At 70.9% G+C, this 55237-nt stretch carries 53 protein-coding genes and 4 tRNA genes (1 of these 57 running past the window's edge); 37 read left to right on the top strand and 20 right to left on the bottom strand.

Going from position 1 to position 55237, the window contains the following annotated elements; all coding sequences use genetic code 11:
- A protein-coding gene (locus tag E2B92_RS24910) for a polyprenyl synthetase family protein (protein ID WP_126887359.1) crosses the window boundary here: on the top strand, nt 1–427 show its final stretch. It extends 584 nt beyond the left edge of the window; the window shows 427 of its 1011 coding nt (coding positions 585–1011); its start codon lies beyond the left edge, outside the window; it ends in the stop codon at nt 425–427.
- A gap of 303 nt (nt 428–730) precedes the next feature.
- Nucleotides 731–1972 (top strand): LolA family protein, encoded by a 1242-nt coding sequence (locus E2B92_RS24915; RefSeq protein ID WP_126887362.1) that lies wholly within the window; start codon nt 731–733, stop codon nt 1970–1972.
- A gap of 160 nt (nt 1973–2132) precedes the next feature.
- Here E2B92_RS24915 and E2B92_RS24920 read toward each other — a convergent pair whose 3' ends face one another.
- Together E2B92_RS24920 and E2B92_RS24925 are read right to left on the bottom strand one after the other, a co-directional pair.
- Complete coding sequence (locus tag E2B92_RS24920) at nt 2133–3476, bottom strand: M28 family metallopeptidase (RefSeq protein WP_126887358.1); 1344 nt, start codon at nt 3474–3476, stop codon at nt 2133–2135.
- Nucleotides 3477–3912: 436 nt separating this feature from the next.
- Nucleotides 3913–4365, bottom strand: a complete 453-nt coding sequence (locus tag E2B92_RS24925; RefSeq protein ID WP_126887357.1) for a VOC family protein — start codon at nt 4363–4365, stop codon at nt 3913–3915.
- Nucleotides 4366–4386: 21 nt separating this feature from the next.
- On the opposite strand from E2B92_RS24925, the gene E2B92_RS24930 reads away from it, so the two are divergent.
- Nucleotides 4387–5028 carry a CGNR zinc finger domain-containing protein gene (locus tag E2B92_RS24930; protein WP_126887356.1) on the top strand — a complete coding sequence of 214 codons (642 nt, stop codon included), beginning with the start codon at nt 4387–4389 and terminating at the stop codon, nt 5026–5028.
- Entirely contained in the window at nt 5028–5420 is a 393-nt protein-coding gene (locus tag E2B92_RS24935; protein WP_126887355.1) for an SRPBCC domain-containing protein, read from the top strand. Before E2B92_RS24930 ends, E2B92_RS24935 begins: the two co-directional genes overlap by 1 nt.
- 39 nt (nt 5421–5459) lie before the next feature.
- Here E2B92_RS24935 and rarD read toward each other — a convergent pair whose 3' ends face one another.
- Both rarD and E2B92_RS24945 read right to left on the bottom strand, forming a co-directional pair.
- Nucleotides 5460–6536, bottom strand: a complete 1077-nt coding sequence (gene rarD / locus E2B92_RS24940; RefSeq protein WP_235023966.1) for an EamA family transporter RarD — start codon at nt 6534–6536, stop codon at nt 5460–5462.
- A gap of 172 nt (nt 6537–6708) precedes the next feature.
- Entirely contained in the window at nt 6709–7572 is an 864-nt protein-coding gene (locus E2B92_RS24945; protein WP_126887353.1) for an SDR family oxidoreductase, read from the bottom strand.
- A gap of 122 nt (nt 7573–7694) precedes the next feature.
- Here E2B92_RS24945 and E2B92_RS24950 point away from each other — a divergent pair, with 122 nt between their 5' ends.
- Entirely contained in the window at nt 7695–8054 is a 360-nt protein-coding gene (locus tag E2B92_RS24950) for a winged helix-turn-helix transcriptional regulator (protein WP_126887352.1), read from the top strand.
- 71 nt (nt 8055–8125) lie between these two features.
- Here the strand turns inward: E2B92_RS24950 and E2B92_RS24955 are convergent, their stop codons facing one another.
- From E2B92_RS24955 to E2B92_RS24975, 5 genes are all read right to left on the bottom strand, one after another.
- The gene (locus tag E2B92_RS24955; RefSeq protein WP_126887351.1) at nt 8126–9175 is read right to left on the bottom strand and encodes a 2-oxoacid:ferredoxin oxidoreductase subunit beta; all 1050 of its coding nucleotides are present in this window, start codon (nt 9173–9175) and stop codon (nt 8126–8128) included.
- The gene (locus E2B92_RS24960) at nt 9168–11135 is read right to left on the bottom strand and encodes a 2-oxoacid:acceptor oxidoreductase subunit alpha (RefSeq protein ID WP_126887350.1); all 1968 of its coding nucleotides are present in this window, start codon (nt 11133–11135) and stop codon (nt 9168–9170) included. Before E2B92_RS24960 ends, E2B92_RS24955 begins: the two co-directional genes overlap by 8 nt.
- A 287-nt stretch (nt 11136–11422) precedes the next feature.
- A complete protein-coding gene (locus tag E2B92_RS24965; RefSeq protein ID WP_185923662.1) occupies nt 11423–12082 on the bottom strand; it encodes a response regulator transcription factor in 660 nt (219 codons plus the stop codon).
- A 242-nt stretch (nt 12083–12324) separates the two neighbouring features.
- Nucleotides 12325–13638 (bottom strand): sensor histidine kinase, encoded by a 1314-nt coding sequence (locus E2B92_RS24970; RefSeq protein ID WP_126887349.1) that lies wholly within the window; start codon nt 13636–13638, stop codon nt 12325–12327.
- A 191-nt stretch (nt 13639–13829) separates the two neighbouring features.
- Nucleotides 13830–14972 carry a sensor histidine kinase gene (locus E2B92_RS24975; protein WP_133087695.1) on the bottom strand — a complete coding sequence of 381 codons (1143 nt, stop codon included), beginning with the start codon at nt 14970–14972 and terminating at the stop codon, nt 13830–13832.
- A 181-nt stretch (nt 14973–15153) separates the two neighbouring features.
- Here E2B92_RS24975 and E2B92_RS24980 point away from each other — a divergent pair, with 181 nt between their 5' ends.
- The 13 genes from E2B92_RS24980 to E2B92_RS25040 all read left to right on the top strand — a co-directional run bounded on the left by E2B92_RS24980 (nt 15154) and on the right by E2B92_RS25040 (nt 27008).
- A complete protein-coding gene (locus tag E2B92_RS24980) occupies nt 15154–15564 on the top strand; it encodes an NADH-quinone oxidoreductase subunit A (RefSeq protein ID WP_126887348.1) in 411 nt (136 codons plus the stop codon).
- Nucleotides 15555–16133 carry an NADH-quinone oxidoreductase subunit B gene (locus E2B92_RS24985; RefSeq protein ID WP_126887347.1) on the top strand — a complete coding sequence of 193 codons (579 nt, stop codon included), beginning with the start codon at nt 15555–15557 and terminating at the stop codon, nt 16131–16133. The genes E2B92_RS24980 and E2B92_RS24985 overlap by 10 nt, the downstream gene beginning before the upstream one ends.
- Nucleotides 16130–17425: an NADH-quinone oxidoreductase subunit C gene (locus E2B92_RS24990; protein WP_133087696.1), complete on the top strand. Its 1296-nt coding sequence runs from the start codon at nt 16130–16132 to the stop codon at nt 17423–17425. Before E2B92_RS24985 ends, E2B92_RS24990 begins: the two co-directional genes overlap by 4 nt.
- A complete protein-coding gene (locus E2B92_RS24995; RefSeq protein WP_126889570.1) occupies nt 17422–18390 on the top strand; it encodes a complex I subunit 1/NuoH family protein in 969 nt (322 codons plus the stop codon). The genes E2B92_RS24990 and E2B92_RS24995 overlap by 4 nt, the downstream gene beginning before the upstream one ends.
- Entirely contained in the window at nt 18390–19112 is a 723-nt protein-coding gene (locus E2B92_RS25000) for a NuoI/complex I 23 kDa subunit family protein (protein WP_133087697.1), read from the top strand. Before E2B92_RS24995 ends, E2B92_RS25000 begins: the two co-directional genes overlap by 1 nt.
- Nucleotides 19109–19660, top strand: a complete 552-nt coding sequence (locus E2B92_RS25005) for an NADH-quinone oxidoreductase subunit J family protein (protein ID WP_126885153.1) — start codon at nt 19109–19111, stop codon at nt 19658–19660. The genes E2B92_RS25000 and E2B92_RS25005 overlap by 4 nt, the downstream gene beginning before the upstream one ends.
- A complete protein-coding gene (gene nuoK / locus E2B92_RS25010) occupies nt 19660–20037 on the top strand; it encodes an NADH-quinone oxidoreductase subunit NuoK (RefSeq protein WP_126885154.1) in 378 nt (125 codons plus the stop codon). The genes E2B92_RS25005 and nuoK overlap by 1 nt, the downstream gene beginning before the upstream one ends.
- Entirely contained in the window at nt 20034–22025 is a 1992-nt protein-coding gene (locus E2B92_RS25015) for an NADH-quinone oxidoreductase subunit 5 family protein (protein ID WP_126885155.1), read from the top strand. The genes nuoK and E2B92_RS25015 overlap by 4 nt, the downstream gene beginning before the upstream one ends.
- A gap of 3 nt (nt 22026–22028) precedes the next feature.
- On the top strand, nt 22029–23606 hold the full coding sequence (locus E2B92_RS25020) for an NADH-quinone oxidoreductase subunit M (protein WP_126885156.1): 1578 nt from the start codon (nt 22029–22031) through the stop codon (nt 23604–23606).
- Nucleotides 23603–25117 carry an NADH-quinone oxidoreductase subunit N gene (locus E2B92_RS25025; protein ID WP_126885157.1) on the top strand — a complete coding sequence of 505 codons (1515 nt, stop codon included), beginning with the start codon at nt 23603–23605 and terminating at the stop codon, nt 25115–25117. Before E2B92_RS25020 ends, E2B92_RS25025 begins: the two co-directional genes overlap by 4 nt.
- Nucleotides 25118–25153: 36 nt before the next feature.
- Nucleotides 25154–25609, top strand: a complete 456-nt coding sequence (mscL, locus tag E2B92_RS25030; RefSeq protein ID WP_126885158.1) for a large conductance mechanosensitive channel protein MscL — start codon at nt 25154–25156, stop codon at nt 25607–25609.
- A 146-nt stretch (nt 25610–25755) separates the two neighbouring features.
- Complete coding sequence (gene htpX, locus E2B92_RS25035) at nt 25756–26619, top strand: zinc metalloprotease HtpX (RefSeq protein WP_126885159.1); 864 nt, start codon at nt 25756–25758, stop codon at nt 26617–26619.
- Nucleotides 26616–27008 carry a YccF domain-containing protein gene (locus E2B92_RS25040; RefSeq protein WP_126885160.1) on the top strand — a complete coding sequence of 131 codons (393 nt, stop codon included), beginning with the start codon at nt 26616–26618 and terminating at the stop codon, nt 27006–27008. The genes htpX and E2B92_RS25040 overlap by 4 nt, the downstream gene beginning before the upstream one ends.
- A gap of 168 nt (nt 27009–27176) precedes the next feature.
- Here the strand turns inward: E2B92_RS25040 and E2B92_RS25045 are convergent, their stop codons facing one another.
- The gene (locus tag E2B92_RS25045; protein ID WP_126885161.1) at nt 27177–28391 is read right to left on the bottom strand and encodes an APC family permease; all 1215 of its coding nucleotides are present in this window, start codon (nt 28389–28391) and stop codon (nt 27177–27179) included.
- Between the two features lie 86 nt (nt 28392–28477).
- Between E2B92_RS25045 and E2B92_RS25050 the strand changes: the two genes are divergently transcribed.
- A complete protein-coding gene (locus E2B92_RS25050; RefSeq protein WP_126885162.1) occupies nt 28478–28747 on the top strand; it encodes a GlsB/YeaQ/YmgE family stress response membrane protein in 270 nt (89 codons plus the stop codon).
- A gap of 9 nt (nt 28748–28756) precedes the next feature.
- Here the strand turns inward: E2B92_RS25050 and E2B92_RS25055 are convergent, their stop codons facing one another.
- The 3 genes from E2B92_RS25055 to E2B92_RS25065 all read right to left on the bottom strand — a co-directional run bounded on the left by E2B92_RS25055 (nt 28757) and on the right by E2B92_RS25065 (nt 30586).
- Nucleotides 28757–29422: an alpha-ketoglutarate-dependent dioxygenase AlkB family protein gene (locus E2B92_RS25055; protein WP_126885163.1), complete on the bottom strand. Its 666-nt coding sequence runs from the start codon at nt 29420–29422 to the stop codon at nt 28757–28759.
- Nucleotides 29419–29916, bottom strand: a complete 498-nt coding sequence (locus E2B92_RS25060) for a methylated-DNA--[protein]-cysteine S-methyltransferase (protein WP_126885164.1) — start codon at nt 29914–29916, stop codon at nt 29419–29421. The genes E2B92_RS25055 and E2B92_RS25060 overlap by 4 nt, the downstream gene beginning before the upstream one ends.
- 181 nt (nt 29917–30097) lie before the next feature.
- Nucleotides 30098–30586, bottom strand: coding sequence for a YajQ family cyclic di-GMP-binding protein (locus E2B92_RS25065; protein WP_126885165.1), 489 nt, complete (start codon nt 30584–30586; stop codon nt 30098–30100).
- A 205-nt stretch (nt 30587–30791) separates the two neighbouring features.
- Between E2B92_RS25065 and E2B92_RS25070 the strand changes: the two genes are divergently transcribed.
- Nucleotides 30792–30873, top strand: a tRNA-Tyr gene (locus E2B92_RS25070).
- Between the two features lie 151 nt (nt 30874–31024).
- Here E2B92_RS25070 and E2B92_RS25075 read toward each other — a convergent pair.
- Genes E2B92_RS25075 through E2B92_RS25085 form a run of 3 tightly spaced genes read right to left on the bottom strand, consistent with a single transcriptional unit; the run spans nt 31025 to nt 33448 of the window.
- Nucleotides 31025–31525, bottom strand: a complete 501-nt coding sequence (locus E2B92_RS25075; protein WP_126885166.1) for a GyrI-like domain-containing protein — start codon at nt 31523–31525, stop codon at nt 31025–31027.
- Nucleotides 31525–32181: an SDR family oxidoreductase gene (locus E2B92_RS25080; protein ID WP_126885167.1), complete on the bottom strand. Its 657-nt coding sequence runs from the start codon at nt 32179–32181 to the stop codon at nt 31525–31527. The genes E2B92_RS25075 and E2B92_RS25080 overlap by 1 nt, the downstream gene beginning before the upstream one ends.
- A 34-nt stretch (nt 32182–32215) precedes the next feature.
- Nucleotides 32216–33448: an amidohydrolase family protein gene (locus E2B92_RS25085; RefSeq protein WP_126885168.1), complete on the bottom strand. Its 1233-nt coding sequence runs from the start codon at nt 33446–33448 to the stop codon at nt 32216–32218.
- Between the two features lie 330 nt (nt 33449–33778).
- Between E2B92_RS25085 and E2B92_RS25090 the strand changes: the two genes are divergently transcribed.
- From E2B92_RS25090 to E2B92_RS25115, 6 genes are all read left to right on the top strand, one after another.
- Nucleotides 33779–33851 (top strand) — tRNA-Thr (locus tag E2B92_RS25090).
- A gap of 47 nt (nt 33852–33898) precedes the next feature.
- A tRNA-Met gene (locus tag E2B92_RS25095) sits at nt 33899–33971 on the top strand.
- Nucleotides 33972–34064: 93 nt separating this feature from the next.
- Nucleotides 34065–34229, top strand: a complete 165-nt coding sequence (gene rpmG / locus E2B92_RS25100) for a 50S ribosomal protein L33 (protein ID WP_003948671.1) — start codon at nt 34065–34067, stop codon at nt 34227–34229.
- Between the two features lie 83 nt (nt 34230–34312).
- The gene (locus E2B92_RS25105; protein WP_126885169.1) at nt 34313–34768 is read left to right on the top strand and encodes a MaoC family dehydratase N-terminal domain-containing protein; all 456 of its coding nucleotides are present in this window, start codon (nt 34313–34315) and stop codon (nt 34766–34768) included.
- A 4-nt stretch (nt 34769–34772) separates the two neighbouring features.
- Complete coding sequence (locus E2B92_RS25110; RefSeq protein WP_126885170.1) at nt 34773–35201, top strand: MaoC family dehydratase; 429 nt, start codon at nt 34773–34775, stop codon at nt 35199–35201.
- 139 nt (nt 35202–35340) lie between these two features.
- Nucleotides 35341–36399, top strand: coding sequence for a UDP-N-acetylmuramate dehydrogenase (locus E2B92_RS25115; protein WP_126885171.1), 1059 nt, complete (start codon nt 35341–35343; stop codon nt 36397–36399).
- An 18-nt stretch (nt 36400–36417) separates the two neighbouring features.
- Here E2B92_RS25115 and E2B92_RS25120 read toward each other — a convergent pair whose 3' ends face one another.
- A complete protein-coding gene (locus tag E2B92_RS25120; protein ID WP_126885172.1) occupies nt 36418–37053 on the bottom strand; it encodes an NAD(P)-dependent oxidoreductase in 636 nt (211 codons plus the stop codon).
- 51 nt (nt 37054–37104) lie between these two features.
- Between E2B92_RS25120 and E2B92_RS25125 the strand changes: the two genes are divergently transcribed.
- On the top strand, nt 37105–37716 hold the full coding sequence (locus E2B92_RS25125; RefSeq protein WP_126885173.1) for a TetR/AcrR family transcriptional regulator: 612 nt from the start codon (nt 37105–37107) through the stop codon (nt 37714–37716).
- A 19-nt stretch (nt 37717–37735) separates the two neighbouring features.
- Here E2B92_RS25125 and E2B92_RS25130 read toward each other — a convergent pair whose 3' ends face one another.
- A complete protein-coding gene (locus E2B92_RS25130) occupies nt 37736–38755 on the bottom strand; it encodes an adenosine deaminase (protein ID WP_126885174.1) in 1020 nt (339 codons plus the stop codon).
- Between the two features lie 132 nt (nt 38756–38887).
- A complete protein-coding gene (locus E2B92_RS25135; RefSeq protein ID WP_160159785.1) occupies nt 38888–40114 on the bottom strand; it encodes a pyridoxal phosphate-dependent aminotransferase in 1227 nt (408 codons plus the stop codon).
- A gap of 194 nt (nt 40115–40308) precedes the next feature.
- Between E2B92_RS25135 and E2B92_RS25140 the strand changes: the two genes are divergently transcribed.
- The 10 genes from E2B92_RS25140 to E2B92_RS25190 all read left to right on the top strand — a co-directional run bounded on the left by E2B92_RS25140 (nt 40309) and on the right by E2B92_RS25190 (nt 53821).
- A tRNA-Trp gene (locus E2B92_RS25140) sits at nt 40309–40381 on the top strand.
- Between the two features lie 102 nt (nt 40382–40483).
- Nucleotides 40484–40768, top strand: coding sequence for a preprotein translocase subunit SecE (secE, locus tag E2B92_RS25145; protein ID WP_126885176.1), 285 nt, complete (start codon nt 40484–40486; stop codon nt 40766–40768).
- Between the two features lie 77 nt (nt 40769–40845).
- The gene (gene nusG / locus E2B92_RS25150) at nt 40846–41742 is read left to right on the top strand and encodes a transcription termination/antitermination protein NusG (RefSeq protein ID WP_126885177.1); all 897 of its coding nucleotides are present in this window, start codon (nt 40846–40848) and stop codon (nt 41740–41742) included.
- A gap of 160 nt (nt 41743–41902) precedes the next feature.
- On the top strand, nt 41903–42337 hold the full coding sequence (gene rplK, locus E2B92_RS25155; RefSeq protein ID WP_064069966.1) for a 50S ribosomal protein L11: 435 nt from the start codon (nt 41903–41905) through the stop codon (nt 42335–42337).
- Between the two features lie 80 nt (nt 42338–42417).
- Complete coding sequence (gene rplA, locus E2B92_RS25160; RefSeq protein ID WP_126885178.1) at nt 42418–43146, top strand: 50S ribosomal protein L1; 729 nt, start codon at nt 42418–42420, stop codon at nt 43144–43146.
- 155 nt (nt 43147–43301) lie between these two features.
- On the top strand, nt 43302–44270 hold the full coding sequence (locus E2B92_RS25165) for a hypothetical protein (protein WP_126885179.1): 969 nt from the start codon (nt 43302–43304) through the stop codon (nt 44268–44270).
- 498 nt (nt 44271–44768) lie between these two features.
- Entirely contained in the window at nt 44769–45299 is a 531-nt protein-coding gene (rplJ, locus tag E2B92_RS25170; RefSeq protein ID WP_126885180.1) for a 50S ribosomal protein L10, read from the top strand.
- A 113-nt stretch (nt 45300–45412) separates the two neighbouring features.
- Nucleotides 45413–45799: a 50S ribosomal protein L7/L12 gene (gene rplL / locus E2B92_RS25175; protein WP_126885181.1), complete on the top strand. Its 387-nt coding sequence runs from the start codon at nt 45413–45415 to the stop codon at nt 45797–45799.
- 540 nt (nt 45800–46339) lie between these two features.
- A complete protein-coding gene (gene rpoB, locus E2B92_RS25185) occupies nt 46340–49825 on the top strand; it encodes a DNA-directed RNA polymerase subunit beta (RefSeq protein ID WP_126885182.1) in 3486 nt (1161 codons plus the stop codon).
- A 96-nt stretch (nt 49826–49921) separates the two neighbouring features.
- Nucleotides 49922–53821, top strand: coding sequence for a DNA-directed RNA polymerase subunit beta' (locus E2B92_RS25190; protein ID WP_126885183.1), 3900 nt, complete (start codon nt 49922–49924; stop codon nt 53819–53821).
- Nucleotides 53822–53978: 157 nt separating this feature from the next.
- On the opposite strand, the gene E2B92_RS25195 is transcribed toward E2B92_RS25190, so the two are convergent.
- Nucleotides 53979–54818: a M48 family metalloprotease gene (locus tag E2B92_RS25195; RefSeq protein ID WP_235023964.1), complete on the bottom strand. Its 840-nt coding sequence runs from the start codon at nt 54816–54818 to the stop codon at nt 53979–53981.
- Nucleotides 54819–55237: the final 419 nt, after the last annotated feature.

Here is a 55237-nt window from a genome sequence, read left to right on the forward strand (position 1 = left end):
GGGCGCCGACGAGCGGGTCGTGGACATCCTCACCCAGTACGGCGAGCGGCTCGGCGTCGCCTTCCAGCTCGCCGACGACGTCCTGGACATCGCCTCCGACTCCCACGAGTCGGGCAAGACCCCCGGCACCGACCTGCGGGAGGGCATCCCCACCCTGCCGGTGCTGCACCTGCGCGCGCAGGCCGCCGCCGGCGGGGCGGCGGAGGACCTGGAGCTGGTCGAGCTGCTGGACGGCGACCTGACGGACGACGTGCGCCACGCGGAGGCGCTGCGCCGGCTGCGCGTCCACCCGGCGCTGGAGCTGGCGCGGCGCGACACCGTGCGGTACGCCCAGGACGCCCGGTCGACCCTGGCGCCGCTGCCGGACTGCTACGCGAAGGCGGCGCTGGAGGAGCTGTGCGACCTGGTGGTGCACCGGGCGGGGTGACCCGCCTGCTCGGCTCAGGGGCGTGGGACCTCGTGGTCCGCTCGGCTCAGGGGCGTGGGACCTCGTGGTCCGCTCGGCTCAGGCGCGTGGGACCTCGTGGCCCGCTCGGCTCAGGGGCGTGGGACCTCGTGGTCCGCTCGGCTCAGGGGCTCGGGGCCTGTTCGGCGTAGGGGTCTCGGGGTCGGCGTCATCCTTCAGCAGTACGGAAGTTGAGCCCGGGGGCTGACGCCCCCGGGGGTGTCGCCTTGGTCAGATTGATGCCAGATGGCTCGCTGACCACGGAGGTAGGCACACATGGCACCGATGGCACCGAACGACAGCGCCGGGCGCCGGAGGACGGCGCGGTACGCGGTCCCGGTCGCGGTGGCGGGGGTGGCGGCGGCGACGATCGGGCTCGTCCCGGCGCTCGCGGCATCCGGGGACCCCGAACTGCCCGGGATCACGGCACAGCAACTGGTGGAGAAGATCGCCGCGTCGGACGTTCAGCAGCTCTCCGGCACGGTGAAGGTGACGACCGACCTCGGGCTTCCCTCGCTCGCGGGGCTGGGCGGTGACCTCGGGGGCGGCAAGGGCGCCGAGGGAGACGGCATCGGCAAACTGCTGGAGCTCGCATCGGGCACGCACACCCTGCGCGTGGCGGCGGACGGGCCGGACAAGCAGCGGCTCACCGTCGTTGACGCCGCGTCGGCCGAGTACAGCCTGGTGCGCAACGGCAAGGACGTCTGGGCGTACGACGGCGCGTCCAAGGAGGCCGTCCACTCGACCGAGCCCGGTTCCGGTTCCGGCAAGGGTGCCGAGGGTGGGGCCGCCGGGCCGTCGGAGCTTCCGGCCACCCCGAAGGACCTCGCCGACCAGGCGCTGAAGGCCGTGGACGCCACGACGTCGGTGACGGTCGACGGTACGGCCCGGATCGCCGGGCGCGACGCGTACCAGTTGGTGATCAAGCCCCGCCAGAGCGGCTCCACGATCGGTTCGATCAAGGTCGCGGTGGACGCGGACAACGGCGTACCGCTGAAGTTCACGCTCACCCCGAGCGGGGGCGGCAAGGCCGCCATCGACGCGGGGTTCACGAAGGTGGACTTCGCCAAGCCGGACGCGTCGACGTTCGACTTCACGCCGCCTAAGGGCGTGAAGGTGACGGAGGAGCCGGCCGAGGCGCCCGGCAAGGTCCCGGGCGGTGTCCCGGGCGGCTTCGCGGACAAGGCACCGGGCAAGGTCCCGGGCGGGGCGCCCGGCGCTCCGGAGGAGTTCGAGGGCCTGAACGTCATCGGCGAGGGCTGGACGTCCATCGCCCGGTTCACCGGCCCGGGCGGTGGCATCCCGTCCGGCGCTCCGTCCGGTTCCGCGGCCGAAGCGCCCTCGGGTGCCCCGGCGGAGGCGCAGAAGTTCCTGGACGCCCTCGGCGACAAGGTGACCGGCACGTTCGGTTCGGGCACCGTCTTCAAGAGCCGCCTGGTCAACGCCCTGCTGACCGACGACGGCAAGGTCTACGTGGGCGCGGTGACCCCGGAGGCCCTGGTCGACGCGGCGAACGGCAAGAAGTAGCCGGCGGACGGCAGGAAGCAGTCCACGGACGGCAGGAAGCAGTCCACGGACGGCAGGTGGTGGCCGGCGGACGGCAGAAGGTGGCCGGCGGACGGCATGGATGTGCCCCGCCCGGGGAGGGTCGTCCTCCCCGGGCGGGGCACAGGCATGGGGGCGGTGCTCAGAACGTGAGGCGGAACGCGTTGATGTAGCCCGTGTCCTGGGCCGCCACGTCCTGGACGCGCAGCTTCCAGGCGCCGTTCGCGGCCTCGCTCGATGCGTCGACCGTGTAGGTGGTCTGGACGTTGTCGGCCGAGTCGTTGCTGCTCGAGTTCTTGAGACGGTACGCCGTGCCGTCGGGCGCCAGCAGGTCGACGACCAGGTCGCCGCGCCAGGTGTGGACGATGTCGACGCCCACCTTGAGAGCGGCCGGCGCGTTGCCCGTACGGCCCGAGACGGTCACCGTCGACGTCACGGCGGTGCCGTTGTCGGGGATGGCGACGTCGGCGGTGTTCTCGTACGTGTCACCGGTCGGCGGCTCGGTCGTACCGGCCGACAGGGTCCAGATGGCGTGCGCGACCGCGTCGCTGTTGCGGTCGAGGGCGGTGTCGTTGATGTTGGACGTGGTGTCGCACGAGGAGTGGTAGCAGCGGTCGAAGGCCTGGCCGGCCGTGCCGCCCCACTTCTGCGCCTGGGCGCTGGTCTTCGTACGGCTCGCGCCGGTGAACAGGCCGCCGACCGGGATGCCCACGTTCTTGAACGAGGCGTGGTCGGAGCGGCCGTCGCCCTCGGTCTCGATCTCGGTCGGGACGCCGAGTCCGGCGAAGTAGTCCTTGAAGGTCTTCTCGATGACCGGGTCGTCGTCGTAGACGAAGTAGCCGGGGTTCGGCGAGCCGATCATGTCGAAGTTGAGGTAGCCGGAGACCTTCGCGCGCTCGGTGGCGGGGAGGTTGTTGACGTAGTACTTCGAGCCGACCAGGCCGAGTTCCTCGGCGCCCCACCACCCGAAGCGAAGGTGCTTGGTGGGCTTGAGCTGGGCGCGGGAGACGGCGAGCGCGGTCTCCAGTACGGCGGCGGAGCCGGAGCCGTTGTCGTTGATGCCGGCGCCGGAGGAGACCGAGTCGAGGTGGGCGCCCGCCATGAGGACCTGGTTGGTGTCGCCGCCGGGCCAGTCGGCGATCAGGTTGTAGCCGGTGGTGCCGTTGTACGTGAACTGCTGGACCGTGGTGGTGAATCCGGCGGCGTCCAGCTTGGCCTTCACGTAGTCGATCGACGCCTTGTAGCCGGGGCGGCCGTGGGCGCGGTTGCCGCCGTTGGCGCCGGCTATGGACTGGAACTGGGTCAGGTGCGCCTTGACGTTGGCGATCGGTATGCCGGGCGCGGCGACGGCGGCGGTGGTGGCCGTGCCGGCGGTCGCGGGGGCGGCGGTGGCGGCCGGGGCGGCGGTGGCCAGGAGCCCGGCGAGGGCCAGGGCGGCGACTGCGGCGGTGCGTCTGGGTATGCGGTGGTGAACGGAGTGGTTCATGTGGGGGCTCCGGATTCCGTACGGGGATGGGAACGGAACGTGCGAGACGCCCCGGTCGCCGTCGACGCGGGGCGTTGGAGCTGGTGGAGCTGGATGGCGCTTGTGGTGCGATGTGCGTGCTGAATGTTCAGCGAGATGTTGACTTACCGTCAAGGGCGTAATCCGGTCACCAGTGTTCGCATAGCGGATCGTTGTGGGCGTGAAATGGCCACGGAGTTGGCATCCTCGAACATCACTGAGCATCGCCGCATACGGGACGGGCCGCTGGACCGGCTGGACCCGCTGGTGACGGCGGCGGGGTGGATCGAGTGCCCGGCCGTGGCGGTGACGGGGTGGTCCGGGCGCCGGGGCGTGGCGGTGACGGGGTGGATCGAGTGCCGGGCCGTGACGGTGAGAGCGTGGTCCGGGCGCCGGGGCGTGGCGGTGACCGCGCCGCCTACTGCACGCAGAACTCGTTCCCCTCCGGGTCCGCCATCACGGTCCACTCGCCGCCCGGTTCCTTGACCTGGCGCAGCACCGTCGCGCCCAGCGCCTCCAGCCGTGCCACCTCCGCCTCCCGCCGGCCGGACGGGGCGTGCAGGTCGAGGTGGAGGCGGTTCTTCCCGGACTTCGGCTCCGGTACGCGCTGGAACAGCAGCCTCCTTCCGAGACCGATGCCCGTCTCCTCCTCGTACGGATCGTCCGGATGCCGGACGGCGATCAGATCGCGCCACGCACGGCGGCCGTGCGTCTCGACCGTGTCCGCCTCCGTCACGTGCCCGAGACCGAGCAGCCGGTCGATGAGGGCGCTGTTGTCCTCGACCACGTATCCGAGGGCCTCGGCCCAGAAGTCGGCCTGGGGGTGCGGGTCGGCCGCGTCGATCACGAGCTTCCAGTGGAGTGGGATCATGTAACCAGTTATATTGGTTACGTGAGTGAGTCCGCAATAGGTCTGGCCCTGCACACGCCGGAGGGCCGCACGTTCCGCTTCGATCCGGGCGCCCTCTGCCTGGAACTGCTGCCCACCGGCGGTCCCGGCCCCCTCGCCCGGTACGAGGTGCTCGACACCCCCGCCGGGCTGCTCGACTGGGTCGCGGCCAGCCGTCTCGCGCCGCCCGGCCTCCCCCTGCCCCCCGTCGGCGAACGGGACCTCGCGGCGGTACGGGAAGTGCGCGACGCCCTGCACGCCCTCACCGCCGCCCACGCACACGCCGGAGGTGACGCGGAGGGGCGGGCGCCCGGTCTGCCCGCCGCCGGCCTCGCCGTGGTGAACGCGGCGGCCGCCGAACCGCCGCTGGCCGTGCGCTTGACCGCGTCCGGGCAGCGGGAATGGGCCCCCGGCGCGAGCGTGGCCGGGCTGCTCTCGACGATCGCCCGGGACGCGATCGACCTGTTCACCGGGCCGTACGCGGCGGCGGGCCGCATCCGCGAGTGCGGTGCCCACGACTGCTACCTGCTCTTCGTCGACACGTCCCGCCCCGGCCGCCGCCGCTGGTGCGCGATGGAACGGTGCGGCAACCGCCACAAGGTCCGGTCCCACCGGGCCCGTACCGAGACCGAAGGAGAAGCGTGATGCCCACAGGACTGACCCGTGACGCGGGCTGGGAGATCGGGGTGTCCAAGACCCTGCCGCTGCCGGCCGCCGTGGTCTGGGACTTCATCGCGAGCCCCGAAGGCGTGGCGCTCTGGCTCGGCGCCGCGAAGGGCGGGCTGCCGACGGAGAAGGGCGCTCCGTACGAGACGGCCGACGGCGTCCGTGGCGAGGTGCGCGGCTACCGGCCGGGTGACCGGGTGCGTCTCACCTATGGCGCTACGACGGTCCAGGTCGCCGTCTCGCCGGCGGGCCCGCAGAAGGCGGTGCTCCGCTTCCACCAGGAACGCCTCGCGAGCCCGGAGGAGCGGGAGCGGCGCCGTGCGCACTGGCAGGACGTCATGCGCCGGGTGACGGAGGCACTGGGCCGGTAGGCGGGCCCGGTCGGGGCGGTGGCGCCGCCGCGGCCGAGGTCAGACGCTGTGGCGCCGGGCCGCCGGGGCGTCGCCCACGGCCGCCGCGTCTGCCGTACCCGCCACGGCCGACGTTCCGGGAGCGTCCGCCGTACCCGCCACGGCCGACGTTCCGGGAGCGTCCGCCGTACCCGCCACGGTTGCCGCGCCCGCGGCTGCCGTACCCGTCACGGCTGCCGTTTCGGCGGCGGCCGCCGCGCCCGCCGCCAGGCGCAGTGCCGCCGCCTTCGCCCTCGTACGGCGGGACGTTCGCAGGGCGTCCCACGTCAGGACCATCAGCGCGAGCCAGACCAGCGAGAAGCCCGCCCACCGCTCGGGCGGCATCGCCTCGTGGAAGTAGACGACACCGAGCAGGAACTGGAACACCGGTGCCAGGTACTGCAGCAGTCCCAGTGTGGACAGCGGCACCCGTATCGCCGCCGCGCCGAAGCACACCAGCGGCACGGCGGTGACCACGCCCGTCGCGGCGAGGAGCGCCGCGTGCCCCGCGCCCGACGTACCGAAGTGGCCGGAGCCCTGCGCGCCCAGCCAGAGCAGGTAGGCCAGCGCCGGAAGGAACTGCACGGCCGTCTCCGCCGCCAGCGACTCCACACCCCCGATGTTGACCTTCTTCTTCACCAGGCCATACGTGGCGAAGGAGAAGGCCAGGACCAGGGAGATCCACGGCGGCCGCCCGTACCCGACCGCCAGGACCACCACCGCGGCGAAACCGGTGCCGACAGCCACCCACTGCGCGGGCCGCAGCCGCTCCTGGAGCAGCAGGACGCCCATGGCGATGGTGACCAGCGGGTTGATGAAGTAGCCGAGGGACGCCTCCACCACATGGCCGGAGTTGACGGACCAGATGTACAGGCCCCAGTTGACGGTGATCACCGTGGCGGCGAGCGCGATCAGGCCGAGCTTGCGTGGCTGCCGGAGCAGCTCGCCCACCCAGCCCCAGCGGCGCAGCACGAGCAGCGCGGCACCGACGACGACCAGGGACCAGACCATGCGGTGGGCCAGGATCTCGACGGCCCCGGCCGGCTTGAGCAGCGGCCAGAAGAGGGGCACGAGCCCCCACATGCCGTAGGCGCCCATGCCGTACAGCAGCCCCGCCCGCTGCTCGCCGCCGCTCTTCGCCGTCTTCGCCGCCACTGGCCGCCGCCTTTCCGCCCGCTGTCGCCCGCTGTGCGCCTGCCCTGCCGACGAAGGTAGCGCCGGGCGGGCCGGGCTGTCATGTCCGTACCGCGATACGGTCATGACGTATCGATCACAGCCGCCGGAGCGCCTCCGCCACCGTGTCGGCGAGCGGGGTCGTCGGACGGCCGATCAGCCGGGCCAGGTCGCCACTCGTCCCGGCGAGCCGCCCGCGCTCGATCGCCCTGTCGACGTCGACGAGGATCGCGGCGAACGGCGCGGGGACGCCCGCGCCGGTGAGGATGGACAGGTGCGTCTCGGCGGGCACATCGGTGTACGCGATGGGCCTGCCGGACTGGCGGGCGACCTCCGCCGCGTACTCGGTGAACGACCACGCCGTGTCGCCGCTCAGCTCGTACGCCGTGCCCAGGTGGCCGTCCTGGGTGAGTACGGCGGCGGCCGCGGCCGCGTAGTCGGCGCGGGCCGCGGAGGCGACCCGGCCGTCGCCCGCGTTGGCGACGACGGCGCCGTGCTCCAGGACCGGGGCGAGGTGGTCGGTGTAGTTCTCGGTGTACCAGCCGTTGCGCAGCAGCGTGTACGGCAGGCCGGAGTCGAGGATCAGCCGCTCGGTCGCCCGGTGCTCGTCGGCCAGGTCGAAGTCGGCGTCCGGTCCGCCGAGGATGCCGGTGTACGCCAACTGCGCCACGCCCGCCGCCTTGGCCGCCGCGATCACGGCGGTGTGCTGCGCCACGCGCCGCCCCACCTCGTTGCCGGAGACGAGCAGCACCCGGTCTCCCGCCTCGAAGGCACCGGCCAGCGTCTCGGGGTGGTCGTAGTCGGCCACGCGCAGCTCGACGCCTCGCTCCGCGAGGTCCGCGGCCTTCTCCTTGTCCCGTACGACGGCGGCGATGCCGTGCGCCGGGACGCCGTCGGCCAGCAGGGCCTCGACGACGAGGCGGCCGAGGTGGCCGGTGGCTCCGGTGATGACGATGCTCATGGGACGTGCCTTTCCGAGGGGTCGTGGTTCCGGAGCACCAACCTACGGAGTGCGCTAACTTTTAGAAAGTACCCACTTTGAAGTAAGGTACTGGTGTGTGCGTAAGTAACCCCGGCCCGCCGATGGCCGACGTCAACGACGCGATGTGCCCCTCACGCCTCGTCCTGGAGCACGTCACCAGCCGCTGGGGCGTGCTCGTCCTCGCCGCGCTGCTCGAACGCTCCTACCGGTTCAGCGAGCTGCGCCGCTCCATCGGCGGCGTCAGCGAGAAGATGCTCGCCCAGACGCTCCAGACCCTGGAACGGGACGGCTTCGTCCACCGCGACGCCAAGCCCGTGATCCCGCCCCGCGTCGACTATTCGCTCACCCCGCTCGGCAGGGAGGCCGCCGAACAGGTCTGGTCCCTCGCCCGGTGGACCGAACGCCACGTGGACGCCGTGCAGCGGGCACGGAGCGCCTACGACGAAGCCCGGGCCTCCTGAGGGAGACCCGGGCCGTGGCAGTGGCCGCACCGTGGCTGTGGCCGCACCGTGGCTGTGGCCGGCGCCGGACGTCAGCCGATGACCGTCCAGGTGTCGTTGCCCGCGAGGAGCGCGGCGAGGTCGCCCTTGCCGTTCTGCTCGACGGCCGCATCGAGCTGGTCGGCCATCTGCGTGTCGTAGACGGGCCGCTCGACGGACCGGAACACCCCGATGGGCGTGTGGTGCAGCGTGTCCGGGTCCGCCAGCCGGGAGAGCGCGAACGCCGTGGTGGGGCTCGCACTGCGCGCGTCGTGGACGAGGACCTGGCTCTCGTTCCCGGGGGTCACGGTGACCACCTTCAGATCACCGGTCGCGGCGTCCCGCACGACACCCTTGCCGCCGCCCGGGCCGAAGCGGATCGGCTGCCCGTGCTCCAGCCGGATCACGGCCTCCTCCGCCTGCTCCTTGTCCTTGAGGACGTCGAAGGCGCCGTCGTTGAAGATGTTGCAGTTCTGGTAGATCTCCACCAGCGCCGTGCCGGGGTGGTCGGCCGCCTGGCGCAGCACCTCGGTGAGGTGCTTGCGGTCGGAGTCCACGGTCCGGGCCACGAAGGAGGCCTCCGCGCCGAGGGCCAGCGAGACCGGGTTGAACGGCGCGTCGAGCGACCCCATCGGCGTCGACTTGGTGATCTTGCCGACCTCGGAGGTCGGGGAGTACTGCCCCTTGGTCAGACCGTAGATCCGGTTGTTGAACAGCAGGATCTTGAGGTTGACGTTGCGCCGCAGGGCGTGGATGAGGTGATTGCCGCCGATGGACAGCGCGTCGCCGTCGCCGGTGACGACCCATACGGACAGATCGGTGCGTGACGAGGCCAGGCCGGTCGCGATCGCGGGGGCCCGCCCGTGGATCGAGTGCATCCCGTAGGTGTTCATGTAGTACGGGAAGCGGGAGGAGCAGCCGATGCCGGAGACGAAGACGATGTTCCCCTTCGCCAGGCCGAGCTCGGGCATGAAGCCCTGCACGGCGGCGAGGATCGCGTAGTCACCGCAACCGGGGCACCAGCGGACTTCCTGATCGGACTTGAAGTCCTTCATGGACTGCTTGGCCTCGGCCTTGGGCACCAGCTTCAGCGCCTCAGTCATGGATGGCCTCCTTGAGAGCCGTGGCGAGCTGCTCGGCCTTGAACGGCATACCGTTCACCTGGTTGTAGCTGTGCGCGTCGACCAGATATTTCGCCCGGATCAGGGTGGCGAGCTGGCCAAGGTTCATCTCCGGCACGACGACCTTGTCGTACCGCTTCAGCACGTCCCCGAGGTTCTTCGGGAAGGGGTTGAGGTGGCGCAGGTGGGCCTGGGCGATGGACTCGCCGGCCGCGCGCAGCCGTCGCACGGCGGCCGTGATCGGCCCGTACGTCGACCCCCAGCCCAGCACCAGCGTGCGGGCCGAGCCCGGGTCGTCGACCTCCAGGTCGGGGACGTCGACGCCGTCGACCTTGGCCTGGCGGGTGCGGACCATGAAGTCGTGGTTGGCCGGGTCGTAGGAGATGTTGCCCGTGCCGTCCTGCTTCTCGATGCCGCCGATGCGGTGCTCCAGCCCCGGCGTGCCGGGCACGGCCCACGGACGGGCCAGGGTCCGGGGGTCGCGCTTGTACGGCCAGAAGACCTCGGTGCCGTCGTCCAGGGTGTGGTTCGGCCCGGTCGCGAACCGGACGCCGAGGTCGGGGAGCTCGTCCAGGTTCGGGATGCGCCACGGCTCCGAACCGTTGGCCAGGTAGCCGTCGGAGAGCAGGAACACCGGGGTGCGGTAGGTGAGCGCGATCCGCGCCGCCTCCAGTGCCGCGTCGAAGCAGTCCGCCGGGGTCCGGGGTGCCACGACCGGCACGGGGGCCTCGCCGTTGCGCCCGTACATCGCCTGGAGCAGGTCGGCCTGCTCGGTCTTGGTCGGCAGACCCGTCGAGGGGCCACCGCGCTGGATGTCGACGATCAGCAGGGGCAGCTCCAGCGACACCGCCAGCCCGATGGTCTCGGACTTCAGCGCCACGCCCGGGCCGGAGGTGGTGGTGACCGCCAGCGAACCGCCGAAGGCCGCGCCCAGTGCCGCGCCGATGCCGGCGATCTCGTCCTCGGCCTGGAAGGTCCGCACACCGAAGTTCTTGTGCTTGGACAGCTCGTGCAGGATGTCGGAGGCCGGGGTGATCGGGTACGACCCCAGGTAGAGCGGCAGGTCGGCCTGCCGGGAGGCGGCGATCAGGCCGTAGGCCAGGGCCAGGTTCCCGGAGATGTTGCGGTAGGTGCCGGTCGGGAACGCCTTCGTCGCGGGGGCGACCTCGTAGGAGACGGCGAAGTCCTCGGTGGTCTCGCCGAAGTTCCAGCCGGCCCGGAACGCCGCCACATTGGCCTCGGCGATCTCCGGCTTCCTGGCGAACTTCTGCCGCAGGAACTTCTCCGTGCCCTCGGTCGGCCGGTGGTACATCCAGCTCAGCAGCCCGAGCGCGAACATGTTCTTGGAGCGCTCGGCCTCCTTGCGGGACAGGCCGAAGTCCTTGAGCGCCTCGATCGTCAGCGTCGTCAGCGGCACCGGGTGGACGCGGTACCCGTCCAGGGACCCGTCCTCCAGCGGCGAGGTGTCGTAGCCGACCTTCGCCATGGCCCGCTTGGCGAACTCGTCGGTGTTGACGATGATCTCGCTGCCGCGCGGCACGTCGGCGATGTTGGCCTTCAGTGCGGCGGGGTTCATCGCGACCAGCACGTTCGGCGCGTCGCCCGGCGTGAGGATGTCGTGGTCGGCGAAGTGGAGCTGGAAGGACGACACACCCGGCAGAGTGCCGGCGGGAGCCCGGATCTCGGCCGGGAAGTTCGGCAGGGTCGACAGATCGTTGCCGAACGACGCCGTCTCCGACGTGAAACGGTCACCCGTGAGCTGCATGCCGTCACCCGAGTCACCCGCGAAGCGGATGATCACGCGGTCCAGACGGCGTACTTCCTTCTCCGCGCCACGCTGCCCGGGGCCGCCGCGCTGTTCCCCGACGACGGCCTCGCCGGCCGTGCGGGTCTCGTCCGACCCGTCGGCCTGTCCGGCTGGGCTACTGACCTGGCTGGTCACTGAACTGGACCTCCCTCGAGACAAGGGGCCTCCCCGCCGTCGGCGGGGGAACGCTCGGGAGACAGCCGGCCCACCGGCCGTCCCAACGCCCACCCTACGTCCGCAAGGGTCGCCTTCCCTGGACCGCTCGTATGATGGACGCCATTTCGGGACGTCCGTACGCCCTGCATCATCATGCTTGGTCTCCCCCCACGTCGTTCGGTAACGACGCTCCCGACTCTTCCTTCGGTTCTCCGCCGTGCGCCGGGCACACCGGCCGGCCGCGCCGGCCCGTCGGGCAGCGCACGTCAGCCGTTCAAATAGGTCAGCACGGCGAGGACCCGGCGGTGATCCGCGTCGCTCTGGGACAGCCCGAGCTTCAGGAAGATGTTGCTCACGTGCTTCTCCACCGCCCCCTCGCTGACCTTGAGCTGGCGGGCGATCGCCGAATTGGTCCTGCCCTCCGCCATCAGGCCCAGCACCTCGCGCTCGCGGGGCGTCAGCGCCGCCAGCACGTCCTGCTTACGGCTGCGGCCCAGCAACTGGGCCACCACCTCCGGGTCCAGCGCCGTACCGCCCCGGGCGACCCGGACCACCGCCTCCACGAACTCCCGGACCTCCGCGACCCGGTCCTTCAGCAGATAGCCCACCCCCCGGCTGTTGCCGGCCAGCAGCTCGGTGGCGTACCGCTCCTCCACGTACTGCGACAGGACCAGCACCCCGATCCCCGGGTACTCCTTGCGGAGCCGCACCGCCGCCCGCACGCCCTCGTCCGTATGGGTCGGCGGCATCCGTACGTCGGCGACCACCACGTCGGGCAGCGCACCCTCGTCCGCCAGCTCGCCCACCGTCTTGACCAGCGCCTCGCCGTCCCCGACACCCGCGACCACGTCGTGGCCCCGGTCGGTCAGCAGCCGGGTCAGGCCCTCCCGGAGCAGGACCGAATCCTCGGCGATGACCACGCGCACCCTGTCCTCCACCACGAACCGCATCCCCCATGAATTGATGTGCACCACGCGATTCCCGCGTCTGCGGTCCAGCATCCCAGCATCCGGACGACGGCGGGTCGGCCTGTGGATAACGCGCCGATCGGCCGTCACCGGCCGGGGCCGGGAGTCCGGACGGGTGGGGTGAGGGGGGTGGGTGCGTACAAGGGGAGTGCGGTGGGCGGCCCAGCCGGGGTGCGTCCGGCCGGCGGCAGCGCTCGGGGTCAGCCCCGCCAGGGCAGCTCGGCGGTTATCGCCGTCGGCCCGCCCTCCGGTGAGTGCACGGCGAGGATGCCGTCCACCGCGTCCAGCCGCTCGGTCAGCCCGGCCAGGCCGCTGCCCCCGGTGATGTCCGCGCCGCCCCGGCCGTCGTCCGTCACCTGCAGCATCAGCCTGTCGTCCACTCGCCATACGTCGACCGTGGCACGGCTGGCTCGGGAGTGCCTCGAAACGTTCTGGAGCAGCTCCGAGACGGTGAAGTAGGCGATGCCCTCGATCGCCGGTGCCGGCCGCGTCGGCAGATCCACCTCCACCCTGACGGGGACGGTGCAGCGGGAGGCGACGGCGGACAGGGCCGCGTCCAGTCCCCGGTCGGTGAGGACGGCGGGGTGGATGCCGCGGGCGAGGTCGCGGAGCTCCTGGAGGGCGAGCTTCACCTCGCCGTGTGCCTCGTCGACCATGGCGGCGGCCCCTTCGGGGTCCTCCAGCAGCTTCTCCTTCGCCAGCCCTAGATCCATGGCGAGGGCGACCAGGCGGGCCTGGGCGCCGTCGTGGAGGTCCCGCTCGATCCGGCGCAGGTCGGCCGCGGCCGTGTCGACGACCACCCCCCGGTCCGACTCCAGCTCCGAGACGCGGCTCGCCAGCCGGGAGGGGCTCAGCAGACCGATCACCAGCAGCCGGTCGACCGTCGCCAGCGCCCGGATCACCCACGGCGTGACCAGCACGAGGAGCAGGCCGATCAGGCTGGTGGCGGCCATCTCCGCCGGCGTGTCCAGGTAGAAGTTGTGCGTGCCGTCCCCATAGAGCTGGAGCCCGTCCACGCCCGCGTACACCGGGAAGACCCACCGCCACAGCGGATACGTGAGCAGTCCCCAGCCGTACGTCCAGAAGACCACCGCGACGGTGAAGGCGAAGATCGCCCACGGCATGTGCACCACCGAGTAGAGGAAGTGCCGCCAGGACTCCCCGCTCTTGAGGACGCCGCCCACCCAGCCCATCAGCCCGCCGCCGGACCTGTCGCGCACCGGCGCCGGATCCGCCACGTCGAGCCCCAGCAGGCCGCGCGCCCGCACGCGCTCCATGGTGCCGAACGCGCGGCACAGGGCGAGGGCCGCGGCGAGCACCGGAATGCCCAGGAAGGTCACGACCAGCCCGGCGCCCAGCGACACCATGGTGATCGACAGACTGAAGTAGAGGACGCTCAGCGGCAGCCCGATCAGCAGGTAGCCGAACTCGCGCCAGGTGCGGGCCTCGAAGGGCGCCCGCAGTGCGGCGGGAAGGCGGTGGTGCCGGGTTTCCGGTCCATAAGCCAGGGCCATCGGTGGTCCGTCCGTTTCTCGTCGTCTTCTCGTGGTCACCGGGGTGCGGCCCGTTCGGTGCGGCGGACGCGGCACGTGGGCGCCATGCCTTGGACCCCGTACATCAAGACTGCTGGTCCGGGCGGCCGCGCACCATGAGGCTCGTATCCGTCTTGGAAGGGGGGTTATCCCTACCTGGGCTGCTCAGGCCCCTACCGGGCGGGGGCCGGGGCGCGGTGGCGCCAGGGCAGTTCGGCGGTCACCGTCGTCGGTCCGCCGGCCGGTGACTCCAGGACGAACAGGCCGTCCACCGCTCCCAGCCGCTCGGCCAGGCCGGCCATGCCCGTGCCCCGGTCGAGCCGGGCACCCCCGCACCCGTCGTCGGAGACCTGGATCAGCATCCGGTCGCCCGCCCGCCACACCTCCACCGCCGCGCTGCGCGCCCGGGAGTGCTTGGAGACGTTCTGAAGCAGCTCCGAGACGGTGAAGTAGGCGATGCCCTCGATCGCCTCCGCCGGCCGCTCCGCCAGATCGACGGTCACCGTGACGGGCACGGTGCAGCGGGAGGCGACGGCGGACAGGGCCGCGTCCAGTCCCCGGTCGGTGAGGACGGCGGGGTGGATGCCGCGGGCGAGGTCGCGGAGCTCCTGGAGGGCGAGCTTCACCTCGCCGTGTGCCTCGTCGACCATGGCGGCCGCAGCCTGGGGGTCCTCCAGGAGCTTCTCCTTCGCCAGGCCGAGCCCCATGGCGAGGGCGACCAGGCGGGCCTGGGCGCCGTCGTGGAGGTCCCGCTCGATGCGGCGCAGGTCGGCCGCGGCCGTGTCGACGACCACCCCCCGGTCCGACTCCAGCTCGGCGATCCGCCGCTCCAGCTCGTCGGACGGCGACAGCAGGCCGCGCACCATCGCGCGGTCGGCGTTGGCCAGCCCCCGGATCAGGTACGGCAGCACCGGCCACAGGATGATCAGGCCCACCAGCGTCACGGTGAACGTCAGCACGCCCCATGGCAGCCGTATGAACCCGTACAGCAGCGTCCGCCACGCCACCGGGTCACGCAGCACCGCCCACAACCAGGGGAGGAGACCGTCCCGCGGCGTCTGCGGCAGCGGGCTCGGCTCGTCGACGGTCATGCCGAGCAGCAGCCTCGCCCGCGCCCGCTCCGCCCTGCCCAGCAGCCGTGCGCCGACCAGGCCGGCCGCCAGCAGCGGCAGGCCGACCACGGTCACCGACAGCCCCGCACCGACGGACACCATGAACACGACGTAAACAAAGCCGATCAGGGCAATCGGAAAGTTGGCCAGCAAGTGGCCTATTTCCTTCCAGACGAGCCGGTCGAATGCGATGCGTGCGGTCATACGGCACAGCCTGCCGGGCCCGACCGGCGCCCGCCATGGGGTTCGTAGGTGCAGGAGAAGTAGGGATAACCCCACCTGAAGTGCGGCACGGCTGATTACCGGCGCTAAGCCAGGGCCTAGACTCCCGTGCGTACAGATCGCATAAACATCGCCGCGAGGGCAGGGAGCGAGGGACACGGACGTGCTGGAACCGACCGTACGGACCGCACCGACCGTACTCGCCGTCGACTATTTCCAGAGCTATTCGGTCGTCGGCCTGCTCGCCGTGATCGGCGTGCTGTTCGTCGCGGTCGCCTTCGCGGCCGGGCGGCTGCTGCGGCCCGTGGTGCCGACGCCGGAGAAGCTGCTGACGTACGAATGCGGCGTCGACCCGGTCGGCGAGGGCTGGGCCCACACCCAGGTCCGCTACTACGTCTACGCTTTTCTGTACGTCATCTTCGCGGTGGACTCGATCTTCCTCTTCCCGTGGGCGACCGTCTTCGCCGCACCCGGCTACGGCGCCACGACGCTGGTCGAGATGTTCATCTTCCTCGGCTTCCTGGCCGTAGGACTGCTCTACGCGTACAAGAAGGGCGTCCTGACATGGACGTGACCCCTGTCGATCTTCCCGAGCCGAAGAGGCTCGGAGCCCTCGCCCGGCTCGCTCCCGAGCCGATGAAGGTGGTCCTGAACTGGGGCCGCCGCTACAGCCTGTGGGTCTTCAACTTCGGACTCGCCTGCTGCGCGATCGAGTTCATCGCCGCGTCGATGGCCCGCCACGACTTCATCCGGCTCGGCGTGATCCCGTTCGCGCCGGGCCCGCGCCAGGCCGACCTCATGGTCGTGTCCGGCACGGTCACGGACAAGATGGCGCCCGCCGTCAAGCGGCTGTACGAGCAGATGCCCGAACCCAAGTACGTCATCTCCTTCGGTGCCTGCTCCAACTGCGGCGGCCCGTACTGGGACTCGTACTCCGTGACCAAGGGCGTCGACCAGATCATCCCCGTCGACGTGTACGTACCCGGCTGCCCTCCCCGCCCCGAAGCGCTGCTCCAGGGCATCCTCAAGCTCCAGGAGAAGATCGCCCGGGAGTCGCTCGGAGAGCGGTACGGCCACGGACGCGCGTCGTCGGTCGGCCAGCTCCGCAGCGGCCTGGTGCCGCCTCCGGGAGGTACGGAGTGAACGCGTACGACCGGCTCCCCGAAGCCGTCACCGAGATCTTCGGTGAGGGCGCGACGGCCGACCAGGCGTACGACCTGCTCACGGTCGACGTCCCCGCCGAGTCCTGGATCACCGCGCTGGAGACCGCCCGGGACGCCCTGGGCTGCACCTACTTCGACTGGCTGAGCGCCGTCGACGAACCCGGCACCGGCTTCCGGGTCTGCGCCCACGTCGCCGCGCTGGACGGCGGGCGCGTGCGGCGGCTCCTGCTGCGCACGACCGTGCCGCACGACGCCCCCGTCCTGCCGAGCGCCGTCGGCGTCTACGCGGGCGCGGGCTGGCACGAGCGCGAGACGTTCGAGATGTTCGGCGTCCGCTTCGAGGACCACCCGAACCTGGTCCACCTCCTGCTCCCGGAGAACTTCGAGGGCAACCCGCTGCGCAAGGACTTCGTCCTGGCCGCCCGCGTGGCCAAGGCGTGGCCGGGTGCCAAGGAGCCGGGGGAGTCCGAGCACGGCGGGCCCAAGCGGCGCCAGATGCTGCCGCCGGGCGTCCCCGACCCGAACGACTGGGGCCCCCTCAAGGGCCAGTTGCCGCCCGCCCCTGCCCGCCCGGCCCGCGCCGCGCGGCCCGCCGGGGACCGCCCGGTCCGCCGCACCCGCACCGCGGGCGAGGGCTCGGCGAGCCAGGCGGCAACGGAAGCGGCGGCAGCGGCGGAGGCACCGGCGGCACCGCAGCGCCGTACGCGCAGCGCCTCCGAGGGCTCGGCGAGCCAGGCGGCCGCCCCGTCCGCCACCCCGGCGGGCCCCCGCCGCACCCGCACCGCGAGCGCGGGCTCGGCGAGCCAGCGCGCGGAGCCCGTGACGGAGACGTCTCCGGCACCGCCGCCCCGCACCCGCAGCACGGACGCCCCCTGGAACAACCCGCGCCCGGCCTTCGACGACGCCGCCACCCCGGCCCCGGAGCCCAAGGCGGCGCCCGAGGCGGAGACCGCGCCGGCCCCGGAGACGGCACCGGGGGCGGCCCCGGAGCCCAAGGCCGTACCGGAACCGGAGGCGACGCCCGAACCGCCCAAGGCCGCGCCGGCCCCGGAGCCCAAGGCCGTACCGGGACCGGAGGCGACGCCCGAACCGCCCAAGGCCGTACCGGGACCGGAGGCTGCGCCCGAGCCGCCCAAGGCCGTACCGGAAGCGGCCGCGGACGCGGACGCGGCTGCCGCGCCCGAAGGGGCGGGGTCCCGGGACGAGGGTGAGGCACCCGGCGCCGGGGGCGACGACAGCGAACCACGACGCAAGAACGAAGGAGACGCGTGAACGACGTACTCGACGTCGCCTTCCGGCTGCTCGTCGTCTTCGCCGTATTTCTGGTCCTGCCGCTGGTGATCGGTCAGACCGAGCACAAGGTCATGGCCCACATGCAGGGCCGCCTCGGCCCCATGTACGCCGGCGGATTCCACGGCTGGGCGCAGCTCGTCGCCGACGGCGTGAAGTTCGCGCAGAAGGAGGACGTGGTGCCGGCCAACGCCGACCGCCGCATCTTCCAGCTCGCCCCCGCCGTCGCGCTCCTCCCGTACCTCCTCGTGCTGGTCGCCATCCCGATCGGCCCCGGCGAAGGAGCCGTCGGCGAGGTCGTCGACGCGGGCATCTTCTTCGTGCTCGCCGTCATGGGTGTCGGCGTGCTCGGCTCGCTGATGGCGGGCTGGGCGTCGGCCAACAAGTTCTCCCTGCTCGGCGGTCTGCGCACCGCCGCCCAGTTGCTCGCGTACGAGCTGCCGATGCTGCTCGCCGCCGCCTCCGTGGCGATGGCGGCCGGCACGGTCTCCCTCCCCGGCATCGTCGACGCCTTCGAGTGGTGGTGGCTGCCCTGGCAGATCGTCGGCGCCCTCGTCTTCTTCGTCGCGGGTCTCGCCGAACTCCAGCGGCCGCCGTTCGACATGCCGGTCGCCGACTCCGAGATCATCTTCGGCGCGTACACCGAGTACACCGGCTTGCGTTTCGCCCTGTTCCTGCTTGCCGAGTACGCCGGCATCGTCGTCCTGTGCGGTCTGACCACCGTCCTCTTCCTCGGCGGCTGGCACGGGCCGTTCGGCGCCGAGGGCCTCGGCTGGGTCTGGACCCTGCTCAAGACGGCCGTGCTCGCCTTCATCGTGATCTGGCTGCGCGTGAGCTACCCGCGGCTGCGCGAGGACCAGTTGCAGAAGCTCGCCTGGACCACGCTCGTCCCGCTCGCCCTCGCCCAGATCGCCCTCACCGGCATCGTCAAGGTGGTGATCCAGTAATGGCCCCGATTCCCGGATCCGGCCTCGCCAAGGGCCTGGCCGTCACCCTGCGCACGATGACGAAGAAGAGCCACACCGCGCAGTACCCCGACGCCCAGCCCGAGCTCCCGCCCCGCACCCGTGGGGTGATCGGACTGTTCGAGGAGAACTGCACGGTCTGCATGCTCTGCGCCCGCGAGTGCCCGGACTGGTGCATCTACATCGACTCCCACAAGGAGACGATCCCCGCCGCCACCCCCGGTGGCCGCGAGCGCAGCCGGAACGTCCTCGACCGGTTCGCCATCGACTTCGCCCTGTGCATGTACTGCGGTATCTGCATCGAGGTCTGTCCTTTCGACGCGCTGTTCTGGTCGCCCGAGTTCGAGTACGCGGAGACGGACATCCACGACCTCACCCACGAGCGGGACAAGCTCCGTGAGTGGATGTGGACGGTTCCCGAGCCGCCCGCCCTCGACCCCGGTGCGGAGGAGCCGAAGGAGATCGCCGCAGCGCGCAAGGCAGCGGAGAAGCTGGCCGCCGCCCAGGCCGCGGCCGCCGCCGAGCCCGACGGGCCCACCGCCCCGGCCACCCCTGCGGCCACGGGCACCGCGGCCACCCCTGCGGCCACGGGCACCCCGGACACCGCCCCCGGCACCCCGGCCACCCCGGACACCGCCCCGGGCACCCCGGGCACCCCGGCCACGGACCAGCCGCAGCGCCGGGACGAGGGAGGGACCGCGTGACGCTCGCCGCCACCCACGGCTTCCTGTCGCCCACCGGCGTCGAGATCGCCTTCCTCCTCGTCGGCGTCGTCACGCTCGGCGCCGCCGTCATAACGGTCACCACCAGGCAGCTCGTGCACGCCGCCCTGTGGCTCGTCGTGGCGCTCGGCGGACTGGCCGTCGAGTACCTGCTCCTCACGGCGGAGTTCATCGCCTGGGTCCAGGTGCTGATCTACGTCGGTTCCGTCGTCGTCCTCCTCCTCTTCGGTCTGATGCTCACCAAGGCACCCATCGGCCGCTCGCCCGACGCCGACTCGGGCAACCGCCCGGCCGCCCTGGCGGTCGCCGTCGCCGCCGCGGCCGCCCTGATCTGGGTGGTCGTGGACGCGTTCCGCGCCACCTGGATCGACCTCGACGGACCCGCGCAGGGCTCCACCAAGGTGTCGGGCGCGATCCTGTTCCGGCACTGGGTGCTGCCCTTCGAAGCGCTCTCCGTCCTCCTCCTGGCCGCGCTCGTCGGCGCGATCGTCCTGTCCCGCCGCGACCGTGAGCGGGAGGGTGGCAACTGATGCACCTCGCCTATCCGGCGGTCCTCGCCGTCCTGCTGTTCTGCACCGGTCTGTACGGGGTGCTCGCCCGCCGCAACGCGATCCTGGTCCTGATGTCCGTCGAGCTGATGCTCAACGCCGTCAACCTCAACCTGGTCGCGTTCGACGTCTGGCTCCGCGACACCCTGCACGCCGGCCAGGCGCTGACCCTCTTCACCATCGCCATCGCCGCCGCCGAGATCGGCATCGGCCTGGCGATCGTCCTGATGGTCTACCGCAACCGCGGCACCTCGGACATCGACAAGCTCCGTGACAACGCCGAGACCGCGGGCGCCGACGAACCCGTGGGCGCCGACGGGCCGGCGGGCCCCGACGAGAAGGCAGAGGCCACCGCGTGACCACCACGACCCTCGCCGTCCTCGTCCCCGTCCTCCCCTTCCTCGGCGCCGCCGCCGGACTGCTGCTGGGCCGCACCGCTCCCGGGTTCGTGCGTCCCCTGGCCGTCCTGCCGACGCTCGCCGCGCTCGTGCTCGCCGTCCTCGTCGCCGTACGCCAGGGCGGCGGCAGGGCCGTCGACGCGGCCACCCAGCTCACTCCGACCGGCTCGGTGCCGATCGAGCTCGCCCTGCACCTGGACGGCTTCGCCGTCCTGACCGCCGTCCTCGTGGGCCTGGTCGCCACCTGCGTGCAGCTCTACTCGACCGGCTACCTCCGCGACGACCCGCGCTACCCCTCGTACGCCGCGCTCGTCTCCCTGTTCACCTCCGCGATGCTGCTCGTCGTCTACTCCGGCGACCTGATGGTGCTGCTGGTCGGCTGGGAGATCATGGGCATCTGCTCGTACTTCCTCGTCGGCCACTACTGGGAGACGCCCGAGGCGCGGGCCGCCTCCCTCAAGGCGTTCCTGGTCACCAAGCTGGGTGACGTCCCCTTCCTGATCGGTCTGTTCGCGCTGGCCGCCGACGCCGGCACGTTCCGGATCACCGGCATCCTCGGTGCGGTCACCGCCGGAGGCATCGACCACCCCACCCTGGTGGCGCTGCTCCTGCTCGCGGGCGTCGCCGGCAAGTCCGCCCAGTTCCCGCTGCACACCTGGCTCCCGGACGCCATGGCCGGCCCGACGCCGGTGTCCGCGCTGATCCACGCCGCGACCATGGTCGCCGCCGGTGTGTACTTCGTGGCCCGGCTCCTCCCCGTCTTCGCGGCCTCCGCCGCCGCCATGACCGTGCTCGCCGTGATGGCCGCGGTCACGATGGTCGGCTCCGGGCTCGCCGCCCTCGCCCAGGACGACATCAAGCGCGTCCTCGCCTACTCGACCATCGGCCAGCTCGGCTACATGTCGGGCGCCCTGGCCGTCGGTGACCGTGGCGCGGCCGTCTTCCACCTCCTGTCGCACGGCGCCTTCAAGGCGCTGCTGTTCCTGGCCGCCGGCGTGATCATCCACGCCGCCGGAACGAACTCGCTGGCCGCCATGTCCCGGATGCGGGGCCTCACCTCCCGCATCCCCGACGCCTACTGGACGATGACGGTCGCCCTGCTCGCGCTGGCCGCGATCCCGCCGTTCGCCGGCTTCTTCTCCAAGGAAGCCGTCCTCGTGGCCGCCGAGCACACCGCGCTCGGCGACCGGGCGGTCGCACCCGCCGGAGCGGGCTGGATCGTCCTCGTCTCGGGTCTCCTCACCGCCCTCCTCACCGCCGCCTACGCGACGCGCCTGTGGCTGCTGGCCTTCCGCGGCCGGGGCGCCGAGGCTCCCGAACACGGCCGGCAGCCGATCGCCATGAACGCCGTCCTGTGGGTGCTCGCCGTCCCCTCCCTCGCCTTCGGCCTGACCGTCGGCGTCATCGGCGACTGGTTCGACGGGTACGCGCTGACACCGACCGTGACCACCGCGGTCCTCAGCACCGGCATCGCCCTCGTCGGCGGGCTCGTCACCTACGGCGCCTGGCGGCACACCACCGCCGTCGCCGCACGCCACCCGCTCGGCGCGGTCGCCGCCCACCCCGAGGCCGAACCCGCCGTCTCGGAGGCCGAGGCGATCGCCACGCACACCCCCGCCTACGGCGACATCGCCTCAGCCCCGGACCCCGCCGACCCCGGACGCCTGCTGCTCGGCCCGCTGCACCGCCACGCCGCCGCCGGCTTCCACGTCGACGCCGTCTACTCCGCCGCCTTCGTGCGCCCCGTCCGGGCGGCGGCACGACTGGTCAGCTTCCTGGACCGCGAGGTCGTCGAGACCTACGTCCGCGGTGCGGGCAACGGCACGAACCTGCTGGGACAAGCCGTCCGGCGCGCCCAGACGGGCAACGTGCAGACCTACCTCAGCGCCCTGCTCGCCGGCTCCGTCGTCCTGGCGATCGCCGCCGTCCTCGTCGCCGCCGGAGCGTGAGCCGTGATCGATATCAGCGAATCCGTGATGCAGTTCCTTCTCGCGTTCATCGTCGTCGGCCCGCTCATCGGCGCCGCGGCGGCCCTCCTCCCGGCCCCGCCCGGACTGAAGGGGAAGTCCCCCGACCAAGCCGTGCTGCGCCACGGGGTGACCGTGACCGGAGCGATCCTCGCCGCCGCGGTCGTCCTCACGCTCGGCTTCGACCACGACCAGTCGTCGAGGATGCAGGCCACCACGGACATCGCCTGGATCCCGGCACTCGACGTGCGGATCCACCTCGGCGTCGACGGCATTTCCCTCCCCCTCCTGGTCCTGACCGCGCTGCTGACCTTCCTCTGCGCGCTCTACAGCTACTTCCGCATGCCCGCGGGCCCGTCCCCCCGGGCGTTCGTCGCCCTGCTGCTCGTCCTCGAGTCCGGCACGCTGGCGACCTTCGCCGTCCTCGACCTGCTGCTGTTCTTCCTGGCCTTCGAGATGGTGCTCATCCCGATGTACTTCCTCATCGCCCGCTGGGGCGGCGAGGAGCGCCAGCAGGCCGCCTGGCGGTTCATCCTGTACACGCTGCTCGGTTCGGTCGTCATGCTGCTCGGCCTGCTGCTCGTCGGGCTGAAGGCCGGCACGTTCGACATGGTGGCACTCGCCACTGACAACGGCCGTGACATCACCACATCCGTGCAGGTCATCGCCGTTCTGGCGATCGGGATCGGCCTCGCGGTGAAGACTCCGATGTGGCCGCTGCACAGTTGGCTGCCGGACGCCCACACCGCCGCACCGACCGTCGGCTCGGTGCTCCTCGCCGGCGTCCTGCTGAAGATGGGTACGTACGGATTCGTCCGGATCGCCCTGCCGATCACCCCCGACGGCATGCACGTCCTCGCGCCCTACCTCGCCGCGTTCGCGGCCGCCGGCATCATCTACGGATCGCTCGCCTGCCTCTCCCTCGCCCGCACCGGCGCGAAGGGCGACCTCAAGCGCCTGATCGCCTACTCTTCCGTGGGCCACATGGGCTTCGTCCTGCTGGGCATCGCGACCATGACGCCCACCGGCGTCAACGGCGCGCTCTTCGCGAACATCGCCCACGGCCTCATCACCGGCCTGCTGTTCTTCCTGGTCGGCGCCATCAAGGACCGGTACGGCACGGCCGACCTCGACACCCTCGCCGGGGCCACCGGCGCCGCGCTCTACGGCCGCGCACCCCGCCTCGGCGGCCTCCTCGCCTTCGCCGCCGTCGCCTCGCTCGGACTGCCGGGCCTCGCCGGCTTCTGGGGCGAGATGCTCGCGCTGTTCGGTGCGTTCCAGCCGGCCGAGGGCCTCAGCCGCCCCGCGTTCCTCACCTTCATGGCCGCCGGCGCGTTCGGCACCCTGCTCACCGCCGCGTACCTCCTCGTCGTCGTCCGGCGCGTGTGCATGGGCACCCCTCCGGCCGCCGGGCATCCGCCGCTCGACGACGTCCGGGCGTACGAGGTCGTGGCCTGGTCGCCGCTGGCCGTCCTCACCGTCGTCGCCGGCCTCTGGCCCGCTGTCCTCCTCGGCCTGACCGACCCGGCCGTGCAGAAGCTCCTCGCAGGAGGCAAGTCGTGACCCTCGCCGCCACGAGCGCTCCGAGCGCGGGCGACCTCGTCCAGTCCGTCGACTGGGCCGCCATCGCGCCGCCGACCATCGCCGCCGTGGTCGCCCTGGTCGTCCTCGTCGCCGACCTGTTCGTGCCGAAGGAACGCAAGCAGCTCCTCGGCTGGGGCGCGATCGCCGGCCTCGTCGCCTCGATCATCACGCTCGTACCGCTGCGCAAGGGCGACCGGACCACCTTCTGCCTGACCACCGACCCCGACGCGTGCAGCTACACCGCCGACCACTTCACGCTGGTCATCCAGTTCCTGGTGCTGGGCGGAGCGCTCCTGACGGCCCTGCTGTCGCTCCACGACACCAAGGAGAGGCTCCCCGCCGGAGAATTCTGGTTCCTGCTGCTCTCCTCGGCCGCCGGTGCGGCGCTGCTGCCCGCCTCCCGGGACCTGGCGACGCTCGTCGTGGCCCTGGAGGTCGCCTCCCTGCCCGCCTTCGCGCTGGTCGGCCTCAAGCGCGGCGACCGCATGTCCGGCGAGGCGGCGCTGAAGTTCTTCCTCTCCTCCGTCACCGCCACCGCGGTGATGCTGCTCGGCGTCAGCTTCGTGTACGCCTCGACCGGCACCCTCCACCTCACGGAGATCGCCCAGAGCCTGGACGACGTCCCCGCCCGGCTGGAGACCCTCGCCAAGGCGGGCGTCGCGCTCACCCTCGTCGGTTTCGCGTTCAAGACCGCCGCCGCGCCGTTCCACTTCTGGGTGCCCGACACCTACGTCGGGGCGCCCCTGCCCATCGCCGCCTACCTCTCCGTCGTCGGCAAGGCGGTCGGCTTCACCGGCCTGGTCCTGGTGACCGTCGTCGCCTTCCCGACGTACGCGGACGTGTGGGGCCCCGCCCTCGCCGTCCTCGCCGCGCTCACCATGACCGTCGGCAACGTGGCCGCCCTCCGGCAGGCCCCCACGCGCGCGTGGAGCGCGGTACGGCTGCTGGCCTGGTCCTCGGTGGCGCAGGCGGGCTACCTCCTGGTGCCGATCGCGGCCGCCGCCTACTCCGGTGACGACCAGATCGGTGCCACCGTCGCGTACGCCCTGATGTACGCCGTCGTGAACCTCGGCGCCTTCGCCGTGGCCGCGCTGGTCGCCCGCACGTACCCGCTGAACCGGATCTCCGACTATCGCGGCCTGTACACCAGCCGGCCCGGCGCCGCGCTCGTCATGGGCTTCTTCCTGCTGTGCCTGGCCGGCCTGCCGCCGGGCATCATCGGTCTCTTCGCCAAGGTCACGGTCTTCTCGGCGGCCGTCGACGCGGGCCTGGGATGGCTCGCCGTCGTCATGGGCGTCAACGTCGTCATCGCCCTCTACTACTACTTGCAGTGGACCGCGGTGCTGTTCCGCCCCGCCGAGGGCGCCCCCACGAGACAGCCCGCCCCCGCGCCCGTCACCGTGGCCATCGCCGTGACGGCCGTCGCCGGCGTGGTGCTGTCGGGCTACCCCCAGTTGGTGCTGCGCTTCGCCGCCGACAGCCTCTTCTGACCCCCACAGCCCTACGCACTCTCCAGGAGCACGGCCGTGCTGAACGGTTTCAAGGACTTCCTCCTCCGTGGAAACGTCATCTCCATGGCGATCGGCCTGGCCGTCGGCGCGGCCTTCACGGCGGTCGTCACGGCGTTCAGCAACGCCTTCATCACCCCGCTCATCGGCCTGGCGACAGGCACCGTCGGAGACTTCAGCCACTCCTACTTCACGGTCAGGGACGCCAAGTTCCCCTACGGCCTGTTCATCAGCGCCGCCCTGGCGTTCATGATCACCGCGGCGGTGCTCTACTTCTGCGTCGTCCTCCCGATGATGAAGATCCAGACCCGCTTCAAGCGCGACGAGCCCTTCGACATCAAGGCGGCCATGCGCGACTGCCCGCGCTGCTTCACCGAGATCCCCGCCGTCGCCAGCCGCTGCGGGCACTGCACCAGCGAGGTCGAACCGGTGCCCGAGGCCCTCCAGAAGGCCGGGCTGCCCGCGCCGCGCTGAGTCACCCGAACGGCCCACACCCCGCCCCCGGAGCACCGGGGAACCCGCCATGCCCGCGTGGCGTTGACCAGTACGGGAGGGTCCACTGAACAGTGGACCAGCACCAGGCAAAGGGTTCCCCTGCCGCACCACTTGGAGGGCGTACCGTGCACCGCCGGCACAACGGGCTGAAGACCGCCGTACTCCTCGGGGGACTGTCCGCACTCATCATCCTGATCGGCAGCTTCTTCGGCCGTACGGGCCTCGTCGTCGCGCTCCTCGTGGCCCTCGGCACCAACGCGTACGCGTACTGGAACAGCGACAAGCTCGCGCTGCGCGCCATGCGGGCCCGCCCCGTGAGCGAATTCCAGGCGCCGGAGCTGTACCGGATGGTCCGGGAGCTCTCCACCCAGGCCCGCCAGCCGATGCCCCGCCTGTACATCTCGCCGACCCAGGCCCCCAACGCCTTCGCGACCGGCCGCAACCCCCGCAACGCGGCGGTCTGCTGCACCGAGGGCATCCTCCAGATCCTCGACGAGCGCGAGCTGCGCGGGGTCATCGGCCACGAGCTGAGCCACGTCTACAACCGCGACATCCTGATCTCGTCGGTCGCCGGAGCACTCGCCTCGGTGATCATGTTCCTGGTGAACTTCGCCTGGCTGATCCCGGTCGGCCGCTCCGACGACGACGACGGTCCCGGCCTGATCGGCATGCTGTTGACCATGCTGCTCGGCCCGCTCGCCGCGTCCGTGATCCAGTTGGCCATCAGCCGCTCCCGGGAGTACGAGGCGGACGCCTCCGGCGCGCAGCTCACCGGGGACCCACTCGCCCTCGCCAGCGCCCTGCGCAAGCTGGAGGCGGGCACCAAGAGGCTCCCGCTGCCGCCGGAGCCCCGCATCGAGACCGCGAGCCACATGATGATCGCGAACCCGTTCCGCCCCGGCCAGGGGTTCGCCAAGATGTTCTCGACACACCCGCCGATGGCGGAACGCATCGCCCGACTCGAACAGATGGCAGGTCGCCGCCCATGAAAGCAATCCTCAACCTGATATGGCTGATCTTCGGCGGCTTCTGGTTGTTCCTCGGCTACATGGTCGCGGGCCTGCTGCTCTGCATCACCGTCATCGGCATCCCCTTCGGCCTCGCCGCCTTCCGCATCGGCGTCTACGCCCTGTGGCCCTTCGGCCAGACCGTCGTGGACCGCCGTGACGCGGGCGCCGCGTCCTGCATCGGCAACGTGCTGTGGCTGGTCCTCGCCGGCTGGTGGCTGGCGCTCGGACACATCCTCACGGGCATCGCCCTGTGCGTCACGATCATCGGCATCCCGCTGGGCATCGCGAACTTCAAGCTCCTTCCCGTCTCCCTGCTGCCGCTGGGCAAGGAGATCGTCCCCAGCGACCGGCCCTTCGCCACCCGGTGAGTCACCGCCCCGCTTCCGGTCGCCGCGCGGCCGGTTGACCGGTGCCGGGGCCGCCCTCGCGTGATTGTCAGTGGCGTGGTGCACCATGAACACATGACCGACGACCAGCGGGTGCGGACCGGCGGAGCGGGGCGGGACCACGCCCGAATATGACGGGGTACGGCGCCGCTAGCCGCGCCGTACCGCGTACAGCACCGCGCCCGCCGCCAGGACCGCCGTGCCCGCCAGGACCGACGACAGGGGCAGGGCGAAGGCGAGCGCCAGGCAGCCTGCCAGCCCGCCCACCGCGAGGACGCGCCCCGAACCGAGCGTCCACGCCGAGGCGTTGGCGACCGCGTAGTACACCAGCACCCCGAACGACGAGAAGCCGATCGCCCCGCGCACGTCCGCCGTCGCCGCCACCACCGCCACGACCAGCCCCACCGCCAGCTCCGCGTGGTGCGGCACCTGGAAGCGCGGGTGCACGGCGGCGAGGGTGCGCGGCAGGTGACCGTCGCGCGCCATCGCCAGCGTCGTACGGGACACCCCGAGGATCAGCGCCAGCAGCGAACCGAGCGCGGCCACCGCCGCGCCCACGCGCACGACCGGCACCAGCCAGTCCGCACCCCCCGCCCGCGCCGCGTCGGCGAGCGGAGCGGCCGAGCCGGCCAACTCCCGCGCGCCCAGCACCGACAGGACGGAGACCGCCACCGCCGCGTACACGACCAGCACGATCCCCAGCGCCAGCGGCACCGCCCGCGGAATGGTCCGTGCCGGGTCCCGCACCTCCTCGCCCAGCGTGGCGATCCGGGCGTACCCGGCGAACGCGAAGAACAGCAGGCCCGCCGCCTGGAGCACCCCGCCCGCCGACACGTCCGCACCCGGCTCCAGCCGTCCGGCGTCCGCCGCGCCCGACCCGAGACAGGAGACGACCACCGCCGCCAGGACCGCCAGCACCACCGCCACGATGACGCGTGTGACCAGCGCCGACTTCTGAACGCCCCGGTAGTTCACGGCAGTCAGCATCACGACCGCCGCGACCGCCACCGCGTGCGCCTGCTCCGGCCACGCGTACGTGCCGACGGCCAGCGCCATCGCCGCGCACGAGGCGGTCTTGCCGACCACGAACGCCCAGCCCGCCAGGTAACCCCAGAAAGGACCGAGCCGTTCACGCCCGTACACATACGTTCCGCCGGACGCCGGATAGCGGGCGGCCAGCCGCGCCGACGCCATCGCGTTGCAGTACGCCACGGCCCCGGCCAGTGCCAGCCCCAGCAGCAGCCCGCTGCCGGCCGCGCCGGCCGCCGGGCCGAGCGCCACGAAGATGCCGGCGCCGATCATTGATCCGAGTCCGATGACGACCGCGTCGAAGACGCCCAGTGACCGCCGCAGTTCCTGTGTCATGCGCCGCACCCTACTGATCCGCGCAACCACCCTCCGGACCCCGGGCGTCCTCCCGGGCAACACCGCACGAAAGGCAGGTTCACGGCATGGACGTCCTGAGCTGGATCATCCTGGGACTGCTGGCCGGCGTCATAGCCAAGGTCCTCCTCCCGGGCCGGGACCCCGGTGGGCTGGTCGGCACGACGCTCATCGGCATCGCGGGCGCCTTCGTCGGTGGCTGGATCTCGGCACGCTTCCTGGACCGGCCGATCAGCAACCAGTTCTACGACGGGCCGACGTGGCTCGCCGCCATCGGCGGTTCGCTGGTGCTGCTGATCGCCTACCGCATTCTGTTCGGCCACTCGCGTTCGCGCTGAACGCCTGCGCTAGCCGGTCAGGCCCGTCTCCCGCAGCGTGATGTTCAGCCGGCCCGAGCCCAGCCCCACCGCCGCGTCGGCCGTGCCCGCCCGGACCTTCGGCACCCCGTGGTACGCGAAGCGTGACGCGCCGCCGAAGACGAACAGGTCGCCGGACTCCAGCTCCACGTCCGTGTACGGGCGGCCCCGCGTCTCGGTGTTCCCGAACCGGAAGACGCAGGTGTCCCCGATGCTCAGGGACACCACCGGGGCGGAGGACCGCTCCTCCCTGTCCTGGTGCATGCCCATACGGGCCGCCCCGTCATAGAAGTTGATCAGCGCGGTGTCCGGAGCGTACGCCGTCCCGTACGCGTCCCCGTACGCCGCCGTCAGCGCCTCACGCCCCAAGTCCGCCAGCCAGTCTGGGAAAGGAGCCACCCGGGCGCCGTTCACGTCGCCGGCCGTCCGCGTGTACCGGTACGGCTGCCAGTGCCATCCGAGGCACACCGTCCGCACCGACATCACCCCACCGCCCGGCAGCACCGTGTGCCGCATCGGCACCGGACCACGCGCCCACTCCCGGCACGCCCCGACCAGTTCCCGCTGCCGCTCCACCGGCAGCCACCCCGGCACGTGCACCGCGCCGGGGGCGACCTCCGCCCGCTCCCGGCGCACCGGGAACAGCCCCTCGCTCACCGTACGAGCGCGCCTTCCAGCCCCAGCAGCCGCTCCTTGCGCTCCAGCCCGCCCGCGTACCCCCGCAGCGCCCCGTCGGCACCGATCACCCGGTGACACGGCCGCACCACCAGCAGCGGGTTGCGGCCGATCGCGGTCCCCACCGCCCGTACCCCGGCACCCGGCGAACCGACCCGTGCCGCGATCTCCCCGTACGACACGGTGGTGCCGTACGGGATGTCCTCCAGGGCCCGCCACACCCGGCGCTGGAAGTCGGTGCCGGCGTCGGTGTACGCGATCTCGAAGCGCGTGAGCCCGCCCGCGAAGTACTCCCGGAGCTGCTCCGCGACGTCCTCGAACGCCTCCGGCGCGTGCCGCCACCCGTCCCGGACGGTCACGCCGCCCTTCTGCCCCGGCAGGGAGAGCGAGGCGAGAGCGGTCCGGCCGTCCGCGGCCGCCTCACCGACCAGCAGCATCTCGCCCAGCGGGCCGTCGACGTGCGCGTACACCGTCATGATCCGTTCCCTTCCTCGGTCCCCACCCAGTCTGCGTCCGTGCCGCCAGGGAGGCTGGCGGTTTTCGGACACGACGATCCCGGGGCCCCGAGGCCCGGCCGCGCACACAGGGCGGGGGCGGACCGGTCATGCCGTGTCCGCCCCCGAACCGCCCGGTCCACCGGCACAGCCGGTGCGCGGTCTACCGGTAGTTCACGAACTGGAGGGCGAAGTCGAAGTCCTGCCCCTTCAGCAGCGCGATTACGGCCTGGAGGTCGTCCCGGCTCTTGGAGCTGACCCGCAGCTCGTCGCCCTGCACCTGCGCCTTGACACCCTTGGGGCCCTGGTCGCGGATGATCTTCGCCACCTTCTTGGCGTTGTCCTGGGAGATGCCCTCCTCGATGGAGGCGAAGATCTTGTACTCCTTGCCGGAGAGCTGCGGCTCACCGGCGTCCAGCGCCTTCAGCGAGATGCCGCGCTTGATCAGCTTGGACTGGAACACGTCGAGGATGGCGTTGACCCGCTCCTCGGAGTTCGCCTGCATCAGGATCTTCTCGCCGGACCAGGTGATGGAGGCCCCGACGTTCTTGAAGTCGTAGCGCTGCGAGATCTCCTTCGCCGCCTGGTTGAGGGCGTTGTCGACCTCCTGCCGCTCGACCTTCGAGACGATGTCGAAACTGGAGTCGGCCATGTCCTGTGGCTCCTTGGGTCGCGTGCGTAGAGGTTGCCTAGAGGCACGGCCGGGGTCCCCCGGCCGCCACGGCAAAGCCTAGCCATCCCACTCGCCACGGGCGCTGATCAATCCGGTGGCGAAGCACCCCCGGACATCAGGTATCGTTTACGTCGTTGCCGGGGAGCACCGCCGAAAAGCGGTCACCCTCGCGGCGACATCCCATGGCGGTGTGCCCGAGTGGCCAATGGGAGCGGACTGTAAATCCGTCGGCTTAGCCTACCCAGGTTCGAATCCTGGCGCCGCCACGCGATGAACGGCCCCTGATCTGCGGAAACGCGATCAGGGGCCGTTTGCGTACGGCGGTGCGCACGCGCGCGTGAGGCGGTGCGCGGGTTCCGCGTAACGGCTGCGCGCCTGTGCGCGTACGGCCCCGTGCGGGCGTCCGGAAAAGGCCGCTCAGCCGGCGAGGCGGAAGGCCAGTTCCGTCTCCCACCGGGACGGGTCCGGCTCCACGCGCGGGTCCGTGCGGTAGGACTCGATGCGGCAGCCCCACCGCTCGACGCCGTCCACCTCCCGCATGTCCCACTCCAGGCCCCGTCCGTCCGCCCACTCCCGCAGCGTCGCGGCGGCCTCGAGCAGTCGGTCGGGGTGGCCGACATGGGTGAGCGTCGCGTACCGGCCGGCCGGCAGCATCGCCACGCCGATGTCGCCCTCCGGCTCCGGCAGCGAGCCGTGAGGGACCGGAATGCCCGCCTCCACCTCCGACTCGCCTTCCATGTCCACGGTGTTGAACCGGAAGAACGGCGCGTCCGCCATCTCGATGCCCCGCGCCATCACCCACCCCACGAGCTCGGGCAACCGGTCGGCGACCTCCGCGAAACCCCGCATCGTCACGGAGCGCCGCATGAAGACGTACGGCTGCTCCGCGCGTTCCACCACGACCGGTTCGGGGAACATCACTCGCCCGCGACGGCCTTCACCGCCACCGCCACCGGCACCGAACCGCCGACCAGCTCCAGCGTCAGCCCGGCCGTCGCCGGCGTCTCCACCAGTTCGGCCAGCACCGCCGCCACGTCGTCACGCGCCACCGGTCCCCGCCCGGTGGACGCCTCCAGCCGCACCAGCCCGGTGCCGGCGTCGTTCGTCAGCATGCCGGGCTTCAGGATCGTCCAGTCCAGGCCCCGCTTGGCCCGTACGTAGTCGTCCGCCGCGCCCTTGGCCCGCAGGTACGCGTCGAAGACCTCGTCGCCCGGCCGGTCCGGATCGGCGCCCATCGACGACACCACCACGTAACGCCGTACGCCCGCCCGCTCCGCCGCGTCCGCGCAGAGCACCGCCGCGCCCCGGTCCACGGTGGCCTTGCGCTCCGCACCGCTGCCCGGCCCGGCCCCCGCCGCGAAGACGACCGCGTCCGCCCCCGCCAGTACGGCCGCGACCATCTCCACGGTCGCCGACTCCAGGTCCATCACGACCGGTTCGGCACCCGCCTCGCGCAGCGCGTCCGCCTGTTCCGGATTGCGGATGATGCCCGCGACCTCGTGCCCGCCCGCCGAGAGCAGCCGCTCCAGCCGCAGGGCGATCTGACCGTGTCCTCCAGCGATGACAATGCGCATGCTCTCGACCGTACGACCCAATCGGCGAAAACGCTCACGGACGGGCGTCCGGCCGCCCCTGGCGCGGCAGTTCGAGCGCCGCCGCCGAGTCGCAGTACTCCCGCACCGCGCTCGTCCGCGCCACCACCCGGCCGCGGTGCACCACGATCCTGCTGTACGCCAGCGACAGCACGCCCGACAGCCGTTCCCCGCGCACCGCCAGCAGTTCCGCCGGAAACCCCGCCTCCACCCGCACGGCGGGCAGGCCCATCGCCTCCCGAGCGGCCCCGCTCACCGCGCCGTACGCCTCCACCGGCCGCAGCCCGCCCCGGGAGGCCAGCAGGTACGCCGCCTCCAGGGGGTCGCCCCGGCCCACCGGGTTGGCCACGTCCCGCAGCGCCCCGCTCCCGGCCGCGACCCGCACCCCCGCCGCCCGCAGCAGCCGTACGGGTGCCACCTCCCGAACCGCCGAGCCGCCGCAGCCGCCCTGCGGCAGGCACACGACCGTCACCCCGGCCGCCGCGAGCTGGTCGGCCGCGCGGCCCGCCACGTCCTCCGGAAGCCGCCCCAGCGCGCCACAGGGCCCGATGGTGACCCCCGGCCGCAGCCCGCCCACCATGGCCGCCAACCGGGCGAGGCGCGCCGGATCGTCACCGTCCGTGTGCAGGTCCACCGGGCAGCCGTGCTCGGCCGCCACCTCCAGCACGGCCTCCGCGTACCCGGCCGGGTCGGGGTCCAGGTCGGGGCACCCGCCCACGACACCGGCGCCCATCTTCAGCGCGTCGCGCAGCATGGCGAGCCCGTCCGCTCCGGCCACGCCGGTCAGCAGCCGGGGCACGGCGACCGTCGTCAGGTCGGCCAGCCCCCGCAGGGAGCGCCGGGCCTGGAGGACCGCCTCCAGGGGGCCCAGACCCTGGACGTCGCCGATGCGCACATGGGCCCGCAGTGCGGTGGAGCCGTGCCCGAGCTGGAGCAGCGCGGCCTCGGTGGCGCGGCGCTGGACCTCCTCGGTGGCGTACGACACGGGGCCGGGGCAGTCGGCGCTGAGGGCGGTGTCGGCGTGGCCGTGCGGTTCGGCGGGGGCGGGCAGCAGCAGGTAGCCGGCCAGGTCGACGCGGGCGCCGTGGGTGGGCAGGCTGCCCGCGGTGCCGACGGCTTCGATGCGCCCGCCGCTGAGCCGTACGTCGACGGTCCGGCCGTCGGTGAGGCGGGCGCCGCACAGCAGCAGCGTGGTGGTGTCGGCGGTGGCGCCCTCGGGTGGCTGCGGCTGCTGGCTGTCGGAGGACATCGGGCTCCTGGCGGGCTCGGTGGCTCGGTGGTTCGGAGGGGTACGTACGTCGGCGGTCGGTTGCGGCGGCCGGCTGGGGGGACCGGCTCGGTGGATCGGGCGTGACCCGTGGCGGGGAGCCGTACGCACGGGCGTACGGAAGATCACGCAGCGTGAACCGAGCCTAGGGGCCGTACGACGGGGCTTCGAGGAGGAGCGCAATAGTCGTACCGGCGTGGGTCACGAGTGGCCCACGAGACGGGGGAGCCGGGGCCGGTACGCGGGCGGGGGCAGGGGCCGCGAATCGGATTTGGGCGAACGGCGGCCGACCGTGTAATGTCTTCATCGCTCGCCCCAATAGCTCAGTCGGCAGAGCGTCTCCATGGTAAGGAGAAGGTCTACGGTTCGATTCCGTATTGGGGCTCTGGTGTTCGGTGATCCTCGCCTTCGGGCGAGGGGATCCAGCATCACAGCGGTGTAGCTCAGTCGGTAGAGCAAGCGGCTCATAATCGCTGTGTCACCGGTTCAAGTCCGGTCACCGCTACTTACTTAGTGTAGCCGATTGTAGGGTCGGTCCTTCGATCGGCTACTCTTTCTTGCGTTCATCCGTCCATCCGTCCGTCATAGGAGCACTCACGTGGCTGCCACCGACGTCCGCCCGAAGATCACGCTGGCCTGCGTGGAGTGCAAGGAGCGGAACTACATCACCAAGAAGAACCGGCGCAACAACCCGGACCGTCTTGAGATGAAGAAGCACTGCCCGCGCTGCAACGCGCACACCGCGCACCGCGAAACGCGCTGAAACAGGCTCGTACACGAGGCCGTCCCCGTCAGGGGACGGCCTCGTGTCGTTTGTTGGAAGACTGACCAGGAGGTAGCGAGTCCATGGCGCTCGACCAGTCCTTCGTGGGGCGGACCTATCCGCCCACCGCGCCGTACGAGGTCGGCCGGGAAAAGATCCGCGAATTCGCCGAGGCGGTCGGGGACGCGAATCCCGTGTACACCGACACGGAGGCCGCCAAGGCGCTCGGCCACCCGGACGTGATCGCGCCGCCGACCTTTGTGTTCGCCATCACGTTCAAGGCCGCCGGCGAGGTGATCGCCGACCCGCAGCTCGGGCTGGACTACAGCCGCGTGGTGCACGGCGACCAGAAGTTCGCGTACACCCGGCCGGTACGGGCGGGGGACCGGCTCACGGTGACCTCGACCATCGAGGCGATCAAGTCGATGGCCGGCAATGACATTCTCGACGTCCGCGGCGAGGTCCACGACGAGGCCGGTGAGCACGTGGTGACCGCGTGGACGAAGCTCGTGGCCCGTGCGGCGGCAGAGGAGGCGTGAGGCGATGACCGCGAAGATCGCATTCGACGAGGTCGAGGTCGGCACCGAGCTGCCGGCGCAGAGCTTCCCCGTGACGCGCGCCACGCTGGTGCGGTACGCGGGTGCCTCGGGCGACTTCAACCCGATCCACTGGAACGAGAAGTTCGCCAAGGAGGTCGGGCTGCCGGACGTCATCGCGCACGGCATGTTCACGATGGCCGAGGCGATCCGGGTGGTGACCGACTGGATCGGCGACCCTGGCGCGGTGGAGGAGTACGGGGTGCGCTTCACCAAGCCGGTCGTCGTGCCGAACGACGAGACCGGCGCCCTGATCGAGGTCAGCGGCAAGGTCGCCGCCAAGCTGGACGACAACCGCGTGCGCGTGGACCTGACCGCCATGAGCGCCGGCCAGAAGGTGCTCGGCATGTCCCGGGCCGTGGTGCGGCTCGCGTAACGCTCCCCCGACGCGCCTGGGCGCCGCGCGGCACACCGCTCGCGCGGCGCCCGACGCGTGCTCCGGCCCGCGGAACGGGGGCGCCGGAGGCCGGAGGCGCCGCCGGGGGCTGTCGGTGGCGCACCGTAGTCTTGGGCGCGTGCAGGAAATCCATGACGCTCCCCTCGCCCCGCTGACCACCTTCCGGCTCGGTGGCCCGGCCACCCGGCTCGTGACGGCCACGACGGACGACGAGGTCGTCGCCGCCGTGCGCGAGGCGGACGAGACCGGGACGCCGCTGCTCGTCATCGGCGGCGGGTCAAACCTGGTCATCGGGGACAAGGGCTTCGACGGCACCGCCCTGCGCATCGCCACCCGGGGCTTCGCCCTGGACGGCACCCGGCTGGAGCTGGCGGCGGGCGAGGTGTGGACGGACGCCGTGGCCCGCACGGTGGAGGCCGGGCTGGCCGGCATCGAGTGCCTGGCCGGCATCCCCGGCTCGGCGGGCGCCACCCCGATCCAGAACGTGGGGGCGTACGGCCAGGAGGTCTCGGCCACCATCACGGAGGTCGTGGCGTACGACCGCCGGGCGGGCGAGACGGTGACCATTCCGAACGCCGCGTGCGACTTCTCGTACCGCCACAGCCGCTTCAAGGCCGACCCCGACCGGTTCGTGGTGCTGCGCGTCCGCTTCGAGCTGGAGGACGCGCAGGGCCTGAGCGCGCCCATCAAGTACGCCGAGACGGCGCGCGTGCTGGGCGTCGAACCGGGCGACCGCGTTCCCGCCGCGCTGGCCCGTGAGACGGTGCTCGGGCTGCGGGCGGGCAAGGGCATGGTCCTGGACCCGGAGGACCACGACACCTGGTCGGCCGGCTCGTTCTTCACCAACCCGATCCTGGAGCGTGAGCAGTACGAGGAGTTCCTCGGCCGCGTCCGCGACCGGCTCGGCCCCGACGTCACCCCGCCCGCCTTCCCGGCCGGTGAGGACGGCCGGGTGAAGACCTCGGCGGCCTGGCTGATCGACAAGGCGGGCTTCACCAAGGGGTACGGCAGCGGCCCCGCCCGGATCTCCACCAAGCACACCCTCGCCCTCACCAACCGGGGCGAGGCCACGACCGAGGACCTGCTGGCCCTGGCCCGCGAGGTCGTCGAGGGCGTACGGGACGCCTTCGGCGTCACGCTGGTCAACGAGCCGGTGACGGTCGGCGTCAGCCTCTGACGGTCGGACCGCGGCGGATCAGTACGCGACGGCCACCGGCTGCTTCACGGTGGCCGTGTCGTCGATCATCGCCAGCATCGCGTGCGCCACGTCCGCCCGCGCGATCCTGGCGCCGCCCCGCAGGCCCGTGCCCACCGCCGTGCGGTACCGGCCCGTCACGGGCCTGTCGAGGAGCTGCGGCGGCCGTACCGCCGTCCAGTCCGTCGCGCTGCGGCGCATCTCGTCCTCCATGAGCCGCAGATCGTCGTAGTGGGCGCTCAGCACACGGGAGACGACCGGGGTCAGGAGCCGCAGGAAGAGCGTCTCGTCCGCCGGCACCGGGCCGAGCGGTGCCGCGCTCACCGCGAGGAACCGCCGCGTCCCCTCCGCCTCCAGCGCCCGCAGAACGGGACGCGTCAGGGCCGACGCGACCCCGACCTGCTTGCGCGTGCGCGGCCCCAGCCCGGACAGCACCGCGTGGCGCCCCGCGACCGCCGCCCGCAGCGACGCGGCGTCGTCGAACCCGGCCACCTCGGCCACCTCCAGGCGCTCGTCGGCCACCGTGAGCCGAGCGGGGTCGCGCACCACCGCCGTGACGTGGTGACCCGCCGCCAGGCCCTGCCGGACAAGTTCCTGGCCGATCCCGCCGGTCGCCCCGAACACGGTCAGCTTCATGGTGCCCCCTCCAAGGGTGGGTGAGTGCTCACTCACCAGTAGAGTGAGTGAGTGACCACTCACCCGTCAAGCGACAAGCCCGCCCGGGAACGCATCCTCGACGCCGCCCACGAGCTGTGGCTCAGCGTCGGCCTGGCCCGCACCACCACCAAGGAGATCGCCAAGGCTGCCCGGTGCTCGGAGGCGGCGCTGTACAAGTACTACGGCAGCAAGGAGGAGCTGTTCATCGGCGTCCTCCAGCACCGCCTGCCCCGCCTCGCCCCGCTCCTGCACCGCCTCGCCGCCGACCCCGGCAGCCGCACCGTGGAGGAGAACCTCACCGAGGTCGCCCGCCGGGCGGCCCTCTTCTACGCCGAGAGCTTCCCGATCGCCGCGTCCCTGTACGCCGAGACCAGGCTCAAGGCCCGCCATGACGCCGCCATGCGCGACCTCGGGACCGGGCCGCACATGCCCATCGAGGCCCTGGACGCCTACCTGCGGGTCGAACGCGACGCCGGACGCGTCCGCCCCGACGCCGACACCTTCGCGGCGGCCTCCCTGCTCCTCGGCGCCTGCGCCCAGCGCGCCTTCGCCTACGACGCGATGGTCGGCAAGGAGCCCCCGCAGGACGTGGACGCCTTCGCCGCCGGCCTCGCCCGCACCCTGCTGGCAGGCATCGGCTGAGGCCCCGCCCGACCCCGGCCTAGCCGGCCAGCCAGTCGTCGACGCCCGCCAGCAGCTTCGCCCGGACGTCCTCGGGCGCCGCCGAGCCCCGGACCGACTGGCGGGCCAGCTCCGCCAGCTCCTGGTCCGTGAAACCGTGGTGCACGCGCGCGATCTCGTACTGCGCCGCGAGCCGCGAGCCGAACAGCAGCGGGTCGTCCGCACCCAGCGCCATCGGCACCCCGGCCTCGTACAGCGTCCGCAGCGGCACGTCCTCGGGCTTCTCGTACACGCCCAGCGCCACGTTCGACGCCGGGCACACCTCGCAGGTCACGCCCTTCTCGGCCAGCCGCCGCAGCAGCCTCGGGTCCTCCGCCGCCCGCACCCCGTGGCCGATGCGCGCCGCCCGCAGGTCGTCCAGGCAGTCACGCACCGAGGCGGGCCCGGTCAGCTCGCCCCCGTGCGGCGCCGCCAGCAGCCCGCCCTCCCGGGCGATCGCGAACGCCCGGTCGAAGTCCCGCGCCATACCGCGCCGCTCGTCGTTCGACAGCCCGAAACCGATCACGCCCCGGTCCGCGTACCGGACGGCCAGCCGGGCGAGCGTACGGGCGTCCAGGGGGTGCTTCATGCGGTTCGCGGCCACCAGCACCCGCATCCCGAGCCCGGTCTCCTTCGACGCGGTCTCCACGGCGTCCAGGATGATCTCCAGCGCCGGGATCAGCCCGCCCAGGCGCGGCGCGTACGAGGTCGGGTCCACCTGGATCTCCAGCCACCCCGAGCCGTCCCGCACGTCCTCCTCGGCCGTCTCGCGCACCAGCCGCTGGATGTCCTCCGGCTCACGCAGACAGGACCGGGCGATGTCGTACAGCCGCTGGAAGCGGAACCAGCCCCGCTCGTCGGTCGCCCGCAACTTGGGCGGCTCGCCCCCGGTCAGCGCCTCGGGCAGGTGGACGCCGTACTTGTCGGCGAGCTCCAGCAGGGTCCCGGGCCGCATCGACCCGGTGAAGTGCAGGTGCAGGTGGGCCTTGGGCAGCAGCCGCAGATCTCGAACGTGCTCCATCCCGGGATCTTGCCAAAACCCCTGTCCGAGCGGCAGCCCCTTTCACCGATCGGGTGCTTGCGGGAACGGAAAAGCGGGCCCCATGGGAGCCCGCTTTCCACCACACCCCGAGAAGGGAATCCTTCAGGCGCCTCAGTCGCGCGCTTCCGCGAGCAGCTTCTGCATCCGCGACACGCCCTCGACGAGGTCCTCGTCACCCAGCGCGTACGACAGCCGCAGGTAGCCCGGCGTACCGAACGCCTCGCCCGGGACGACCGCCACCTCGGCCTCGTCCAGGATGAGCGCCGCCAGCTCCACGGAGGTCTGCGGGCGCTTGCCGCGGATCTCCTTGCCCAGCAGGCCCTTCACCGACGGGTACGCGTAGAAGGCGCCCTCCGGCGTCGGGCAGTACACGCCCTCGATCTCGTTGAGCATGCGCACGATCGTCTGACGGCGGCGGTCGAAGGCGGAACGCATCTCGGCGACCGCGTCCAGGCTGCCGGAGACGGCCGCGAGCGCCGCCACCTGTGCGACGTTCGACACATTGGACGTGGCGTGCGACTGGAGGTTCGTCGCGGCCTTCACCACGTCCTTGGGGCCGACGATCCACCCCACGCGCCAGCCGGTCATGGCGTACGTCTTGGCCACACCGTTGACGACGACGCACTTGTCGCGCAGCTCGGGCACGATCGCCGGCAGGGAGGTGAACTCCGCGTCGCCGTAGACCAGGTGCTCGTAGATCTCGTCCGTCAGCACCCACAGGCCGTGCTCGACGGCCCAGCGGCCGATCGCCTCGGCGTCGGCCCGGCTGTAGACGGCGCCGGTCGGGTTCGACGGGGAGACGAAGAGGACGACCTTGGTCCGCTCCGTGCGGGCGGCCTCGAGCTGCTCGACGGAGACCCGGTAGCCGGTGGTCTCGTCCGCGACGACCTCCACCGGAACGCCGCCGGCCAGCCGGATCGACTCCGGGTACGTCGTCCAGTACGGGGCCGGGACGATGACCTCGTCGCCCGGGTCCAGGATCGCGGCGAACGCCTCGTAGATCGCCTGCTTGCCGCCGTTGGTCACCAGGACCTGGGAGGCGTCGACCTCGTACCCGGAGTCCCGCAGCGTCTTCTCGGCGATGGCCGCCTTCAGCTCGGGCAGGCCGCCGGCCGGCGTGTAGCGGTGGTACTTGGGGTTGCGGCAGGCCTCGATCGCGGCCTCGACGATGTAGTCGGGCGTCGGGAAGTCCGGCTCACCCGCGCCGAAGCCGATCACCGGGCGCCCGGCGGCCTTGAGGGCCTTGGCCTTGGCGTCCACGGCGAGGGTGGCGGACTCGGAGATCGCGCCGATGCGGGCGGAGACCCGGCGCTCGGTGGGAGGGGTTGCAGCGCTCATACGGCCCATCGTCCCAGACCCCGGAAGGGCGCGGTACACAGGTTTCGCTGTACGGACGGCGGGCGAGCGGCGGGGTGCGCGTGCCGTGTCAGGAGCTATCTGTTCGACGCGGCGCCGCTGACCACGTACACTCTCTGCTCGTTGGCCCTCACCGACCACCTCCATGGATGCGGTAGGTTGGGGGAGAACCACAAAGGGTCGTAGCTCAATTGGTAGAGCACCGGTCTCCAAAACCGGCGGTTGGGGGTTCAAGTCCCTCCGGCCCTGCTACACACACCGCCAGGTTGTGTGCGCAGGTATGTACTTCATTGCACCGCCGTGCGGCTCCACCCGGGCGCGGCACGGCCGACCCGGAATCAGGTGAGAGACGTGACGGACGCCGTAGGCTCCATCGACATGCCTGATGCCGAGGACGCGCAGGAGTCGAAGAAGAAGGGCCGTAAGGGCGGCAAGCGCGGAAAGAAGGGCCCGCTGGGCCGTCTCGCGCTCTTCTACCGTCAGATCGTGGCCGAGCTGCGCAAGGTCGTCTGGCCCACTCGCAGCCAGCTCACGACGTACACCACGGTCGTCATTGTCTTCGTCGTCATCATGATCGGTCTGGTGACCGTGATCGATCTCGGCTTCCAGGAAGCAGTCAAGTACGTCTTCGGCTGATTCCCGCGGAGGGCGCCCACCCCGGCGCCCCTTTTCGCATGTTCCACCCCATCTGTATCCAGGAAGAAACAGCCACCGTGTCTGACCCGAACCTGAACGAGTCCGCCCAGGACGAGCTCGACGTCGTCGAGGCGGCCGACGAGGACCAGGCGGAAGCTGCGGACGCCGCTGCCGGCGAGGCCGCCGAAGAGGCCGCGCTCCACGTCGAGGACGAGGACGCGGACGAGGACGACGAGGCCTTCGAGGCCGTGGCCGAGGCCGAGGGCGCCGACGACGAGACCGCCGGGGCCGACGAGACCGCGGACGCCGAGGACGCCGAGGCCGAGGTCGAGGCCGACGAGGAGCCCGCCGCTCCGGTCGACCCGATCGCCGCCCTCCGCGACGAGCTGCGCGGTCTGCCCGGCGAGTGGTACGTCATCCACACCTACGCGGGCTACGAGAAGCGCGTGAAGGCCAACCTGGAGCAGCGCGCCGTCTCGCTGAACGTCGAGGACTTCATCTACCAGGCCGAGGTGCCCGAGGAAGAGATCGTCCAGATCAAGAACGGCGAGCGCAAGAACGTCCGGCAGAACAAGCTGCCCGGTTACGTGCTGGTTCGCATGGACCTGACGAACGAGTCCTGGGGCGTCGTCCGCAACACCCCTGGCGTGACCGGCTTCGTGGGCAACGCCTACGACCCGTACCCGCTGACCCTGGACGAGATCGTCAAGATGCTCGCCCCGGAGGCCGAGGAGAAGGCCGCCCGCGAGGCCGCCGAGGCCGAGGGCAAGCCGGCTCCGGCCCGCAAGGTCGAGGTGCAGGTCCTGGACTTCGAGGTCGGCGACTCGGTCACCGTCACCGACGGCCCGTTCGCGACGCTCCAGGCCACGATCAACGAGATCAACGCCGACTCGAAGAAGGTCAAGGGCCTCGTCGAGATCTTCGGCCGCGAGACCCCGGTCGAGCTGAGCTTCGACCAGATCCAGAAGAACTGATCGCACCCACGCTTCCGAACAGGTCAGACCGGGCTTCGCGCCCGTTCTGACCTGCTCGGTTTTTGGCCGCGCGGTGATACCCGTTATCGTTGTGCGGTATGCCTCCATCCGGATGATTCGGATGGCGGCTGAAAACTCTCACTAGGACCCGGAGAGAGCAATGCCTCCCAAGAAGAAGAAGGTCACGGGGCTTATCAAGCTCCAGATCCAGGCCGGTGCGGCCAACCCGGCTCCGCCGGTCGGCCCCGCCCTGGGTCAGCACGGCGTCAACATCATGGAGTTCTGCAAGGCCTACAACGCCGCGACCGAGTCGCAGCGTGGCATGGTCGTGCCGGTGGAGATCACGGTCTACGAGGACCGTTCCTTCACCTTCATCACCAAGACTCCGCCGGCCGCCAAGCTGATCCTCAAGGCCGCGGGTGTGGACAAGGGCTCCGGCGAGCCGCACAAGACCAAGGTCGCCAAGCTCACGAGCGCCCAGGTCCGCGAGATCGCCTCGGTCAAGCTGCCCGACCTGAACGCCAACGACCTGGACGCCGCCGAGAAGATCATCGCCGGCACCGCCCGCTCCATGGGCATCACGGTCGAGGGCTGAGCAGCCCCCGTACGACCTGTGGAAGGGCCACGCGCTGGCCCGGACCACAACTCCACACCTGAACCACACCAGGAGAAGCAGTGAAGCGCAGCAAGGCACTCCGCGGCGCGGACGCCAAGGTCGACCGGGAGCGTAACTACGCTCCTCTCGAGGCCGTCCGTCTCGCCAAGGACACCGCCACCACCAAGTTCGACGGCACCGTCGAGGTCGCCTTCCGCCTGGGCGTTGACCCGCGCAAGGCCGACCAGATGGTCCGTGGCACCGTGAACCTTCCGCACGGCACCGGTAAGACCGCCCGGGTCCTGGTCTTCGCGACCGGTGACCGTGCTGCGGCCGCGGAAGCCGCGGGCGCCGACATCGTCGGCTCCGACGAACTGATCGACGAGATCTCCAAGGGCAACCGCCTGAACGAGTTCGACGCGGTCGTCGCCACCCCGGACCTCATGGGCAAGGTCGGCCGCCTCGGCCGCGTCCTCGGCCCGCGTGGTCTGATGCCGAACCCGAAGACGGGCACGGTGACCATGGACGTCGCCAAGGCCGTCAACGACATCAAGGGCGGCAAGATCGAGTTCCGCGTCGACAAGCACTCGAACCTGCACTTCATCATCGGCAAGGTTTCCTTCGACGAGACGAAGCTGGTCGAGAACTACGCGGCGGCGCTGGAGGAGATCCTCCGTCTGAAGCCGTCCGCCGCCAAGGGCCGCTACATCAAGAAGGCGACCCTCACCACCACCATGGGCCCCGGCATCCCGCTGGACGCCAACCGCACCCGCAACCTCCTCGTCGAGGAGGACCCGGCCGCCGTCTGAATCTGACGGCAGTCGCGGGTCTCGCGTGCTGAGACCGGCCCCCGCAGCTCTACGGAGCGGCGGGGGCCGGTTTTATTTCGGGGACGTTGTCAGAGGCGTGCGTTACTGTCGCTTTTCGTATGCATAGGGAGAACACAGGGGTGGGGGACATACGCATGTCCGTACGGAAGCGCGCGGCGATCTCTCTGGTAGCGGTATCGGTACTCGCCGGTGCCGTGGGCTGCCAGGGCGGGGACGAGAGCGGCAAGGGCGACAAGAAGGCCGCGGGGGCGCCGGAGCTCCAGTCCCGCGCCGCGGTGACCGAGGTCGTCCAGGCGGCGTACAAGAAGACGGCCGAGGCCAAGACCGCCAAGGTCCGTATGAAGGTGACGACGTCCGGCGCGGGGGCCGCCGGCGGCATGGGCGACATGGAGATGTCGGGCGTCATGGGGTGGGACCCGACGCTCATGGACATGACCATGAAGATGCCGAAGGGCGCGGCCGGTGCCGCCGCCGACGAGGACATGCCCGACCAGATCCGTATGAAGTGGCTCGACGACGCCATGTACATGGATCTGGGCACCAAGGCCGCCCAGGAGATGGACGGCAAGCGCTGGATGAAGATGGACCTCGGCGCGATGGCCGCCGCGTCCGGCGACAAGGAGCTCCAGAAGCAGATGACGCGCGGTCTGGAGGACATGAACCAGTCCCCGGCCCAGCAGCTCGCCCTGCTCCTGGAGTCACCGGACCTCAAGCACGTCGGCTCCGAGAAGGTCGACGGCGTGGAGGCCCAGCACTACAAGGGCACGCTGTCCGTCCAGGACGTCATCAAGTCCAACGAGTCCTTCGACGTGCTCGGCGAGAAGGAGCGCAAGGATCTCGTCGCCCAGATCGAGAAGTCCGGCATCAAGGGCTACGACACCGAGGTCTGGGTCAATGAGGACGGCTTCCCCGTGAAGATGGACCTCGGCATGACGATGCCGCAGGGCAAGGTGGCGATCACCGCCACCTACTCCGACTACGGCGTCAAGGCCGCGGTGACGGCGCCGCCGGCCGCCGAGACCTTCGACTTCCTGAAGATGATGGAGGAGCTCGGCGCAGCGGGCGCGGGTACGGGCCCGGACGCCGCCGGCAGCGGCATCTGACCCCCTGATCCGCCCGGGGGCCCTGCTGGGCCCCGGGGCGGCCCCCGTCTCGGCCCGTACGGCTCAGTCCCGCCCATGGCCGGGGCTCCTGACCGCGCCGACCGCCCCCGGGGCACGGGACCGGCACAGGGGCACCCATGGCCCCCGGTGGCCCCGATTGGACCGTCCACGGGCGGGCCCCGGACCATCACCGGAGCCGACGCCGCCAAGGCGGCCGGTCCCGGCCGATTTGCTTGGGGTCGGGGGGGTCCCGTACTCTTCCACAGAAGCCAAAGACCGCTGGTCGTTGCTGCGCTCGTCAAGAGTCGCGGCGGCCGAAGGATCCGCTAGCTGCGGACGACCCGCGTAGGTGACAGTGGATGTACTCCCGGATGTCGCTCTTCATGAGTCCAGCCGGTTGAGTCACGCCCCGTGCGCCTGCGCCGGGGCGTTTCGTTTTGCCCAGTCTCCTTCCTTCAGCCCACGCGGTCCGAATCACCCGGAAGGAGGCCGAGGCTCATGGCGAGGCCCGACAAGTCTGCTGCGGTTGCCGAGCTGACGGACAAGTTCCGCAGCTCGAACGCCGCCGTGCTGACCGAGTACCGCGGTCTCACCGTGGCACAGCTCAAGACGCTGCGCCGTTCGCTCGGTGAGAACGCCCAGTACGCCGTGGTGAAGAACACGCTGACCAAGATTGCGGCCAACGAGGCCGGGATCACGACGCTCGACGACCAGTTCACTGGTCCGACGGCTGTCGCCTTCATCACCGGTGACCCGGTGGAGTCGGCGAAGGGTCTTCGTGACTTCGCCAAGGAGAACCCGAACCTGATCATCAAGGGCGGTGTCCTTGATGGTAAGGCGCTCTCCGCCGATGAGATCAAGAAGCTTGCGGACCTCGAGTCCCGCGAGGTTCTGCTCGCCAAGCTGGCGGGCGCCATGAAGGGCAAGCAGTCCCAGGCTGCCGCGCTCTTCCAGGCGCTTCCCTCGAAGCTCGTCCGCACCGTGGACGCGCTCCGTGCCAAGCAGGCCGAGCAGGGCGGTGCCGAGTAATTCGGCTCGCGCATTGATCGTGGCCCGCTAGGGCGACGGTCGCAGCGGGCCCAACGTACGCCCGCCTCACATGTACACCCGGCACCAGCCGATTTAGTGGAAGGACCGCCATCATGGCGAAGCTGTCTCAGGAAGACCTGCTCGCGCAGTTCGAGGAGATGACCCTCATCGAGCTCGCCGCGTTCGTTTCGGCGTTCGAGGAGAAGTTCGACGTCACCGCCGCCGCCCCGGTCGCCGTGGCCGCCGCTGCCCAGGGTGGTGGCGAGGGTGCCGCCGCCGCCGAGGAGAAGGACGAGTTCGACGTCATCCTCACCGGCGCCGGTGACAAGAAGATCCAGGTCATCAAGGTCGTGCGTGAGCTGACCTCCCTGGGTCTGAAGGAGGCCAAGGACCTCGTCGACGGCACCCCGAAGCCGGTCCTCGAGAAGGTCGCCAAGGACGCCGCGGAGAAGGCTGCCGAGTCCCTCAAGGCTGCCGGCGCCTCCGTCGAGGTCAAGTAACACCTCGCGAGTCTCCTGACTCGCTCAGCGCCCTCTCAGGGCGCTTGCGAAGGGCGATCACCCATGCGGGTGGTCGCCCTTCGGCGTTGCCGTGACGCCTGCCTTGCGCCGGCGCCGGCGCGGAGTATGGTGATCTTCGCCGTGCGCCCCACATGGCCCCACTTGGCTGGGGGCCTTGACGAACCGCACGCCGCGCGCAATTCTCAGGACGCGCCGTCACAACGATCCGGATCCGAGGCATGGATCGACGGCCGAACGGGCAGTATCGATGTGCGCCAACGGCGCGAGGTGCCGCGGAGTTGAGAACAACGAGGGTCGCGATTTACTCGCCCTGGACATCAGTGGGCCAAGTGGCTACACTGACCCTTTGCGCTGCCTGTTAGCTGCCCCCTGCCCGTCACCAGGGGCATCCCCTCGCAAGAGCACAGTTGACCGAATGCCCTGACCAGGCCCTTTGGCTGAAATCAGGAAGTCTGTCTCCGTGTCCGGCGTGGGACCGGTACGCGCGTAGTGAGTCCGAGCCCTCGGAAGGACCCCCTCTTGGCCGCCTCGCGCAACGCCTCGACCGCGAATACGAACAACGGCGCAAGCACCGCCCCGCTGCGCATCTCCTTTGCAAAGATCAAGGAGCCCCTCGAGGTTCCGAACCTCCTCGCGCTGCAGACCGAGAGCTTTGACTGGCTGCTCGGCAACGCCGCGTGGAAGGCTCGTGTCGAGGCGGCTCTGGAGTCCGGACAGGACGTCCCCACGAAGTCCGGTCTGGAGGAGATCTTCGAGGAGATCTCTCCGATCGAGGATTTCTCCGGGTCGATGTCGCTGACCTTCCGCGACCACCGCTTCGAGCCCCCGAAGAACTCGATCGACGAGTGCAAGGAGCGCGACTTCACGTACGCCGCGCCGCTCTTCGTCACGGCCGAGTTCACCAACAACGAGACCGGCGAGATCAAGTCCCAGACGGTCTTCATGGGCGACTTCCCGCTCATGACCAACAAGGGAACGTTCGTCATCAACGGCACCGAGCGTGTCGTGGTGTCGCAGCTCGTCCGCTCGCCGGGTGTGTACTTCGACTCCTCCATCGACAAGACGTCCGACAAGGACATCTTCTCCGCCAAGATCATCCCGTCCCGGGGTGCCTGGCTGGAGATGGAGATCGACAAGCGCGACATGGTCGGTGTCCGCATCGACCGCAAGCGCAAGCAGTCCGTGACCGTCCTCCTCAAGGCTCTCGGCTGGACCACCGAGCAGATCCTCCAGGAGTTCGGCGAGTACGAGTCCATGCGCGCCACCCTGGAGAAGGACCACACCCAGGGCCAGGACGACGCGCTGCTCGACATCTACCGCAAGCTGCGCCCGGGCGAGCCGCCGACGCGCGAGGCCGCTCAGACGCTGCTCGAGAACCTCTACTTCAACCCCAAGCGCTACGACCTCGCGAAGGTCGGCCGCTACAAGGTGAACAAGAAGCTCGGCGCCGACGAGCCGCTGGACGCCGGTGTGCTCACCACCGACGACGTCATCGCCACGATCAAGTACCTGGTGAAGCTCCACGCGGGCGAGACCGAGACGATCGGCGAGAACGGCACGCAGATCGTCGTCGAGACCGACGACATCGACCACTTCGGCAACCGTCGTCTGCGCAACGTCGGCGAGCTCATCCAGAATCAGGTCCGCACGGGTCTGGCTCGTATGGAGCGCGTCGTGCGCGAGCGCATGACGACCCAGGACGTCGAGGCGATCACGCCGCAGACCCTGATCAACATCCGGCCGGTCGTCGCCTCCATCAAGGAGTTCTTCGGCACCAGCCAGCTCTCGCAGTTCATGGACCAGAACAACCCGCTGTCCGGGCTGACGCACAAGCGTCGTCTGTCCGCGCTCGGCCCGGGTGGTCTGTCCCGTGAGCGGGCCGGCTTCGAGGTCCGTGACGTGCACCCGTCCCACTACGGACGCATGTGCCCGATCGAGACCCCCGAAGGCCCGAACATCGGTCTGATCGGTTCGCTCGCCTCGTACGGCCGCGTCAACGCGTTCGGCTTCGTCGAGACGCCGTACCGCAAGGTCGTCGAGGGCCAGGTCACCGACGAGGTGGACTACCTGACCGCCGACGAGGAGGACCGCTTCGTCATCGCCCAGGCCAACGCGCCGCTGACCGACGAGCTCCGGTTCGCCGAGGCCCGCGTGCTGGTCCGCCGCCGTGGCGGCGAGGTCGACTACGTCGCGCCCGACGACGTGGACTACATGGACGTCTCGCCGCGCCAGATGGTGTCGGTCGCGACCGCCATGATCCCGTTCCTCGAGCACGACGACGCCAACCGTGCCCTCATGGGCGCGAACATGATGCGCCAGGCCGTTCCGCTCATCAAGGCGGAGGCGCCGCTGGTCGGTACCGGCATGGAGTACCGCTGTGCCACCGACGCCGGCGACGTCATCAAGGCCGAGAAGGACGGTGTGATCCAGGAGGTCTCGGCCGACTACATCACCGTCGCCAACGACGACGGCACGTACACCACGTACCGCGTCGCCAAGTTCTCCCGCTCCAACCAGGGCACCTCGGTCAACCAGAAGGTCGTCGTCTCCGAGGGCGACCGCGTGATCGAGGGCCAGGTCCTCGCCGACGGCCCCGCCACCGAGAACGGTGAGATGGCGCTCGGCAAGAACCTGCTGGTCGCGTTCATGCCGTGGGAGGGTCACAACTACGAGGACGCGATCATCCTGTCGCAGCGCCTCGTGCAGGACGACGTCCTCTCCTCGATCCACATCGAGGAGCACGAGGTCGACGCCCGTGACACCAAGCTCGGCCCGGAGGAGATCACCCGGGACATCCCGAACGTCTCCGAGGAGGTCCTCGCCGACCTCGACGAGCGCGGCATCATCCGGATCGGTGCCGAGGTCGTCGCCGGCGACATCCTCGTCGGCAAGGTCACGCCCAAGGGTGAGACCGAGCTGACCCCGGAGGAGCGCCTGCTCCGCGCGATCTTCGGTGAGAAGGCCCGTGAGGTCCGTGACACCTCGCTGAAGGTGCCGCACGGCGAGACCGGCAAGGTCATCGGCGTCCGCGTCTTCGACCGCGAGGAGGGCGACGAGCTTCCCCCCGGTGTCAACCAGCTCGTGCGCGTGTACGTCGCGCAGAAGCGCAAGATCACCGACGGTGACAAGCTCGCCGGCCGTCACGGCAACAAGGGTGTCATCTCCAAGATCCTCCCGATCGAGGACATGCCGTTCCTCGAGGACGGCACCCCGGTCGACATCATCCTCAACCCGCTGGGTGTCCCGTCCCGAATGAACCCGGGACAGGTCCTGGAGATCCACCTCGGGTGGCTCGCCAGCCGCGGCTGGGACGTCTCCGGCCTCGCGGACGAGTGGGCGCAGCGCCTCCAGGCGATCGGCGCCGACCAGGTCGCGCCCGGCACCAACGTCGCCACCCCCGTCTTCGACGGTGCGCGTGAGGACGAGCTGGCCGGTCTGCTCCAGCACACGATCCCGAACCGCGACGGCGAGCGCATGGTGCTCCCGTCCGGCAAGGCCCGGCTGTTCGACGGCCGCTCCGGCGAGCCGTTCCCGGACCCGATCTCGGTCGGGTACATGTACATCCTCAAGCTCCACCACCTGGTCGACGACAAGCTGCACGCCCGCTCGACCGGTCCGTACTCGATGATCACCCAGCAGCCGCTGGGTGGTAAGGCTCAGTTCGGTGGCCAGCGCTTCGGTGAGATGGAGGTGTGGGCGCTGGAGGCTTACGGCGCCGCGTACGCCCTCCAGGAGCTGCTGACGATCAAGTCCGACGACGTCACCGGCCGCGTGAAGGTCTACGAGGCCATCGTCAAGGGCGAGAACATCCCCGAGCCCGGCATCCCCGAGTCCTTCAAGGTGCTCATCAAGGAGATGCAGTCCCTGTGCCTCAACGTGGAGGTGCTGTCCTCGGACGGCATGTCCATCGAGATGCGCGACACCGACGAGGACGTCTTCCGCGCTGCGGAGGAGCTCGGCATCGACCTGTCCCGGCGAGAGCCGAGCAGCGTCGAAGAGGTCTGACGGGTCTGGCCGGGGCCTCCTCGTGAGGCCCCGGCCCTGCCCCGGACCCGTACAGACCATGATTGAGACACGAACCCTGAGAGGGATTGACGCATAGTGCTCGACGTCAACTTCTTCGACGAGCTGCGGATCGGCCTGGCCACCGCGGACGACATCCGTCAGTGGTCCCACGGCGAGGTCAAGAAGCCGGAGACCATCAACTACCGCACCCTGAAGCCCGAAAAGGACGGACTCTTCTGCGAGAAGATCTTCGGCCCGACCCGGGACTGGGAGTGCTACTGCGGCAAGTACAAGCGCGTCCGCTTCAAGGGCATCATCTGTGAGCGGTGTGGCGTCGAGGTCACCCGCGCCAAGGTGCGCCGTGAGCGGATGGGTCACATCGAGCTGGCCGCTCCCGTCACCCACATCTGGTACTTCAAGGGCGTTCCGTCCCGCCTGGGCTACCTGCTGGACCTCGCCCCGAAGGACCTGGAGAAGGTCATCTACTTCGCGGCGTACATGATCACGTACGTCGACGAGGAGCGCCGCACCCGCGACCTGCCCTCGCTGGAGGCCCACGTCTCCGTCGAGCGCCAGCAGATCGAGAACCGCCGCGACGCCGACCTCGAGGCCCGCGCCAAGAAGCTCGAGACCGACCTGGCCGAGCTCGAGGCCGAGGGCGCCAAGGCCGACGTGCGCCGCAAGGTGCGCGAGGGCGCCGAGCGCGAGATGAAGCAGCTCCGCGACCGCGCCCAGCGCGAGATCGACCGTCTCGACGAGGTGTGGAACCGCTTCAAGAACCTCAAGGTCCAGGACCTCGAGGGCGACGAGCTGCTCTACCGCGAGCTGCGTGACCGCTTCGGCACGTACTTCGACGGCTCGATGGGTGCCGCGGCGCTGCAGAAGCGCCTGGAGTCCTTCGACCTCGACGAGGAGGCCGAGAAGCTCCGCGAGATCATCCGGACCGGCAAGGGCCAGAAGAAGACCCGTGCGCTCAAGCGCCTGAAGGTCGTCTCCGCGTTCCTGCAGACCAGCAACAGCCCCAAGGGCATGGTGCTGGACTGCGTCCCGGTCATCCCGCCGGACCTGCGTCCGATGGTGCAGCTCGACGGTGGCCGCTTCGCGACCTCCGACCTGAACGACCTGTACCGCCGTGTGATCAACCGGAACAACCGTCTCAAGCGTCTCCTTGACCTCGGCGCCCCCGAGATCATCGTGAACAACGAGAAGCGGATGCTCCAGGAGGCCGTCGACGCGCTGTTCGACAACGGCCGCCGCGGTCGCCCGGTCACCGGTCCCGGTAACCGCCCGCTGAAGTCCCTCAGCGACATGCTGAAGGGCAAGCAGGGTCGCTTCCGTCAGAACCTGCTCGGCAAGCGAGTCGACTACTCGGCGCGTTCCGTCATCGTCGTCGGCCCGCAGCTCAAGCTGCACCAGTGCGGTCTGCCCAAGGCCATGGCGCTGGAGCTCTTCAAGCCGTTCGTGATGAAGCGCCTGGTCGACCTGAACCACGCGCAGAACATCAAGTCGGCCAAGCGCATGGTCGAGCGCGGCCGCACCGTGGTGTACGACGTCCTCGAAGAGGTCATCGCCGAGCACCCGGTGCTGCTGAACCGTGCGCCCACGCTGCACCGCCTCGGCATCCAGGCCTTCGAGCCGCAGCTCGTCGAGGGCAAGGCCATCCAGATCCACCCGCTCGTCTGCACCGCGTTCAACGCGGACTTCGACGGTGACCAGATGGCCGTGCACCTGCCGCTGTCCGCGGAGGCGCAGGCCGAGGCCCGCATCCTGATGCTGTCCTCGAACAACATCCTCAAGCCGGCCGACGGCCGTCCGGTCACCATGCCGACCCAGGACATGGTGCTGGGCCTCTTCTTCCTCACCACGGACGAGGAGGAGCGCGAGGTCAAGGGTGAGGGCCGCGCCTTCAACTCCACCGCCGAGGCGATCATGGCCTTCGACATGGGCGAGCTCTCGCTCCAGGCGAAGGTCGACATCCGCTTCCCGATCGGCACCGTCCCGCCGCGTGGCTGGACCCCGCCGGTGGCGGAGGAGGGCGAGCCCGAGTGGCAGCAGGGTGACAGCTTCCGCCTGCGGACGACCCTGGGCCGTGCGCTCTTCAACGAGCTGCTGCCCGAGGACTACCCGTTCGTCGACTACTCGGTCGGCAAGAAGCAGCTCTCCGAGATCGTCAACGACCTCGCCGAGCGCTACCCCAAGGTCATCGTGGCGGCGACGCTCGACAACCTGAAGGCGGCCGGCTTCTACTGGGCGACCCGTTCCGGTGTCACCGTGGCCATCTCCGACGTCGTCGTTCCCGAGGCGAAGAAGGAGATCGTCCGTTCGTACGAGGCGATGGACGAGAAGGTCCAGAAGCAGTACGAGCGCGGTCTGATCACCAAGGACGAGCGCACGCAGGAGCTCATCGCGATCTGGACCAAGGCGACCAACGAGGTCGCCGAGGCGATGAACGACAACTTCCCGAAGACCAACCCGATCTTCATGATGGTGAACTCGGGTGCCCGAGGCAACATGATGCAGATGCGTCAGATTGCCGGTATGCGTGGTCTGGTGTCGAACGCGAAGAACGAGACGATCCCGCGTCCGATCAAGGCGTCGTTCCGTGAGGGTCTGTCCGTGCTGGAGTACTTCATCTCCACGCACGGTGCCCGTAAGGGTCTCGCCGACACCGCCCTGCGTACCGCCGACTCGGGTTACCTGACCCGTCGTCTGGTGGACGTCTCGCAGGACGTGATCATCCGCGAGGAGGACTGTGGCACCGAGCGCGGTCTGAAGCTGCGGATCGCGGTCAAGGACGAGGCGGGCGTGCTCCGCAAGGCGGACGACGTCGAGACGTCCGTGTACGCGCGGATGCTCGCCGAGGACGTCGTCGTCGACGGCAAGGTCATCGCGCCGGCCAACGTCGACCTGGGTGACGTGCTCATCGACGCCCTGGTCAACGCGGGTGTCGAGGAGGTCAAGACCCGCTCGGTCCTGACCTGTGAGTCCGCGGTCGGCACCTGTGCCTTCTGCTACGGCCGTTCGCTCGCCACCGGCAAGCTGGTCGACATCGGTGAGGCGGTCGGCATCATCGCCGCCCAGTCCATCGGTGAGCCCGGTACCCAGCTCACGATGCGTACCTTCCACACCGGTGGTGTGGCCGGTGACGACATCACCCAGGGTCTGCCCCGTGTCGTCGAGCTCTTCGAGGCCCGTACCCCGAAGGGTGTCGCCCCGATCTCCGAGGCCTCCGGCCGCGTGCGGATCGAGGAGACCGAGAAGACCAAGAAGATCGTCGTCACCCCGGACGACGGCAGCGACGAGACGGCCTACCCGATCTCGAAGCGCGCCAAGGTCCTGGTGCACGAGGGCGACCACGTCGAGGTGGGCCAGAAGCTCACCGCGGGTGCCACCAACCCGCACGACGTGCTGCGCATCCTCGGCCAGCGTGCCGTCCAGGTCCACCTGGTCGGCGAGGTCCAGAAGGTCTACAACTCGCAGGGCGTGTCGATCCACGACAAGCACATCGAGATCATCATCCGGCAGATGCTGCGCCGCGTGACGATCATCGAGTCCGGCGACGCGGAGCTCCTGCCGGGCGAGCTGGTCGAGCGGTCGAAGTTCGAGTCGGAGAACCGCCGTGTGGTCACCGAGGGCGGCCACCCCGCCTCCGGCCGTCCGCAGCTCATGGGTATCACCAAGGCGTCGCTGGCGACGGAGTCGTGGCTGTCCGCGGCCTCCTTCCAGGAGACGACCAGGGTCCTGACGGACGCGGCGATCAACGCCAAGTCCGACTCCCTGATCGGCCTCAAGGAGAACGTCATCATCGGTAAGCTCATCCCGGCCGGTACGGGTCTGTCCCGCTACCGCAACATCCGGGTCGAGCCGACCGAGGAGGCCAAGGCCGCGATGTACTCGGCCGTCGGCTACGACGACATCGACTACTCGCCGTTCGGCACCGGCTCCGGCCAGGCCGTTCCGCTGGAGGACTACGACTACGGTCCGTACAACCAGTAAGCGAGTCGCTTGATCGACCGAAGGGCGGTCACCCCGTTGCGTACGGGGTGACCGCCCTTCGGCGTGTGCTGGGCGGGGCCTGGGCGGAGCTTGGGAAGCCTTGGGCCGGGTGTAGGCGGGGCCTGGGCCTGGGCCTGGGCGGTGGCCTCGGCGGGCCCTAGCGCTGGGGTTTGGGCTGCAGGTACGGCTGGAGGTGGTGCAGCCGGGTGTGGTGGTCCGGGTGAGAGGCGAGCAGCTTGCTGAGCGCGCTCTCCTGGGGCGGGGGCTGGCCGTGGTACGCCGCGATCGCCGCGGCCTGCGCCTGCTGGTGCTGCTCCGCCTGGTGCAGCTTGTCCAGGACGGCGGCCAGCATGGGCGCGAAGCCCAGCGCCGCCGCGTGCTGGTCTGCCCGCAGCTCGGCGCGCCGGCCGACGGCGGCGAGCGCGTACGGCACGCCCAGGATGAGGAGCGGGAGCCCGTAGAGGGTGCTGACCGTCGCGAACGCGATGGCGCCGAAGACGAGGACGACGATCCCCATGCCGAAGCAGGAGAACAGCCGGGACACCCGGAAGACCGCCGACGACACGGCGCGCAGCACGCGCCACGCGATCCGGCCCGGCAGCGCGTACCAGTAGCCGAGCAGCGAGGACCAGGTGTGGCCGCCGACGTGGTGGCCCAGCTCGTGCGCCAGGACGGCGGCGAGCTCGCCGTTGGGGAGCTGGTTCATGGCGAAGCGGGTGACCCCGACGATGTGGCCGGCGGCCGCGACCGCGTTGAGGTGATCGCTGTCCTCCACCCACAGCTCGTAGGTGCGCCCCTCGACACCCGCGCGTGCGGTGACCTCCCGCCACACCGGTTCCAGCCGTGCGCGCTCCTGCGGCGTGGGGTGTCGCAGCTTCAGCAGCCGGCGGGCGATGGCGCTCTCGGTGGGCCGGTGGAACACCAGGGCCCCGCTGAGCAGCCAGGCGAAGAACACGATGACGCCGAGGCCGCCGAAGAGGAGCGAGACCAGGGCCATCACGAACAGGCTGCACAGGAAGTGGGGGAGGTAGAGCAGCAGGTTCCCGATGGCCGTGACGTCCGCGCCGCGCTGGCTGTCGGACAGGTGGATGCGCCGCCGGTCCGTGCTGATGTGGTGCGGATGGGCGGGGTCGTCGGGGTGGAGGGGGGTGAGGGGGGCGGCGGCCGTGGTGGGGATGGGGGGGGGGGGGGGGGGGGGGGGGGGGGGGGGGGGGGTGGGGGGCGGGGGGGGGGGGCGGGGGGGGGGGGGGGGGGGGGGGGGGGGGGGGGGGGGGGGGGGGGATGGGGCGGGGGCGGGGGGGGGGGGGGGGGGGGGGGGGGGGGGGGGGGGGTGCGGGGGTGGGGGGGGGGCGGGGCCGGGGGGGTGCGGGGGTACTGCGGGGCGGCGGCCGGCGGGGGCTGCGGCGGCTCGGGGTA

This window comes from Streptomyces sp. WAC05374 (genome assembly GCF_004353505.1).
Classification (GTDB): domain Bacteria; phylum Actinomycetota; class Actinomycetes; order Streptomycetales; family Streptomycetaceae; genus Streptomyces.

Coding starts and splice junctions, on each gene's coding strand:
- E2B92_RS24915 (WP_126887362.1), top strand. CDS start 731: ATGGCACCGAACGACAGCGCCGGGCGCCGGAGGACGGCGCGGTACGCG.
- E2B92_RS24920 (WP_126887358.1), bottom strand. CDS start 3,476: ATGAACCACTCCGTTCACCACCGCATACCCAGACGCACCGCCGCAGTC.
- E2B92_RS24925 (WP_126887357.1), bottom strand. CDS start 4,365: ATGATCCCACTCCACTGGAAGCTCGTGATCGACGCGGCCGACCCGCAC.
- E2B92_RS24935 (WP_126887355.1), top strand. CDS start 5,028: ATGCCCACAGGACTGACCCGTGACGCGGGCTGGGAGATCGGGGTGTCC.
- rarD (WP_235023966.1), bottom strand. CDS start 6,536: ATGGGCGCCTACGGCATGTGGGGGCTCGTGCCCCTCTTCTGGCCGCTG.
- E2B92_RS24945 (WP_126887353.1), bottom strand. CDS start 7,572: ATGAGCATCGTCATCACCGGAGCCACCGGCCACCTCGGCCGCCTCGTC.
- E2B92_RS24950 (WP_126887352.1), top strand. CDS start 7,695: ATGGCCGACGTCAACGACGCGATGTGCCCCTCACGCCTCGTCCTGGAG.
- E2B92_RS24955 (WP_126887351.1), bottom strand. CDS start 9,175: ATGACTGAGGCGCTGAAGCTGGTGCCCAAGGCCGAGGCCAAGCAGTCC.
- E2B92_RS24970 (WP_126887349.1), bottom strand. CDS start 13,638: ATGGCCCTGGCTTATGGACCGGAAACCCGGCACCACCGCCTTCCCGCC.
- E2B92_RS24975 (WP_133087695.1), bottom strand. CDS start 14,972: ATGACCGCACGCATCGCATTCGACCGGCTCGTCTGGAAGGAAATAGGC.
- E2B92_RS24985 (WP_126887347.1), top strand. CDS start 15,555: ATGGACGTGACCCCTGTCGATCTTCCCGAGCCGAAGAGGCTCGGAGCC.
- E2B92_RS25000 (WP_133087697.1), top strand. CDS start 18,390: ATGGCCCCGATTCCCGGATCCGGCCTCGCCAAGGGCCTGGCCGTCACC.
- nuoK (WP_126885154.1), top strand. CDS start 19,660: ATGCACCTCGCCTATCCGGCGGTCCTCGCCGTCCTGCTGTTCTGCACC.
- E2B92_RS25040 (WP_126885160.1), top strand. CDS start 26,616: ATGAAAGCAATCCTCAACCTGATATGGCTGATCTTCGGCGGCTTCTGG.
- E2B92_RS25045 (WP_126885161.1), bottom strand. CDS start 28,391: ATGACACAGGAACTGCGGCGGTCACTGGGCGTCTTCGACGCGGTCGTC.
- E2B92_RS25050 (WP_126885162.1), top strand. CDS start 28,478: ATGGACGTCCTGAGCTGGATCATCCTGGGACTGCTGGCCGGCGTCATA.
- E2B92_RS25060 (WP_126885164.1), bottom strand. CDS start 29,916: ATGACGGTGTACGCGCACGTCGACGGCCCGCTGGGCGAGATGCTGCTG.
- E2B92_RS25065 (WP_126885165.1), bottom strand. CDS start 30,586: ATGGCCGACTCCAGTTTCGACATCGTCTCGAAGGTCGAGCGGCAGGAG.
- E2B92_RS25075 (WP_126885166.1), bottom strand. CDS start 31,525: ATGTTCCCCGAACCGGTCGTGGTGGAACGCGCGGAGCAGCCGTACGTC.
- E2B92_RS25080 (WP_126885167.1), bottom strand. CDS start 32,181: ATGCGCATTGTCATCGCTGGAGGACACGGTCAGATCGCCCTGCGGCTG.
- E2B92_RS25085 (WP_126885168.1), bottom strand. CDS start 33,448: ATGTCCTCCGACAGCCAGCAGCCGCAGCCACCCGAGGGCGCCACCGCC.
- E2B92_RS25105 (WP_126885169.1), top strand. CDS start 34,313: ATGGCGCTCGACCAGTCCTTCGTGGGGCGGACCTATCCGCCCACCGCG.
- E2B92_RS25110 (WP_126885170.1), top strand. CDS start 34,773: ATGACCGCGAAGATCGCATTCGACGAGGTCGAGGTCGGCACCGAGCTG.
- E2B92_RS25120 (WP_126885172.1), bottom strand. CDS start 37,053: ATGAAGCTGACCGTGTTCGGGGCGACCGGCGGGATCGGCCAGGAACTT.
- E2B92_RS25130 (WP_126885174.1), bottom strand. CDS start 38,755: ATGGAGCACGTTCGAGATCTGCGGCTGCTGCCCAAGGCCCACCTGCAC.
- E2B92_RS25135 (WP_160159785.1), bottom strand. CDS start 40,114: ATGAGCGCTGCAACCCCTCCCACCGAGCGCCGGGTCTCCGCCCGCATC.
- rplK (WP_064069966.1), top strand. CDS start 41,903: ATGCCTCCCAAGAAGAAGAAGGTCACGGGGCTTATCAAGCTCCAGATC.
- E2B92_RS25165 (WP_126885179.1), top strand. CDS start 43,302: ATGTCCGTACGGAAGCGCGCGGCGATCTCTCTGGTAGCGGTATCGGTA.
- rplJ (WP_126885180.1), top strand. CDS start 44,769: ATGGCGAGGCCCGACAAGTCTGCTGCGGTTGCCGAGCTGACGGACAAG.
- rplL (WP_126885181.1), top strand. CDS start 45,413: ATGGCGAAGCTGTCTCAGGAAGACCTGCTCGCGCAGTTCGAGGAGATG.
- E2B92_RS25195 (WP_235023964.1), bottom strand. CDS start 54,818: ATGGCCCTGGTCTCGCTCCTCTTCGGCGGCCTCGGCGTCATCGTGTTC.